The sequence below is a fragment of the Mesorhizobium sp. WSM4850 genome, assembly GCF_055811735.1.
On sequence record NZ_JBVVPV010000044.1, the window covers coordinates 1 to 54,651 of the forward strand.

The 54,651-nt window shown below is 63.0% G+C and carries 55 protein-coding genes, 1 tRNA gene and 3 pseudogenes; 38 read left to right on the forward strand and 21 right to left on the reverse strand.

Annotated features, from left to right (window positions below; genetic code table 11):
• The 8 genes from AC0L2Z_RS28695 to AC0L2Z_RS28730 all read left to right on the forward strand — a co-directional run.
• Positions 1-203 (forward strand): hypothetical protein (locus AC0L2Z_RS28695; protein ID WP_473629936.1); only part of this gene is annotated, 203 nt, incomplete at its 5' end.
• A gap of 116 nt (positions 204-319) precedes the next feature.
• Positions 320-814: a 6,7-dimethyl-8-ribityllumazine synthase gene (ribH, locus tag AC0L2Z_RS28700; RefSeq protein ID WP_036263097.1), complete on the forward strand. Its 495-nt coding sequence runs from the start codon at positions 320-322 to the stop codon at positions 812-814.
• A complete protein-coding gene (gene nusB / locus AC0L2Z_RS28705) occupies positions 811-1,311 on the forward strand; it encodes a transcription antitermination factor NusB (protein ID WP_023798402.1) in 501 nt (166 codons plus the stop codon). The genes ribH and nusB overlap by 4 nt, the downstream gene beginning before the upstream one ends.
• Complete coding sequence (locus AC0L2Z_RS28710; protein ID WP_473629937.1) at positions 1,308-2,525, forward strand: MFS transporter; 1,218 nt, start codon at positions 1,308-1,310, stop codon at positions 2,523-2,525. Before nusB ends, AC0L2Z_RS28710 begins: the two co-directional genes overlap by 4 nt.
• Before the next feature lie 251 nt (positions 2,526-2,776).
• Positions 2,777-3,688 carry a glycine betaine ABC transporter substrate-binding protein OsmF gene (osmF, locus tag AC0L2Z_RS28715; RefSeq protein ID WP_473629938.1) on the forward strand — a complete coding sequence of 304 codons (912 nt, stop codon included), beginning with the start codon at positions 2,777-2,779 and terminating at the stop codon, positions 3,686-3,688.
• Between the two features lie 37 nt (positions 3,689-3,725).
• Complete coding sequence (locus AC0L2Z_RS28720) at positions 3,726-4,892, forward strand: ABC transporter permease (RefSeq protein ID WP_473629939.1); 1,167 nt, start codon at positions 3,726-3,728, stop codon at positions 4,890-4,892.
• Positions 4,889-5,827, forward strand: coding sequence for an ABC transporter ATP-binding protein (locus AC0L2Z_RS28725; protein WP_473629940.1), 939 nt, complete (start codon positions 4,889-4,891; stop codon positions 5,825-5,827). The genes AC0L2Z_RS28720 and AC0L2Z_RS28725 overlap by 4 nt, the downstream gene beginning before the upstream one ends.
• Positions 5,824-6,588, forward strand: coding sequence for an ABC transporter permease (locus AC0L2Z_RS28730; RefSeq protein ID WP_473629941.1), 765 nt, complete (start codon positions 5,824-5,826; stop codon positions 6,586-6,588). The genes AC0L2Z_RS28725 and AC0L2Z_RS28730 overlap by 4 nt, the downstream gene beginning before the upstream one ends.
• Before the next feature lie 10 nt (positions 6,589-6,598).
• Here AC0L2Z_RS28730 and AC0L2Z_RS28735 read toward each other — a convergent pair whose 3' ends face one another.
• Entirely contained in the window at positions 6,599-6,745 is a 147-nt protein-coding gene (locus tag AC0L2Z_RS28735) for a type II toxin-antitoxin system HicA family toxin (protein WP_287175876.1), read from the reverse strand.
• Between the two features lie 55 nt (positions 6,746-6,800).
• Positions 6,801-7,001: a type II toxin-antitoxin system HicB family antitoxin gene (locus tag AC0L2Z_RS28740; protein WP_023798395.1), complete on the reverse strand. Its 201-nt coding sequence runs from the start codon at positions 6,999-7,001 to the stop codon at positions 6,801-6,803.
• Between the two features lie 109 nt (positions 7,002-7,110).
• Between AC0L2Z_RS28740 and AC0L2Z_RS28745 the strand changes: the two genes are divergently transcribed.
• Together AC0L2Z_RS28745 and AC0L2Z_RS28750 are read left to right on the forward strand one after the other, a co-directional pair.
• Positions 7,111-7,224 (forward strand): DUF2165 family protein, encoded by a 114-nt coding sequence (locus AC0L2Z_RS28745; protein ID WP_156941596.1) that lies wholly within the window; start codon positions 7,111-7,113, stop codon positions 7,222-7,224.
• 251 nt (positions 7,225-7,475) lie between these two features.
• Entirely contained in the window at positions 7,476-9,617 is a 2,142-nt protein-coding gene (locus AC0L2Z_RS28750) for a sodium-translocating pyrophosphatase (RefSeq protein WP_473629942.1), read from the forward strand.
• 292 nt (positions 9,618-9,909) lie between these two features.
• Here AC0L2Z_RS28750 and AC0L2Z_RS28755 read toward each other — a convergent pair whose 3' ends face one another.
• On the reverse strand, positions 9,910-10,455 hold the full coding sequence (locus tag AC0L2Z_RS28755; RefSeq protein WP_023798392.1) for an outer membrane protein assembly factor BamE: 546 nt from the start codon (positions 10,453-10,455) through the stop codon (positions 9,910-9,912).
• A 115-nt stretch (positions 10,456-10,570) separates the two neighbouring features.
• On the opposite strand from AC0L2Z_RS28755, the gene AC0L2Z_RS28760 reads away from it, so the two are divergent.
• From AC0L2Z_RS28760 to AC0L2Z_RS28790, 7 genes are all read left to right on the forward strand, one after another.
• Positions 10,571-11,113 (forward strand): ubiquinol-cytochrome C chaperone family protein, encoded by a 543-nt coding sequence (locus tag AC0L2Z_RS28760; RefSeq protein WP_473629966.1) that lies wholly within the window; start codon positions 10,571-10,573, stop codon positions 11,111-11,113.
• A 26-nt stretch (positions 11,114-11,139) separates the two neighbouring features.
• Positions 11,140-11,703 carry a YceD family protein gene (locus AC0L2Z_RS28765; protein WP_473629943.1) on the forward strand — a complete coding sequence of 188 codons (564 nt, stop codon included), beginning with the start codon at positions 11,140-11,142 and terminating at the stop codon, positions 11,701-11,703.
• A 131-nt stretch (positions 11,704-11,834) separates the two neighbouring features.
• Positions 11,835-12,905: a phosphate acyltransferase PlsX gene (gene plsX / locus AC0L2Z_RS28770; protein ID WP_023798389.1), complete on the forward strand. Its 1,071-nt coding sequence runs from the start codon at positions 11,835-11,837 to the stop codon at positions 12,903-12,905.
• Between the two features lie 9 nt (positions 12,906-12,914).
• Positions 12,915-13,886 carry a beta-ketoacyl-ACP synthase III gene (locus AC0L2Z_RS28775; protein WP_023798388.1) on the forward strand — a complete coding sequence of 324 codons (972 nt, stop codon included), beginning with the start codon at positions 12,915-12,917 and terminating at the stop codon, positions 13,884-13,886.
• 105 nt (positions 13,887-13,991) lie between these two features.
• Complete coding sequence (locus AC0L2Z_RS28780) at positions 13,992-14,315, forward strand: integration host factor subunit alpha (RefSeq protein WP_023798387.1); 324 nt, start codon at positions 13,992-13,994, stop codon at positions 14,313-14,315.
• A gap of 195 nt (positions 14,316-14,510) precedes the next feature.
• A complete protein-coding gene (locus tag AC0L2Z_RS28785) occupies positions 14,511-15,053 on the forward strand; it encodes a MerR family transcriptional regulator (protein ID WP_023798386.1) in 543 nt (180 codons plus the stop codon).
• A 150-nt stretch (positions 15,054-15,203) separates the two neighbouring features.
• Entirely contained in the window at positions 15,204-15,542 is a 339-nt protein-coding gene (locus AC0L2Z_RS28790; RefSeq protein WP_473523609.1) for a hypothetical protein, read from the forward strand.
• A 53-nt stretch (positions 15,543-15,595) separates the two neighbouring features.
• On the opposite strand, the gene AC0L2Z_RS28795 is transcribed toward AC0L2Z_RS28790, so the two are convergent.
• Together AC0L2Z_RS28795 and AC0L2Z_RS28800 are read right to left on the reverse strand one after the other, a co-directional pair.
• Positions 15,596-15,871 carry a hypothetical protein gene (locus AC0L2Z_RS28795; protein WP_023798384.1) on the reverse strand — a complete coding sequence of 92 codons (276 nt, stop codon included), beginning with the start codon at positions 15,869-15,871 and terminating at the stop codon, positions 15,596-15,598.
• Between the two features lie 371 nt (positions 15,872-16,242).
• A complete protein-coding gene (locus AC0L2Z_RS28800) occupies positions 16,243-16,770 on the reverse strand; it encodes a hypothetical protein (RefSeq protein WP_473629944.1) in 528 nt (175 codons plus the stop codon).
• Positions 16,771-16,788: 18 nt separating this feature from the next.
• On the opposite strand from AC0L2Z_RS28800, the gene AC0L2Z_RS28805 reads away from it, so the two are divergent.
• Positions 16,789-16,865, forward strand: a tRNA-Pro gene (locus AC0L2Z_RS28805).
• A 934-nt stretch (positions 16,866-17,799) separates the two neighbouring features.
• Here AC0L2Z_RS28805 and AC0L2Z_RS28810 read toward each other — a convergent pair.
• The 4 genes from AC0L2Z_RS28810 to AC0L2Z_RS28825 all read right to left on the reverse strand — a co-directional run bounded on the left by AC0L2Z_RS28810 (position 17,800) and on the right by AC0L2Z_RS28825 (position 22,415).
• A complete protein-coding gene (locus AC0L2Z_RS28810) occupies positions 17,800-19,059 on the reverse strand; it encodes an O-antigen ligase family protein (protein WP_473629945.1) in 1,260 nt (419 codons plus the stop codon).
• Entirely contained in the window at positions 19,056-20,591 is a 1,536-nt protein-coding gene (locus tag AC0L2Z_RS28815) for an undecaprenyl-phosphate glucose phosphotransferase (protein WP_023798379.1), read from the reverse strand. Before AC0L2Z_RS28815 ends, AC0L2Z_RS28810 begins: the two co-directional genes overlap by 4 nt.
• A 124-nt stretch (positions 20,592-20,715) precedes the next feature.
• On the reverse strand, positions 20,716-21,846 hold the full coding sequence (locus AC0L2Z_RS28820; protein WP_287175289.1) for a glycosyltransferase family 4 protein: 1,131 nt from the start codon (positions 21,844-21,846) through the stop codon (positions 20,716-20,718).
• 5 nt (positions 21,847-21,851) lie between these two features.
• Complete coding sequence (locus tag AC0L2Z_RS28825) at positions 21,852-22,415, reverse strand: polysaccharide biosynthesis/export family protein (RefSeq protein ID WP_473629946.1); 564 nt, start codon at positions 22,413-22,415, stop codon at positions 21,852-21,854.
• 259 nt (positions 22,416-22,674) lie between these two features.
• On the opposite strand from AC0L2Z_RS28825, the gene AC0L2Z_RS28830 reads away from it, so the two are divergent.
• Together AC0L2Z_RS28830 and AC0L2Z_RS28835 are read left to right on the forward strand one after the other, a co-directional pair.
• On the forward strand, positions 22,675-24,909 hold the full coding sequence (locus AC0L2Z_RS28830; protein WP_473629947.1) for a GumC family protein: 2,235 nt from the start codon (positions 22,675-22,677) through the stop codon (positions 24,907-24,909).
• A 549-nt stretch (positions 24,910-25,458) separates the two neighbouring features.
• Positions 25,459-25,686, forward strand: a pseudogene (locus AC0L2Z_RS28835) (endonuclease domain-containing protein); the annotation flags it as partial.
• Between the two features lie 131 nt (positions 25,687-25,817).
• Here AC0L2Z_RS28835 and AC0L2Z_RS28840 read toward each other — a convergent pair.
• Positions 25,818-27,050 (reverse strand): GNAT family N-acetyltransferase, encoded by a 1,233-nt coding sequence (locus AC0L2Z_RS28840; RefSeq protein WP_473629948.1) that lies wholly within the window; start codon positions 27,048-27,050, stop codon positions 25,818-25,820.
• A gap of 91 nt (positions 27,051-27,141) precedes the next feature.
• Between AC0L2Z_RS28840 and AC0L2Z_RS28845 the strand changes: the two genes are divergently transcribed.
• From AC0L2Z_RS28845 to AC0L2Z_RS28855, 3 genes are all read left to right on the forward strand, one after another.
• Positions 27,142-28,197, forward strand: a complete 1,056-nt coding sequence (locus tag AC0L2Z_RS28845; protein ID WP_473629949.1) for a polysaccharide deacetylase family protein — start codon at positions 27,142-27,144, stop codon at positions 28,195-28,197.
• A 130-nt stretch (positions 28,198-28,327) separates the two neighbouring features.
• Positions 28,328-29,029 (forward strand): molybdate ABC transporter substrate-binding protein, encoded by a 702-nt coding sequence (locus tag AC0L2Z_RS28850; protein WP_473629950.1) that lies wholly within the window; start codon positions 28,328-28,330, stop codon positions 29,027-29,029.
• 236 nt (positions 29,030-29,265) lie between these two features.
• On the forward strand, positions 29,266-29,736 hold the full coding sequence (locus AC0L2Z_RS28855; protein ID WP_473629951.1) for a VOC family protein: 471 nt from the start codon (positions 29,266-29,268) through the stop codon (positions 29,734-29,736).
• Positions 29,737-29,917: 181 nt separating this feature from the next.
• On the opposite strand, the gene AC0L2Z_RS28860 is transcribed toward AC0L2Z_RS28855, so the two are convergent.
• Complete coding sequence (locus AC0L2Z_RS28860) at positions 29,918-30,136, reverse strand: DUF2842 domain-containing protein (protein WP_128173134.1); 219 nt, start codon at positions 30,134-30,136, stop codon at positions 29,918-29,920.
• A gap of 152 nt (positions 30,137-30,288) precedes the next feature.
• Between AC0L2Z_RS28860 and AC0L2Z_RS28865 the strand changes: the two genes are divergently transcribed.
• Positions 30,289-31,380, forward strand: a complete 1,092-nt coding sequence (locus tag AC0L2Z_RS28865) for a COX15/CtaA family protein (RefSeq protein ID WP_473629952.1) — start codon at positions 30,289-30,291, stop codon at positions 31,378-31,380.
• On the opposite strand, the pseudogene AC0L2Z_RS28870 reads toward AC0L2Z_RS28865, so the two are convergent.
• The 3 genes and pseudogenes from AC0L2Z_RS28870 to speB all read right to left on the reverse strand — a co-directional run bounded on the left by AC0L2Z_RS28870 (position 31,370) and on the right by speB (position 34,180).
• Positions 31,370-32,208 (reverse strand): annotated as a pseudogene (locus AC0L2Z_RS28870) (aminoglycoside phosphotransferase family protein). The gene AC0L2Z_RS28865 and the pseudogene AC0L2Z_RS28870 overlap by 11 nt on opposite strands.
• Complete coding sequence (gene argC, locus AC0L2Z_RS28875) at positions 32,209-33,141, reverse strand: N-acetyl-gamma-glutamyl-phosphate reductase (RefSeq protein WP_473629953.1); 933 nt, start codon at positions 33,139-33,141, stop codon at positions 32,209-32,211.
• Positions 33,142-33,172: 31 nt separating this feature from the next.
• On the reverse strand, positions 33,173-34,180 hold the full coding sequence (gene speB / locus AC0L2Z_RS28880) for an agmatinase (protein ID WP_287175255.1): 1,008 nt from the start codon (positions 34,178-34,180) through the stop codon (positions 33,173-33,175).
• 404 nt (positions 34,181-34,584) lie between these two features.
• Here speB and AC0L2Z_RS28885 point away from each other — a divergent pair, with 404 nt between their 5' ends.
• Complete coding sequence (locus AC0L2Z_RS28885; RefSeq protein WP_473629954.1) at positions 34,585-35,634, forward strand: glycerophosphodiester phosphodiesterase family protein; 1,050 nt, start codon at positions 34,585-34,587, stop codon at positions 35,632-35,634.
• A gap of 310 nt (positions 35,635-35,944) precedes the next feature.
• Here the strand turns inward: AC0L2Z_RS28885 and AC0L2Z_RS28890 are convergent, their stop codons facing one another.
• Positions 35,945-36,817, reverse strand: coding sequence for an aldo/keto reductase family oxidoreductase (locus AC0L2Z_RS28890; protein ID WP_473629955.1), 873 nt, complete (start codon positions 36,815-36,817; stop codon positions 35,945-35,947).
• Between the two features lie 93 nt (positions 36,818-36,910).
• On the opposite strand from AC0L2Z_RS28890, the pseudogene AC0L2Z_RS28895 reads away from it, so the two are divergent.
• Positions 36,911-37,814 (forward strand): annotated as a pseudogene (locus tag AC0L2Z_RS28895) (LysR family transcriptional regulator).
• Between the two features lie 73 nt (positions 37,815-37,887).
• On the opposite strand, the gene rpsI reads toward AC0L2Z_RS28895, so the two are convergent.
• From rpsI to AC0L2Z_RS28910, 3 genes are all read right to left on the reverse strand, one after another.
• The gene (rpsI, locus tag AC0L2Z_RS28900) at positions 37,888-38,370 is read right to left on the reverse strand and encodes a 30S ribosomal protein S9 (RefSeq protein ID WP_027155304.1); all 483 of its coding nucleotides are present in this window, start codon (positions 38,368-38,370) and stop codon (positions 37,888-37,890) included.
• A gap of 1 nt (position 38,371) precedes the next feature.
• The gene (gene rplM, locus AC0L2Z_RS28905) at positions 38,372-38,836 is read right to left on the reverse strand and encodes a 50S ribosomal protein L13 (protein ID WP_473629956.1); all 465 of its coding nucleotides are present in this window, start codon (positions 38,834-38,836) and stop codon (positions 38,372-38,374) included.
• A 233-nt stretch (positions 38,837-39,069) separates the two neighbouring features.
• On the reverse strand, positions 39,070-39,534 hold the full coding sequence (locus AC0L2Z_RS28910) for a PaaI family thioesterase (protein ID WP_473629957.1): 465 nt from the start codon (positions 39,532-39,534) through the stop codon (positions 39,070-39,072).
• A 149-nt stretch (positions 39,535-39,683) separates the two neighbouring features.
• Here AC0L2Z_RS28910 and AC0L2Z_RS28915 point away from each other — a divergent pair, with 149 nt between their 5' ends.
• From AC0L2Z_RS28915 to AC0L2Z_RS28935, 5 genes are all read left to right on the forward strand, one after another.
• A complete protein-coding gene (locus tag AC0L2Z_RS28915; protein WP_473629958.1) occupies positions 39,684-40,505 on the forward strand; it encodes an enoyl-CoA hydratase in 822 nt (273 codons plus the stop codon).
• A gap of 15 nt (positions 40,506-40,520) precedes the next feature.
• Positions 40,521-40,943 (forward strand): VOC family protein, encoded by a 423-nt coding sequence (locus AC0L2Z_RS28920; protein WP_023798350.1) that lies wholly within the window; start codon positions 40,521-40,523, stop codon positions 40,941-40,943.
• A gap of 106 nt (positions 40,944-41,049) precedes the next feature.
• Positions 41,050-41,571: a CoA-binding protein gene (locus AC0L2Z_RS28925; RefSeq protein ID WP_473629959.1), complete on the forward strand. Its 522-nt coding sequence runs from the start codon at positions 41,050-41,052 to the stop codon at positions 41,569-41,571.
• Positions 41,572-41,738: 167 nt separating this feature from the next.
• Positions 41,739-43,019: an O-acetylhomoserine aminocarboxypropyltransferase gene (locus tag AC0L2Z_RS28930; RefSeq protein WP_473629960.1), complete on the forward strand. Its 1,281-nt coding sequence runs from the start codon at positions 41,739-41,741 to the stop codon at positions 43,017-43,019.
• Positions 43,020-43,040: 21 nt separating this feature from the next.
• Entirely contained in the window at positions 43,041-43,391 is a 351-nt protein-coding gene (locus AC0L2Z_RS28935; protein ID WP_287120399.1) for a cupin domain-containing protein, read from the forward strand.
• Here the strand turns inward: AC0L2Z_RS28935 and AC0L2Z_RS28940 are convergent, their stop codons facing one another.
• Positions 43,392-44,645: a cytochrome P450 gene (locus tag AC0L2Z_RS28940; RefSeq protein WP_473629961.1), complete on the reverse strand. Its 1,254-nt coding sequence runs from the start codon at positions 44,643-44,645 to the stop codon at positions 43,392-43,394.
• Between the two features lie 272 nt (positions 44,646-44,917).
• On the opposite strand from AC0L2Z_RS28940, the gene AC0L2Z_RS28945 reads away from it, so the two are divergent.
• Positions 44,918-46,018 (forward strand): NAD(P)/FAD-dependent oxidoreductase, encoded by a 1,101-nt coding sequence (locus tag AC0L2Z_RS28945; protein ID WP_287120478.1) that lies wholly within the window; start codon positions 44,918-44,920, stop codon positions 46,016-46,018.
• Here AC0L2Z_RS28945 and AC0L2Z_RS28950 read toward each other — a convergent pair.
• A complete protein-coding gene (locus tag AC0L2Z_RS28950; protein ID WP_473629962.1) occupies positions 46,015-46,602 on the reverse strand; it encodes a hypothetical protein in 588 nt (195 codons plus the stop codon). The two genes, AC0L2Z_RS28945 and AC0L2Z_RS28950, sit on opposite strands and share 4 nt — an antisense overlap.
• 334 nt (positions 46,603-46,936) lie before the next feature.
• Here AC0L2Z_RS28950 and clpP point away from each other — a divergent pair, with 334 nt between their 5' ends.
• From clpP to AC0L2Z_RS28970, 4 genes are all read left to right on the forward strand, one after another.
• The gene (clpP, locus tag AC0L2Z_RS28955) at positions 46,937-47,566 is read left to right on the forward strand and encodes an ATP-dependent Clp endopeptidase proteolytic subunit ClpP (RefSeq protein WP_128170025.1); all 630 of its coding nucleotides are present in this window, start codon (positions 46,937-46,939) and stop codon (positions 47,564-47,566) included.
• Positions 47,567-47,860: 294 nt separating this feature from the next.
• On the forward strand, positions 47,861-49,135 hold the full coding sequence (clpX, locus tag AC0L2Z_RS28960; protein ID WP_473629963.1) for an ATP-dependent Clp protease ATP-binding subunit ClpX: 1,275 nt from the start codon (positions 47,861-47,863) through the stop codon (positions 49,133-49,135).
• Positions 49,136-49,419: 284 nt separating this feature from the next.
• Positions 49,420-51,831, forward strand: a complete 2,412-nt coding sequence (lon, locus tag AC0L2Z_RS28965; RefSeq protein ID WP_128246678.1) for an endopeptidase La — start codon at positions 49,420-49,422, stop codon at positions 51,829-51,831.
• Between the two features lie 194 nt (positions 51,832-52,025).
• The gene (locus AC0L2Z_RS28970) at positions 52,026-52,298 is read left to right on the forward strand and encodes an HU family DNA-binding protein (protein ID WP_023798342.1); all 273 of its coding nucleotides are present in this window, start codon (positions 52,026-52,028) and stop codon (positions 52,296-52,298) included.
• Positions 52,299-52,374: 76 nt separating this feature from the next.
• On the opposite strand, the gene AC0L2Z_RS28975 is transcribed toward AC0L2Z_RS28970, so the two are convergent.
• Positions 52,375-53,397: an aldo/keto reductase gene (locus tag AC0L2Z_RS28975; RefSeq protein WP_473629964.1), complete on the reverse strand. Its 1,023-nt coding sequence runs from the start codon at positions 53,395-53,397 to the stop codon at positions 52,375-52,377.
• A 154-nt stretch (positions 53,398-53,551) separates the two neighbouring features.
• On the opposite strand from AC0L2Z_RS28975, the gene AC0L2Z_RS28980 reads away from it, so the two are divergent.
• Positions 53,552-53,686 carry a hypothetical protein gene (locus AC0L2Z_RS28980; protein ID WP_473629965.1) on the forward strand — a complete coding sequence of 45 codons (135 nt, stop codon included), beginning with the start codon at positions 53,552-53,554 and terminating at the stop codon, positions 53,684-53,686.
• A 5-nt stretch (positions 53,687-53,691) separates the two neighbouring features.
• Positions 53,692-54,435, forward strand: a complete 744-nt coding sequence (locus AC0L2Z_RS28985; protein WP_128170028.1) for a creatininase family protein — start codon at positions 53,692-53,694, stop codon at positions 54,433-54,435.
• Positions 54,436-54,651: the final 216 nt, after the last annotated feature.

Consider the following 54,651-nt stretch of genomic DNA (forward strand, 5'->3'; position numbering starts at 1 on the left):
ACAAGCGATTCGTGAGTCATCGCAGCGTAGAATCACAACCGATTCCCCGCTGCAACACCTATCTTAGCGCATATGCCGTAAACGGGGCGAGGGGCGATTTCATCGATGGTTTCGCCAATCACCAGCGTTGCAAGAAGTGCGCCGGCGATGCGGCCTGCCTCTTTCGCCCCGTTTACGGGGAGAAATGCCCGGCAGGGCAATGAGGGGCAGCGCCGGCTTCGGAGGAAACCAATAATCAGGCACGTCCACATCTCCACCAATCTTCTGCTTGCGATCAAACCGGCTTCGGCCTAAGTCACCGGCGATCCCGGAGACATCTATGGCTGGCACATCCCAACACGGCAAAGCGTTCATTCGCCCGAAGAAGAAGGCCCACCTTCTTGTCATCGAGGCACGCTTCCATGACGACCTTGCCGACGCGCTGCTCGAAGGCGCGACAAGCGCGCTCGAGGAAGCTGGCGCGACATACGACGTCGTCACCGTTCCGGGCTCGCTCGAAATTCCCGCAGTGATTTCCTTCGCCCTCGACGGCGCCGCCGAAGGCGGGTCGAGCTATGACGGCTTTGTCGCCCTCGGCACCATCGTGCGCGGCGACACCTATCATTTCGACATCGTCGCAAATGAATCGAGCCGTGCCCTGATGGACCTGTCCGTCCAGGAAGCGGTCTGCATCGGCAACGGCATCCTGACCACCGAAAATGACGAGCAGGCCTGGACGCGGGCCAGGCGTTCGGAAGGCGACAAGGGTGGCTTTGCCGCGCGTGCGGCGCTGACCATGATTGCCCTCAAGCAACAGTTGGGAGAGCGATCGTGAGCGAGCCCGCATCGCCCGGCCAGCCCGCGGTGCGCCACGCCAACAAGCGCGGTGCAGCCCGTCTGGCCGCCGTGCAGGCGCTCTACCAGATGGATGTGGCCGGCAGCGGCGTCTTCGAGATCACCGCCGAATATGAGGCGTTCAGGCTCGGCAAGGAAGTCGACGGCGCGCTCTATCGCGAGGCCGACGCGCAATGGTTTCGCGCCATCCTCGCCGGCGTCGTCGAGAACCAGAAGACCATCGACCCGATCATCCGCCAGGCGCTGACCGAGGACTGGCCGTTGTCCAGGCTCGATTCGACGCTGCGCGCCATATTGCGCGCCGGCGTCTACGAACTGATGAAGCGCGAGGACGTGCCGGTGGCTGTCATCGTCTCGGAATATGTCGATATCGCCAAGGCGTTTTACGAAGAAGATGAGCCGAAGCTGGTCAACGCAGTGCTCGATCGCGTGTCGCGCCGGGTGCGCGGCGAAGGGCGTGGCAAGGACGCTTCATGACGGCCGTCGCTATCGCCGAGGCCGGCAGGGAAGCGCGCCGCACGGCGCTCATCCTTGCCGCTTCGCAGGCGATCATCGGCTCGGCCGCACCTATCGCCATTTCCGTGGGTGGATTGGCCGGATATTATCTGCTCGGCTCCGACAAGTCGCTGGCGACGGCGCCGATCACCGGCTTCAACGTCGGCGTGGCGCTCGGCGCCCTGCCGGCCGCAGCCATCATCCGCCGGCTCGGCCAGCGCGACGGCTTCATGACCGGGACGATCGTCACTGCGCTCGGCGGTCTGGTCGCCACGCTGGCGCTATTTTACGCCAGCTTCTGGCTGTTCGCCTTCGGCCTGCTGGTGATCGGCATCGGCGGTGCCTTCGTCCAGCAATTCCGCTTCGCCGCCGCCGACAACGCACCGGCTGAATTCAAGGCGCGCGCCATCTCCTTCGTGCTGGCCGGCGGCATCGTCACCGCCATTCTCGGGCCGCAGATCGTCATCTTCACCCGCGAATTGTTTGCGCCGGTGATGTTTGCCGGCTCGTTTGCCTCCATTTTGGTGCTGGCAGCGGTCGGCGCCGCCATCCTGTCGTTGCTGCGCATCCCGGCCAAGGCGACGGGCAAAGCGGAAATCGCCGACAGCGACGCGCGGCCGCTCGCCGAGATCGTCACCAGGCCGCGTTTCGTTGCGGCGCTGTTTTGCGCCGTCGGCAGCTACGCGCTGATGAGCTTCGTCATGACCGGCGCGCCGCTCGCCATGGTCGGCTGCGGCCTGTCGACGGACGACGCCACGCTCGGCATTTCCTGGCATGTCATGGCGATGTTCGCGCCGAGCTTCTTCACCGGCTCGCTGATCTATCGCTTCGGCGCCGAACGGATTGTCGCAACCGGCCTTGTGCTGCTGATCGGCTGCGCCCTGGTGGCGCTGTCGGGCCTGGCGCTGTGGCAATTCTGGACGGCGCTGATCCTGCTCGGCCTTGGCTGGAATTTCGGCTTCATCGGCGCCACCGCCATGGTCGCCGACAGCTACCGCCCATCGGAAAAGGCCAAGGTCCAGGGTTTTCACGACTTCGTCCTGTTCGGCTCCGTCGCCTTCGCCTCGCTGATGTCGGGCGCGGTCTACAACGCCTGGGGCTGGGAGATGCTGAACTGGATCATCTTCCCGGTGACGGTGTTGTGCTTCGTGGCGCTGGGCGTGCTGAAGATGACCGCGCGGCCGACCAGCGCATGACCCCGATCCGAAGGTTCGGAAAGGACCATGCGCAAATCAATAGTGCTACAGCGTCCTTTGCGCGTCCAAACGGACGCGACGCGCTGTAGTGACATGACGCTGTCGGGATCGGACAGCAGCGGATTCACCCGCATCCGAACAAAATTATTGCCCCCATCCCCCTTCTTATGAAACCGTGTGCCCCGACGGGGCATTGAAGCCATGCTCATATGCGGCAGCCGCAGTCCGGTTCTCAGCAAGGGATTTGTGAAATGTTTTCAGTCAAGGTTCTGGCCGGCGCGGCACTGGCGCTCGGCATCACCGCAGCCTCGGCGAGCGCTCAGGTGGTCGTGTCGTCGAAGATCGACACCGAAGGCGGCGTGCTCGGCAACATCATCCAGCTGGTGCTGAACGCCAACAACATCCAGACCACCGACCGCATCCAACTCGGCGGCACCCCTGTGGTGCGCAAGGCGATCACCGCCGGCGAGATCGACATCTATCCGGAATACACCGGCAATGCCGCCTTCTTCTTCGAAAAGGCCGACGATCCGGTGTGGAAGGATGCCGCCAAGGGCTATGAAACGGCCAAGAAGCTAGACTACGACGCCAACAAGATCGTCTGGCTGTCGCCGTCGCCGGCCAACAACACCTGGGCGATTGCGCTGCGCAAGGATGTCGCCGAGACCAACAAGCTGGCGACTCTGTCCGACTTCGGCAAATATGTCTCCGGCGGCGGCCAGGTGGTGCTGGCGGCCTCGGCCGAATTCGTCAATTCGGCTGCCGCGCTGCCGGCTTTCCAGACCACCTATGGTTTCACGCTTAAGCCGGACCAGCTGATCACGCTCTCCGGCGGCGATACGGCGGCGACCATCGCCGCCGCGGCGAACCAGACCAACGGCGCCAACGCCGCCATGGTCTACGGCACCGACGGCGGCATCGCGCCGTCCGGCCTGGTCGTGCTCGAAGACGACAAGGGCGTGCAGCCGGTCTACCAGCCGGCGCCGATCATCCGCGAGGCGGTGCTGAAGGAGCATCCCGAAATCGAGACGCTGCTGAATCCGGTCTTCGCCAAGCTCGACCTCGTCACCCTGCAGGAACTGAACGGCCGCGTTCAGGTCGGCGGCGAGCCGGTCAAAGGCGTCGCCGAAGACTTTTTGAAGAAGAACGGGTTTTTGAAGTAGTCAGCCCGTTTGAAATGACGCCGGTGCGAGGCGCGCCATGACCACCCGCTTCGACAAGCTCGGCGTGGTCATCGCCGCGATCGTTGCCTATGCCGCCTTCGCCGCGCCCTTTGCCACCTTGCGCGCCAATCGCATCGTGCCGGGCGAGGCGCGCTCGATTCTTGAAGCGCTGCCGCCGACGTTGGGGCCGCTGCTGCTTGCAGTCGTCGTCGTTGCGGCGGTCGTCGCCTTGCTGAAAACGCCGCTGGTACCGCGCCTGGCCGCCAGCGTGGTCGCGCTTGCCGCACTGGCGCTGCTGATCGGCGTCGCCGGCAGCTTCCTGACGCCTGAGGGCAACAGCTTTGCCCGCATCTCGCCGGCTTCGGGTTTCTGGCTGCTCATCTTCGCCTTTACGCTGTTGCTCGCCGATGGGCTGACGAGGCTGAACCTGTCGCCATCGGCGCGGATCGGCGTGCTCGTCGTCGCGGCAGCGGCGATCGGCCTGCTGCTGGTCTCGGGCAGCTGGAACAGTCTGTCGATTCTCAAGGAATACGCCAACCGTGCCGACAGTTTTTGGGCCGAAGGCTCCAAGCATGTGACGCTGGCGCTGGGCTCGCTGGCGGCGGCGGTGATAGCAGGCTTGCCGCTTGGCATCCTCTGCCACCGCGTCGAAAAATTGCGGACCGGCGTGCTCAACGTGCTGAACATCATCCAGACCATTCCCTCGATCGCGCTGTTCGGCCTGTTGATCGCGCCGCTCGGCTGGGTCGCCACGCATGTGCCCGGCGCGGCCTCCCTCGGCATTCGCGGCATCGGCACCGCGCCCGCCTTCGTCGCCCTGTTCCTCTATTCGCTGCTGCCGGTTGTGGCCAACACCGTGGTCGGTCTTGCCGGCGTGCCGCGCGCCGCCAACGATGCCGCACGCGGCATGGGCATGACCGAGCGCCAGCGCCTGTTCGGCGTCGAATTTCCACTGGCCTTCCCGGTGATCCTCACCGGCATCCGCATCGTGCTGGTCCAGAACATCGGCCTTGCTACCATTGCCGCGCTGATCGGCGGCGGCGGTTTCGGCGTGTTCGTGTTCCAGGGCGTTGGCCAGACGGCGATGGACCTGGTGCTGCTCGGCGCCGTGCCGACGGTGGCGCTGGCCTTTGCTGCCGCCATCATTCTCGACGCATTGATCGAAATGACCTCCACCCGGCGACGCGAGGCACAACCGGCATGATCGAGATCGAAGGCATTACCAAGCGCTATGACGCGACGACCGTCGTCGACGACGTGTCGATGGTGATCGAGCCGCGCACCATCGCCGTCATTGTCGGCACCTCCGGCTCCGGCAAGACGACGCTGCTGCGCATGATCAACCGGCTGGTCGAGCCGACCGCCGGCGTGATCAGGCTCGACGGCGCCGACAACCGCTCGCTGCCCGGCTACGAGCTGCGCCGCAGCATCGGTTACGCCATTCAGGGCCATGGGCTGTTTCCGCATCGCACCGTGGCACAGAACATCGCCACCGTGCCGGTGCTGCTCGGCTGGGACGCCGCCCGCATCAAGCGCCGTGTCGACGAGTTGATGACGCTCTACCAGCTCGATCCCCAGGCGTTCGGGCCACGCTATCCGCACGAACTCTCCGGCGGCCAGCAGCAGCGCGTCGGCGTCGCCAGGGCGCTTGCCGCGGAGCCGAATGTGCTGTTGATGGACGAGCCGTTCGGCGCGCTCGACCCGATCCTCCGCAACAAGGCGCAGGAGGACCTTCTGGCGATCCAGAAGCGCTTCGGCACCACCATCATCCTCGTCACCCACGACATGGAAGAGGCGGTGCATATGGGCGACAGGATCGCGGTGATGGATGCCGGCAAGCTGGTGCAATATGCCAGGCCCGCCGAGATCCTGGCGAAGCCGGCCAGCGCCTTCGTCGAGACCCTGGTCGGCGCCAGCGAAAAACCGTTCAGGCTGCTGTCGCTCGGCCGCGTGCGCGACGCCGTGGAGACGGGCACCGCCGAAGGCGAGGCGATCCCCGCCGACGCCAGCCAGCGCGATGCGCTGGCCGAACTGTTGTGGTCGGGACGCCCGGCGCTGCCGGTGACAGGCGCCGACGGCAAGCCGCTCGGCCGCGTGACTGTGGATGGGCTGGTGAAACGCGCGGCGAGGCCGGCATGAAAGAGGCCGGTGTAAAAGCCTGGCTTCCGTCACTGCTCAGGCTTGCCCTGGTGGTGCTGCTCATTGCGTTCGTGACCAATCCGGGTTGGTTCGAGCCGCTGCTGAAGCCGCTGACCGAGAGCAACGCGCCGGCAATCTACAATCAGGGCAGCCTGTTGACGCTGACGCTGCTGCACCTGAGGACCGTGCTGATCGCGACGGTGGCGGCAACCATCGTTGCCGTGGCGCTCGCCATCCTGGTCACCCGGCCGGCCGGCGTCGAATTCCTGCCGCTGTCGCGCAGCCTGGTCAATATCGGCCAGACCTTTCCGCCGGTGGCGGTGCTGGCGCTGGCCGTGCCGGCCGTCGGCTTTGGCGAGAAGCCGACACTGATCGCGCTGTTTCTCTACGGCCTGCTGCCGATCTTCGAGAACGCGCTGACCGGGCTGACGACGCTGCCGGCCAATGTGGTCGAGGCGGCGCGCGGCGCCGGCATGACCGGCTGGCAAAGGCTGGTCAAGGTCGAGCTGCCGCTCAGCGCGCCGATCATTCTCGGCGGTATCCGGCTTTCGGTGGTCATCAGCCTCGCCACCGCGACGATCGGCTCGACCGTGGCGGCCAGGACGCTCGGCGAGGTGATCATCGCCGGCCTGTTGTCCAACAATCTCGCCTTCGTCCTGCAGGGCGGGCTGATCGTCGCCGCGCTTGCCGTGCTGATCTATGACGGGCTGTCGGCGATCGAGCGCTACACCGCACGCCGCATGAGGCAGGAGACGGCGTAATTAGCAAAACTCAGACATCGCCTTCGCTCATCTCGGCCAGCGCCAAGAGATGTCGCAAGAGTCCTGTTTTGAGCGGCCTGTTGCCGTGAATCGGGATCGAAAGGCGCGCGATGCTGCCTTCCTTGCCGTAGATGTGATGACTGCCGGCAACACGCAAAAGCCTTCGTCCTGCCGCTCGATGGCACGCGCAAGCTCCTTGCCGGAAATGGACTTCAAACAGCGATTTCCATGACCCGGCCGGGTTCTGAAGTGAAAGATAGCGGCTCTACCGAGAGGCAGCCTTCGATTGCTTCACGCAAGTTCTCGACAAGTTCGTCCAAGGTTTCACCCTGGGTCGCGCAGCCGGGAATTGCCGGCACTTCGGCCCAGTAGCCACCTTCTTCGGCTTCGTGAATGATCGCCTTGAACTTCATCGGTCATCTCCAAGTCCACCCTGAAGATAGGCTGCCCCGCCGATATTTGCAAAGCTGCATGAGCGCTGTCTATCTGCAAGTTCTGCCTGCCTGATCAGGCTCTCGACGGGTGTGGCAGTCCAACGTCTGCAACGGCCAGCAGAAGGCTTTCATGTTCTACATGACCATGCTGGCGGTGCTGATCTTCGCCGTCAGGCTGGACTGCGACCTGCGCAAAGGCTGACAACCGCCAGCCGATTTCAATCGATCTGATCGGGTGGCGGCACTTGCGAGCGTGTTGCCGCCATTGCTTTTGGGCGAAAGCCGGGGCTTTTGGGCGAAAGCCGGGCAAAAACCGAACAATATCTTGACGTTCGCAGCCCTGTTTCGCATAAGCCGATGGGAGGGGAGCGGATTCGGCGCGCGGAATCCGCTCCCCGTCTCAACGGCCCAGGGAGGGGTTCTTTTGGGTCATCAATCGAGGAAAATCCGGCAATGACCATAATTTTAGCTGTCATCGCCTGCGGTCTGCTTTCAGTCCTTTACGCCATCTGGGCGACAAAATCGGTCCTCGCGGCCGATCAGGGCAATGCACGCATGCAGGAAATTTCCGCGGCCATCCGCGAAGGCGCGCAGGCCTATCTGGCGCGCCAGTACACCACCATCGCCATCGTCGGCGTCGTGGTCCTGCTGCTCGCCTGGTGGCTGCTTTCAATCACCGCCGCCATCGGCTTCCTGATCGGCGCCGTTCTGTCGGGCGCCGCCGGCTTCATCGGCATGCACGTCTCGGTGCGCGCCAATGTGCGCACCGCGCAGGCGGCTTCCAACAGCCTCGCAGCCGGCCTCGAGATCGCTTTCAAGTCGGGCGCCATCACCGGCATGCTGGTCGCTGGCCTGGCCCTGCTCGGCGTCTCGATCTATTATCTGATCCTCACCCAATTCATGGGCCTCCAGCCCAACGACCGCGTCGTCATCGACTCGCTGGTTTCGCTCGGCTTCGGCGCCTCGCTGATCTCGATCTTCGCCCGTCTCGGCGGCGGCATCTTCACCAAGGGCGCTGACGTCGGCGGCGATCTCGTCGGCAAGGTCGAAGCCGGCATTCCCGAAGACGATCCGCGCAACCCGGCCACCATCGCCGATAATGTCGGCGACAATGTCGGCGACTGCGCCGGCATGGCCGCCGACCTGTTCGAGACCTATGCGGTGACCGTGGTCGCCACCATGGTCCTCGCCGCCATCTTCTTCGGCGGCACCGCCGTTCTCAGCGCCACGATGCTCTATCCGCTGGCCATCTGCGGCGCCTGCATCCTGACCTCCATCGTCGGCACCTTCTTCGTCAAGCTCGGCTCCAACGGCTCGATCATGGGCGCGCTCTATAAGGGCCTGATCGTCACGGGCCTGCTGTCGATCGTCGGCCTCGGCATCGCCACCTCGGCAACCCTGGGCTGGGGCGAAATCGGCACGGTCGCCGGCATGGCCATCACCGGCACCAACCTGTTCATCTGCGGCCTGATCGGACTTCTGGTGACCGGCCTCATCGTGGTGATCACCGAATACTACACCGGCACCGACAAGCGCCCGGTGAACTCCATCGCCCAGGCCTCGGTCACCGGTCACGGCACCAACGTCATCCAGGGCCTTGCGGTCTCGCTGGAATCGACGGCACTTCCTGCGATCGTCATCGTCGGCGGCATCATATCGACCTACCAGCTCGCCGGCCTCTACGGCACGGCGATCGCAGTCACCACGATGCTCGGTCTTGCCGGCATGATCGTTGCGCTCGACGCCTTCGGCCCGGTCACCGACAATGCCGGCGGCATTGCCGAAATGGCCGGCTTGCCCAAGGAAGTGCGCCAGTCGACCGATGCGCTTGATGCCGTCGGCAACACCACCAAGGCGGTGACCAAAGGTTACGCCATCGGTTCGGCCGGTCTCGGCGCGCTGGTGCTGTTTGCGGCTTACTCCAACGACCTGAAGTTCTTTGCCGCCAATGGCGACAAATACCCTTACTTCCAGGGCATGGGCGACGTCTCTTTCGACCTCTCCAACCCTTACGTCGTTGCCGGTCTGATCTTCGGCGGCCTGATTCCGTATCTGTTCGGCGGCATCGCCATGACGGCTGTCGGCCGTGCGGCGGGCGCCATCGTCGAGGAGGTGCGCAAGCAGTTCCGCGAGGATCCGGGCATCATGGCCGGCACCTCGAAGCCGAACTATGCGCGTGCGGTCGATCTTCTGACCAAGGCGGCGATCCGGGAAATGATCATTCCGTCGCTGCTGCCGGTGCTGGCGCCGCTGGTCGTCTATTTCGGCGTGCTGCTGATCTCGGGCTCGAAGGCGTCCGCCTTTGCAGCACTTGGCGCCTCGCTGCTCGGCGTCATCGTCAACGGCCTGTTCGTCGCCATCTCGATGACCTCTGGCGGCGGCGCCTGGGACAATGCAAAAAAATCGTTCGAGGATGGCTTTACCGACAAGGACGGCGTCAAGCATCTCAAGGGCTCCGAGGCGCACAAGGCCTCGGTCACCGGCGATACGGTCGGCGATCCCTACAAGGACACCGCCGGTCCGGCAGTCAACCCGGCGATCAAGATCACCAACATCGTCGCCCTGCTGCTGCTGGCCGTGCTCGCGCACGGCTGAGGCGGCTTGGCCTTCCGCGGCCGAGATCCACAACCGAACCCGCGGGAGCGATCCCGCGGGTTCGTCTATTTTGGACGTCCAGCATCAGGGAATTGACGCCCGTGACAGTTCCAAAAGCTCGCGTTCAAGTCGTCTGCGGCCCGCAGCCTGCGACAATGGCTTTCTGGCCCAAGACAAAAACCCGCAGGATCGCTCCCGCGGGTTTTCGGTCGCCTGAGATGTTGCTGCTTCCCCTCGAAGTTAAAAGAAGGGAAGCAAAAAAAGGATGAGAAGCCGATTCTGCCGGGATTGATCAGGTGCCGGGCGAGGCGCCGCCGCCGCCGCCGGGGAGGCCGGGCGCCAGCTTGCTGGCGCCGCCCATGATCTGGCTGAGGAAGTTCTGGTCCTTGCCGCCGGTCGGCGTGGTCCGCGAGATGAAGTCGAACACCTTGCCGTCCTTCAGGCCGTAATTGGCGATCTGGGTAACGCGCCCGTCCTCGCCGAAATAGACGGCCAGCACCTTCTGGTCGACCAGCCTCGGCTTGTCGAAGGCGACGTAACGCTTGCGCGTCTGTGAGATGTAGTAGAAGGCCTCGTTGTCGAAAGTCGCCTTGGTCGACGGGGTGCCGAGCGCCAGAAGCACCTGTTCGCGGCTCGAGCCGACCGGCACCAGGTCGATTGCCTGCTGGTCGATGACGTAGCCCTGCGTCAGCGTCTCGCTCGGATTGAGATCACCGATCATCTTCGACGAGTTGCAGCCGCAAAGCGCCGAAGCGACCACCAGCAGCGAGATCGCGCCGGCGGATCTCGGAAAAGCGGACCTGGGCAGAAAAGTCGACTTGATTTTCAGCGCGCGCAACTACAACTCCATTAGCTGGCCGCAACTTGCGCTGGGCCGCAAAACCGGTAAACCAGCTTGCTCGCCGATGCAACAAGGCCAATTCAAACAAACGGTCCCCGGGAGACCACCCTCAATGTTCCAACGCCTTTTTGGTCGCGAACGTCACGCCAACCGCGCTATCACCGAGGCGCTTTACGCACAAATCGTGGCAGCGGCGCGGCAAACCGTGTTTTATTCCGACTGGGATGTCCCGGACACGCCGCTTGGCCGCTTCGAGATGCTGTCGCTGCACATGTTCCTGTTCCAGCACCGGCTGCGCGGCGAGGGTGGTGTTGCCGGGGAGGTCGCGCAGGTGTTGATCGACGAGTTCTTCATGGATGTCGAGCATTCGCTGCGCGAACTCGGCATCGGCGACGTCGGCGTGCCGAAGCGCATGAAGAAACTGGCGAAGATGTTTTATGGCCGCACCGCCGCCTATGACGATGCGCTGGAACGAAAAGACCAAGACGTACTCGTCGCGGCGCTTGCCCGCAATGTCAGGCCCGATGCCGGCACCTGGCCGCAGGTGACGCATCTGGCCGGCTACGTCGCCGATGTCTCCAGGCGACTCGCGGAACAGCCGACCGAATCGATTGTTTCCGGCACTGTGGCATTCCCCGCGGCCAAACCTATTTAAGAAAACAAGCCTATTTAAAGGAAAATATGAAACACGCCGATTCTCAGAGCCCCGATCGCCAGAGCCCCGTGTACTTCGTGGCCAACGTCGCCCGGCTGCCGCAAAAGGGACTGCCGGTGCTGATCGAGGCCGACGCCGCGCAGCGCGCCGCGCTGGCAGGCGAGCACGAGTTGCTGTCGGTCGAGAACTATCGCGCCGAACTGCTGGTGGCGCCATGGAAGCGCAACGGCGTCAAGGTCAGCGGCCGCGTCGAGGCCGATATCACCCAGGCCTGCATCGTCACCCTGGACCCGATCGAGGCGCATATTGACGAGGCGGTCGACGCACTGTTCCTGCCGGAGCAGTCGAAGCTCGGGCGGCAGGGTTTTGAGGGCGGTGGCGAGATAATGCTCGATGCCGAAGGGCCGGACAGCCCGGAAACATTTTCCGGCAATTCAATCGATGTCGGGGCGCTCGCCGAACAGTTCTTTGGACTGGCGATCGATCCCTATCCGCGCAAGCAAGGCGTTTCGATGGAGGCTGCCGACGATGCCGGGACTGCGGAAAGCGAATTTCAGCAAAAGCTGCGTTCCCTGCTGGGGAAATCCTGAAAACCCGACCCAATCAGAGAAAGCCGGTTGTGCGGCAGCCCAAAAACGCTATTTTCGCCGAACCTTCGCGAGCCCCAAACCCGTTGCCAGCGCCAGGCGCTCGCTCAAGCAAACTGTGAGATGAACACCGCGTGATCAGGATTTCCATCGATGCCATGGGTGGCGATCACGGACCAAGCGTGGTCATCCCGGCGCTCATGACGGTCGCGACCCGGCGTCCCGACATCCGCTTCGTCATCTATGGTCGCGAGGAGGCAGTGCGCCCCGAACTCGCAAAGCTGCCCAAGCTGGCGGAAGTGAGCGAGTTCATCCACTGCGAGATAGCAGTCCGGATGGACGACAAGCCGAGCCAGGCGCTGCGCCATGGCCGCTGGAAGTCGTCGATGTGGAAAGCGGTCGAGGCGGTCAAGGCAGGCACTGCCGACGCCTGCATCTCGGCCGGCAACACCGGCGCGCTGATGGCGATGTCGAGATTCTGCCTCCGCACCATGGCGACCATCGACCGTCCGGCGATCGCGGCGCTGTGGCCGACATTGCGTGGGGAAAGCGTGGTGCTGGACGTCGGCGCCACCATCGGCGCGGATGCGCATCAACTGGTTGATTTTGCCATTCTGGGCACTGGCATGGCGCGCTCGGTTTTCGGCATCGAACGGCCGAGCGTCGGTCTGCTCAATGTCGGCGTCGAGGAGATCAAGGGCCAGGAAGAGGTCAAGGAGGCGGGCCGCATGTTGCGCGAGGCCAACATGGCCTCGATGAACTACCATGGTTTCGTCGAGGGCGACGACATCGGCAAGGGCACGGTCGACGTGGTCGTCACCGAAGGATTTGCCGGCAACATCGCGCTGAAAACGGCGGAAGGCACGGTACGGCAGATCGCCGGTTACCTGCGCGCCGCGATGGACCGCACGCTGATGGCCAGGATCGGCTATGTATTCGCCAAGGGCGCCTTCGATCGCCTGCGCGAAAAGATGGATGTCGGCCGCTCCAACGGCGGGGTTTTCCTGGGTCTGAACGGCGTCGTGGTGAAAAGCCATGGCGGCGCCGATTCGGACGGCTTCGCGGCGGCGATCGAGCTTGGCTACGACATGGTGCGCAACAATCTGCTCGATCGCATCGAAGCCGATCTTGATCTGTTCCATGCGCGCAATCCGCATGCCCAGACATCCAGGAAATCCGACGTCGTTGCCGACGCAGAGGAGTAGGAAAGAGCCTTGATCAGATCAGTCGTGCGCGGCACAGGCTCCGCGCTGCCCCGCCGCATCATGAAGAATGCCGATTTCGAAGGCATGGTCGAGACGTCAGACGCATGGATTGCCCAGCGCACCGGCATCCGCCAGCGCCATATCGCGGCCGACGACGAGACGACGGCTTCGCTCGGCGAGGCGGCGGCGCGCGCAGCCCTCGACAATGCCGGCCTGACGCCGGCCGATATCGACCTGATCGTGCTGGCGACCTCGACTCCCAACAACACCTTTCCGGCGACCGCCGTCGACATCCAGAACCGGCTCGGCATGCATCACGGCTTCGCCTTCGACATGCAGGCGGTGTGCTCGGGCTTCGTCTACGCGGTGACGACGGCCGACCTCTATATCCGCGGCGGCCTCGCCAAACGCGTGCTGGTGATCGGCTCCGAAACCTTTTCGCGCATCCTCGACTGGAGCGATCGCTCGACCTGCGTGCTGTTTGGCGACGGCGCCGGCGCGATGGTGCTGGAAGCAGGCGAGGGGGCGGGCGGCATTGCCGACCACGGCGTGCTGGCGGCCAGCCTGCGCTCCGACGGGGCTCACAAGGACAAGCTGTTCGTCGACGGTGGAGCGTCGACCACCGGAACGGTGGGCCATCTCAGGATGGAAGGCCGCGAAGTGTTCAAGCACGCGGTCGGCATGATCACCGACGTCATCGAAGCGACGTTCTCAGCTGCCGGGATCACCGCTGAAGATCTCGACTGGTTCGTGCCGCATCAGGCCAACAAGCGGATTATCGACGCTTCCGCCAGGAAGCTCGGGATAGCGGAACAAAAGGTGGTGGTTACCGTCGATTTGCACGGTAACACCTCGGCTGCTTCGGTGCCGCTGGCGCTGTCGGTGGCGGTCGCCGACGGCCGCATCAAGAAGGGTGATCTGGTGCTGATCGAAGCGATGGGCGGCGGCTTCACCTGGGGCGCGGTCTTGGTTCGCTGGTAAGTGCCGAACGGACCGGTTCGGTCCTTGACCTTGCCGGATCAATTACTTAGGCTCTATCTTTGCTTATATAGAGTTATGTTTTTTGAGCTGATGGGGACGGTTCGCATGGGGGGAAAGACACTTACGCGCGCCGATCTTGCTGAAGCCGTTTATCGCAAGGTTGGCCTGTCGCGTACTGAATCGGCCGAGCTCGTCGAAGCGGTTCTGGACGAGATCTGTGAGGCGATCGTTCGCGGCGAGACGGTGAAGTTGTCGTCGTTCGCAACCTTCCATGTCCGCTCCAAGAACGAGCGCATCGGGCGCAACCCCAAAACCGGCGAGGAAGTGCCGATCCTGCCGCGCCGCGTGATGACCTTCAAATCGTCGAATGTGCTGAAGAACCGCATCCTGCGCGCGCACCAGATCAGCAAGGCCAAGGGCAGCAAATAGCGCCTGCGCTTCAAAGCCCGGTTGAAAACGGTCGACTGCTTTGACGCCGGGCTTGAATATTGTTTCATAAACCGCTGAAATAAGGCTCGATTCGGCAGGACAAGCCGGATCGGAATGACTCTTTGTTGAGCATGATCCTGGCCGAAAACCGTTTCCCACTTTTCGGGACCATGCTCCAGCGTGAGGATTTCGCCCATGGACAAGAGCCCCGACGCTTTCCGCACCATCAGCGAGGTCGCAGAAGATCTCGACCTGCCGCAGCATGTGCTGCGTTTTTGGGAAACGCGCTTCAACCAGATCAAGCCGATGAAGCGCGGCGGTGGCCGCCGCTACTACCGGCCGCAGGATGTCGAACTGATCAAGGGCATCCGCCACATGCTCTACGATCAGGGATACACGATCAAGGGTGTGCAGAAGCTGTTGCGCGAGAACGGCAATCATTTCCTGGTCGCCATCGGCAATGGCGACATGGCGGCCGTCGAGGCGATCTCGCAGCGCCGGCAGGCCGATGCGGTGCCGTTGACGCCGGCGGCCCAGCCGCGCGGCGCCGATGACGAGATGCTGGTCGGCGAGCCCAAGGTGAAACCCAGCCGGCGCTTTTTCGGCCTGGGCAAGACCGAGGAAGAAGGCCCGGTGCAGCCGGGCACGTCGAAACTCTCGCGCGACAATCGCGCTTTGCTGCAGGAGGCGCTGTTCGATCTTCTGGAATGCAAGCGCCTGCTCGATCAGGTGCGCTAGCGCATGGCCCCGGGATAGCGACTGCATAGAACGTCACGCGGGTCGCATGAATCGCTTCTGACGCGACGCGCTCTGGGCCCGATCGGTCGCGGCAAAAACCGGAACCGGTTTTGCGATCGTGCGTTCCTTCGCAAAAGAAGGAAGCCTGTCATGGTATCATTTTCGACCCTCTCCGACATCGATCTTGAAAAACAGGTCGCAGCCCTCTCCAGGGAATTGGCGGCGTTGAGGAAAGCCGTTTCCAGGCGCGGCAGCGCCTATTACGAGGACGGGCGTGACACCGCGTCGGACTATTACTCGGACCTCGCCGAGCGTTTCAGTGACGCTCTGCCTGCGATCAGGAAGCATGGCAGGGTGATAGAGAAGACAGCCCGCGATCATCCCGCGACAGCGGCCGCAGTCGGTCTGGTTGTGGTCGGGCTCGTCGCCAGCCTGTTCCTCAGCCGTCAGCAGAAACCGTCGCGAACGAGATCGAGATCGGCACGTTGAGACAAGAAAATGGCGGCGCGGACGGCCGCCATTTTCGTTGACCAAAAGGTCGATCAGCGCGCGAGCTTGAGCTTGTTCTTCGGGCTGACCTGCGCGGTCTGGCTGCATTTGCCGTAGACGGTGCCGTTGGAGTCGGTGGCGTCCGTATAAGTACCCTTGCAGTCGAGCTGCAGCACGAGGCAGTGACCCGCGCCCTTGCAAACCGCGCCGCCGCCGCTCGGATGCGTGCCGTTGGCGAAGGCCGAGCCCGGCAGTGAAATCGAGCCGAAGGCCGAGACGACGATGGCAGCGGCGAGCGACAGGCGCTTGAAGTTCGAGATGTTGGTCATTTGAGCATTTCCTTCTCTTGATCGAGGATCGCCGTCAGGGCGTCCTTCCAGTTGGGACCGCCTTTGTGGCGTCCATGCCGTGTTGGTGCGGCCCGGAGAGAAAAGGTTCACGCGTCGGTTCAAGAAAATTCGCGGCCCCTGGCGCGTTCAGCGTCCTCCTGCCGCTGAGGTTCGATCCGCTCAAAACCGCTGACGGGCCAGCGACAGCCGCTTGACAAGGGAGCGGCTCAGAACCGTCGAACAATTCGGCGATCGGCCAGGTCAAAGACCCCGATCGAGATGACGGTCCTGTGCCGGTGCCGCCGAGGCCTGTGCCGGGCTGCGCCGATCGGAATCACGATGCCGTGACGGCGTTTTTGGCGCTTGGCAAATCACCATCGAGAGGGCATTCTCTGCGCCGTCTCAGGCAACTTCTTGATTTGATCAAACTCTTTAAATCCACGGAGTTGCCAAATGCCCCAAATAGCAACAAGCGAAGCTTTTTCCGAACTGTCGGCGACCGAAGCTGCGCCCGACCACAGCGCCCTCAAGGCCATCCGAGAAACCAGGGGATACAGCATGGAAGAGCTGTCTCTGACCTGCGGACTGTCGGTCGATGAGATCGCGGACATCGAGAACGGCAGGAATGCCGATGTGTCGAAGCTCAGGCGAATAGCCTCTGCGCTCCGGCTCCCGGAAAGCGCGCTGATCGATACGGCCGCGCTGACACATTCCGTGGAAAATCCAAGACCCGTCTCATAGCAGCGACGCCAGAGGATCAAGCCAGACAAGTGAGCTGTGTTCTGGATTTGAAGTTCCTGAATGCTGACGACATCCACCAGAGCAGGAACTTCAAATCCACCATGCGGGGCATCGGCGCGACGGCCGCCGAATTCGGTTGACCCGAACCGGGTTATCACGATACATCGCGACCGGTCCGGAGTGTAGCGCAGCCCGGTAGCGCACTTGACTGGGGGTCAAGGGGTCGTCGGTTCGAATCCGGCCACTCCGACCAAATAAGCCCTTAGAACCCTAAGGCTTATTTGAAATCCGGGGAAACTAGCTGAGCCGCGAAAACGAGAAATTGGGGCCTTTCTGGGCCCTTTCCTTTTCTGGGCCGTGCCAGTCTGGGGCCATGCCGCCCGAATCGCGGCGTGAACGGGCCGACGATCGGCGGCCAAGCGCTGATCGACAGGCTCGGATCAGATCGCGGATCGATGCATCAGGATCTGGTCGGGCTGTTTGGCTGCTCAAATGCAAGGCCGAAGGCCGCGACCGTCGCCCGGTGTTCTTCACGTTCATTCCCGACGACAAAGGCCAGCAGCGAGAGCGGAATCGCACCTGGAAGCCGACCTTCGAAAGTGAAGGGCTCGAAACGCGGGACCCTTTCATCCGCGAGCCGCTTTGTGTGCATGTCCCAAGCCGTGCAACCACCCATCTTGCCAAAGGGTAGCCCAGATCTGGACGTCAACTGTGAAGTGGCCTTGGAAGCCGCATTTGCAGCCTTGGTGACTGCCTCGGAAGCGAAGGGGTGGACGCCGCGCGAAACGGCTGCAGCCCTACTGAAAATCGCAACGGAGCATGCTCAGCGGTTCAGGCTTGTGCCGGCTGAGCCGCCAAGGTGGCGAACGCGAAGAGGTATGTTCATCGCGTGTGCCACGCTCGTGTTTTTGCTGTGTGCAGCCATCGTTGGTGGGGTGCTTAGATGACGATCAACGTTTCGCCCCCGGATACGGCCGTTGCCGCGGTCGTAGTGATGGCGTTGCCGGCTATACGTTAGATTGCGCAACGCCCGGCCAGCGCCATGCCGACGGCTATGCCTATGCCCATCGCCAGCCCTGCAGCGAGTTCCCGCCATATTCGACGGCAATGGCTAAGACCACCACTCGCTACGCCCACGTGCTGGACTCCGACCATTTTCAAGGGGCTTAGACTGCCCCAGAAATCCATCATGCTCCAGCCGTCGGCGAACACAGCGCCGGCGGCCGCAACTGCCGCTGATGGCGATATTCGAGAGCGATCGCGCCCCAGATCAGCCCGAGCAGCAGATAGACGTGGCGCCAGTGATCGATGTCGATGAAGGTGCCCAGCGCGATATTGCCGATGAAGGCGACATAGGCGCACAGAAGGTAGGGCTGCCACGGCCTGTCGCGCAGGAGAATGCGGAAGCCGGCTGCCATCGTCCAGCAGGTCAGCGTCAGGAACGAGACGAAGCCGAGCCAGCCATAGTCCAGCAGCATTTTCAGCCAGATGTTGTGCGTGTCCTCGCCGAAAATCGTCCCGAAGACGAGCGGGCCGATGCCGAGCGGATGCTCCAGCGCCATCTGGAAACCGAAGATATAGCGGGCGAAACGGCCGAGGCGGGCGGTATCGTAGCTCTGTTCCAGCTGGGCGCGGCTGGAGAACATTTCCGAGACGCCCGGCAGCTGCAGGATGACGAGCATCGCGATGACCAGCAGCGAAATGGCGGCGATGGTCATGACGACGACACGCAGCCGGAATTTTCCGCTGGCGCTCTGCAGGAACAGGGCGCCGGTGAGCAGGATCGCCGAAACGCCGAACATGCCCCAGGCGCCGCGCGAGAATGAGAAGAAAATCCCGGCGGTGATGATCAGCAGCGGCATCGCCAGCAACGGCATGCGTGAGACGGGGCCGGTCAGCAGGAGATGGAGCAGGTAGATGCCGGGCAGCACCAGGAACGGCCCGAACACGTTCGGATCCTGGAAGGCGCCGGTGGCGCGGTCGTATCTGGTGAAGATCTCCGCCCCCGGGAAGGCATGGAAATAGCCGGCGATCCCGAGCAGCGAGGTCAGCACCGCCGACATCACATAGGCCCGGAAGATCACCCGGTAGAGATTTGGCTGGACCGATGTCACCGAGGCGAAGAACACCGCGGTAAGCGCCAGGAACAGCGACACGGCGAGATAGAGCGGGGTGCCGGCAATATCCGACATCTGGGTCATCGCGATCATGCCGCCGATTTTCATGACCACCAGCAGCACCAGCAGCGGCGCCGCCGCGCGCGATATGCGCAGGCCGAACAGGGCCCACACCGCCATCAGCGCGACCATATAGAGGTCATATGGCGCCGGCTCGGCGATGACGAAGCCGGACAGGAAGACGCCGAGGAAAACCGCGCCCGACGCAATCAGCGCGATCAGCTTGGCGTTGACCGCGGCCGGCGACAGTTCATGCGCGACTGCGCTCAATAGGCATTTTCCGTATTGAGCAGCCGGATCGGTGTCAGGAACAGGATCCTCAGATCGAACAGCAGCGACCAGTTCTCGATATAATAGAGGTCGTATTCCGTCCGCATGCGGATCTTCTCGTTGGTATCCATCTCGCCGCGCCAGCCATTGATCTGCGCCCAGCCGGTGACGCCGGGTTTGACCTTGTGGCGTGCGAAATAGCCGTCGACCACCTCATTGTAGAGAAGGTTGTGCGACTGGGCGGCAATGGCGTGCGGGCGCGGGCCAACCAGCGACAGCGAACCGAAAAGCGAATTGAAGAACTGCGGCAACTCGTCGATCGAGGTCTTGCGGATGAAGCGGCCGACGCGGGTGACGCGCGGGTCGTTCCTGGTCACCGTCTGCTTGGCCGTCGGGTCGGCCTTGTCGGTGTACATCGAACGGAACTTGTAGACCTCGATGATCTCGTTGTTGAAGCCATGCCGCTTCTGGTGGAACAGCACCGGTCCCTTGCTGTCGAGCTTGATGGCGATCGCGGTCGCCAGCATGACCGGCGAGAACACGATGATGCCGATGATCGAGAAGACGATGTCGAAGGCGCGCTTGGCGACCGAATCCCAGTCGTTGATCGGCCTGTCGAAGATGTCGAGCATCGGCACCGAGCCGATGTAGGAATAGGCGCGCGGCCGGAATTGCAGCGCGTTCGAATGCGCCGAGAGCCGGATGTCGACAGGCAGTACCCACAGCTTCTTCAAAAGCTGCAGGACGCGCGTTTCGGCGGTCAGCGGCAGCGATACGATCAGCATGTCGATACGGGCGATGCGGGCGAACTCGATGAGCTCGGAAACGGTCCCGAGTTTTGGATAGCCGGCGACGATGGGCGGCGAGCGCTTGTCGCCGCGGTCGTCGAAGATGCCGCAGATGCGGATGTCGTTGTAGGGCTGCTTTTCGACGGAGCGGATCAGGACTTCCGCCGTCGTGCCGCCGCCCACGATGACGGCGCGGCGCTCCATGCGCCCGTCGCGCGCCCAGCGCCGGATCAGCTTCGACATCAGCAGCCTTAGGCCGAAGATCAGCATGAAGCCGACGACGAACCAGGTGCCGAAAACCAGGCGCGAATAATCTTGCGACATCTTCACGGCGAATGCCGTCAGCGCCATCAGGGCGAAGGTGCCGGCCCAGACCATCAGCAGTCGGCCGAAATTGGCGAGCGGCCGCATAAACGAGACGATCTGGTAGCAGTCGGTGACATCGAGCAGCACCACGGCGAGCGACGAAGCGGCGGCGATCGCCAGCGGATATTGCCAGGCGAGATGGTTGAAGAAGCCGACATAGTAAAAATAGATGCAGAGGCCCGACAGGAACAGCAGTGCGAATTCGACCATCCGCAAGACGCCGCTGACCATGATCGGTGACATGGTGTCGCGCCGGTATTGCGACGCCACCTGACGGGCGACGTCGTTCATGCCGCCGGGGCTATCGTCACCGGCCGGGCCGTTGAAATTGCGCACCGCGTCTTTCGAAAAGCGGCGTTTGGGATCGAAGTCGCTCATGATGCATCCGCAAAGCTTCACGCAAGTGAATAGCGAAATAGAGCTAAGAAACCCTTGAAACAACAAATAGGTTTTGGGGAAGCTTTGAAGTCAGCGCCGTTTTGGGGTTAGCGCCCATTTCGGGTTAGCGCTTGAGCGCCGCGAAATAGGCCGTCTCGATCGCGGCGGCCATCACGTCGGCGCCGAATCGCGCCTTGAGGTCGGCGGTATCGGGCATCAGCCTGCCATAGGCATCGGGGTCGGCCAGCGCCGAGCTCATCTTGTCGGCAAGCTCGCGCGGATCGGGCCGGATCAGGGCAGGGGAGCCGGCGCCAAGAATTTCCGGGATGCCGCCGACGCCGGTGGCGATCATCGATTTGCCGGCGGCGAGCGTCTCCAGCACGATGTAGGGCATGGCTTCCGCGCGCGAGGGCACGACAACCAGTTCGGCCAACTCGAAGGCCTTGCGCGCCGGCATCGGCGGCAGGAAGCGCATATGCCCTTCGAGCCCGAGCCGCTTCACTTGCGCATGGTAGCGCGGCAGGTCGTCGCCGTCGCCGACCATCACCGCATTCACCGGGCGGCCGAGCCGCGTTCCGGCGAGAACCAGCGCATCGATGAAGATGTCCGGTCCCTTGAGGTCGCGCATCATGCCGATATAGAGGGCATCGGCCGCATTCGGTTCGGTTCGCACCGGCTCGAACTCGGCGGCGCTCAGTCCATTGTAGACAAGGTTGTTCGGGATCGGCGGTTCGCCGACCTTCCTGCGATAGGTCCGCCTTTCATAGTCGGAGACAAACAGAAGATAGTCGGTGAAGCGCGCCATGAACCGCTCGAGCGCGAAGAACAGCTTCCCCGTGCCGGTGGTCTCGTCATAGTGAAGAGAGCCGCCGTGCGGCGAATAAAGGCGGGCTACGCGAAACCTTGATACCCGCAACAATGAGCCGAACAGGCGGGCATAGGCGCCACCCTTGGCGCCGTGCCCGTGGAGCACGTCCGGCCGCAATTCCTTGATGATCCCAAATGTGCGCCAGGCCGAGGCGAGGTCGCCCGGTCCGACATGCCGCTGCATCGGCGTGCGATGGATGCCGAGCGCCATTATGCCCTTCATCTGTTCGAACAGATGTTCCTCGAAGTCGCCGCCCGTCGTCGAATCGCAGACGATGCCGACGGCATGCCCGGCGGCGACCTGCGCCTCGGTCAGGTCGCGCACGTGACGAAAAATCCCCCCGACAGGTGAGCGAAAGCAGTGGACGATCCTGAGTGTGTCCGCCACGTGGTCTAGAACAGGCGTTCGCGAACATAGACCGTGTCGCCGGGCAGAAGCGGGTCAGAGGTGGCAATGCGACCGGTCATGACCTTGCCGTTGATGTCGCGGGTGATGTCGACGCTTCCCTGGTTGGCACGCGGGCTGAAACCGCCGGCGATGGCAATCGCCTTTTGCACGGTCAGGCCGGGAACATAGGAGTACTGGCCCGCAGCACCGACTTCGCCCATGATGAAGATCGGCCGGTAGCGGTCTATCTCGACCGAAACGTCCGGATCACGGAGATAACCCTGGCGTAGTTTGTCGGCGATCTCGCCTTCGAGTTGCTGTGCGGTGTGGCCGCGCGCCGGCACGGCGCCGACGAGCGGGATGGACAGATAGCCGGATTGGTCGACACTGTAGACGTTGGTCAATCCTTCCTGCTCGAACACGGTGACGCGGACCCGGTCGCCGGCGCCGAGGCGATAGGGCTGATCGAGCATTTTATGAAAGGCGGCCGGCGCCGGCCGGTAGCTGGAGCAACCGGCAAGCAATGACACGGCGAGCAGCGCACGGAACAGGGGAGCAGTGCTTTTCATGACCGTACATGTACCTTCGACTGGCCGCCGCTGCACCGCGGCAAACGCTGGAGATCGAGGCCCGTTATCATCCGGTTAGGGTTAATGGCCGGTAAAGGCGGGCGGCCGAAGCGACGGCAACCGACAACAGGCGGCCGGTTCCGGTGCTTTTAGCTGCCGCGTGCGCGTAAAACCTGACAGGTTGCTTACCGCAATATTAACGGCTGAGTTACCATATTTGTTTACGGTGTATACTGACTAAAATACCGGAGCAGGATGCATGTCCGTTCAATCCGCGGCCGCAGATGTCGACGTCGATCTCAGGCAGCTCTTCGCCAGCCTTGCGAGGAATTGGCTGCGCATTCTTGTCGTCGCGCTTGTCGTAACCGGCCTGGCGTTCGCGCTCACCTGGCTCACCACGCCGCATTACCGGGCCGAAACCCGGCTTTTGATCGAAACGCGCGAATCGGTCTACACGCGCCCCGACGGCACCAATGACAACGACAAGCCTATACTCGACGAGGAAGGCGTGACCAGCCAGGTCGAGGTCATTTCCTCGACCGACATCCTCAAGCAGGTGGCGCAGAAGCTTGATTTGTCGCGGCTGCCCGAGTTCGACGAGACGGCGGATATGCCGGCGTTGAGCCGTCTGCTTGTCGTCGCCGGCCTGAAGAGCGACCCCAACGAGATTCCGCCGGAAGAACGCGTGCTGACGAAGATGCGTGAGAAGCTCAACGTCTATCGCGTTGAAAAATCTCGCGTTATCGTCATCGAATTCTCCTCGGAAGATCCCCGGCTCGCCGCCGCAATCCCGAACGCCATCGCCGACGCCTACATCTCCGTCCAGGGCAATGCCAATATCGAATCGAATTCCGCCGCAACCGACTGGCTTGCGCCGGAGATCGCCGACCTGTCGAAGCGGGTGAAGGATGCCGAGGCCAAGGTGGCAAGCTACCGCGCCCAGTCCGATCTTTTGATGGGCGGCAACAATTCGGTGCTCGCCACGCAACAGCTTTCCGAACTGTCCAGCGAATTGTCGCGGGTGCGGGCCAATCGCGCCTCGGCGGCAGCGACTGCCGACAGCGTGCGCAGGGCGCTGCAGAATGGCGGCTCGCTGGATGCGGTACCGGAGGTGCTGTCGTCCGGACTGATCCAGCGGCTGCGCGAGCGGCAGGTCGAGCTCAAGACCGACATCGCCGACCTTTCCACCTCCTTGCTCGACAATCATCCGCGTATCCGGGCGCTGAGGTCGCAGCTTGCCGATCTCGACCGCCAGATCCGCAACGAGGCGGAAAAGATCATGACAGGGCTGATGACGCAGGCGCAGACCGCCCAGGCCCGCGAAAACCAGCTTGTCGCCGACGTCAACACGCTGAAGGCCGCATCGGCGCGCGCCGGCGACCAGCAGGTCGAACTGGACGCGCTGCAGCGCGAAGCGACCGCCCAGCGCCAGCTGCTCGAATCCTACCTGACCCGTTATCGTGAGGCGTCCTCGCGCAAGGACAGCAACTATCCGCCGGTCGACGCCCGTGTCTTTTCCCGCGCGGTGGCGCCGTCCCAACCCTATTATCCAAAAATCCTGCCGATCATCGGTGCGGCCTTCGTCGGCTCGCTGCTGGTCATGGCGATCGTGACGCTTCTGCAAGAGCTGTTTTCGGGGCGCGCCATGCGGCCGGCCGCCGGCGCCCGCTTCGAGCGGATCGAACAGGTCGCGATGCCGGTTGCCCGCGAACCGCCCAATCACGAACCATCCGATCACGAACCGCCCGATCACGACCCACCCAATCAGGAACCGGCCGATATCGAAGACCTTGGGGATCGGACTGCGGAAGTCCAGGCAGAGCCGCAAGCGGCTGCCGCGCCGCCAGCAACTGGCCCGGCAACTGGTGACGACGTCGGGCCGGCGCGCCGCAGCCTTGGCGAGGTCGAAATCGACAAGGCGGTGGAGAAACTGATCACAAGCGGTGCGGCACGCGCCATATTCGTGTCGCCGGAAGGCGACGAGGCGGCCGCCTCGGCGGTGCTGGTGGCGCGTGAGGTTTCCGACACCGGCCTGCGCGTGCTCCTGCTCGATCTCACCGCTTCTGGCGCCGCCTCGCGACCGACGCTGGACAGCAGGCTTTTCCCGGGCATCACCGATCTGCTCGCCTCCGAAGCGCAGTTCAGCGACGTGATCCATGCCGATCTCTATTCGGACTGCCACGTCATTCCCGTCGGCAACGCCGATCCGGTTCGCGCCATGCGCGCCGCCGACCGGCTGCCGATCATCATGCAGTCGCTGACCACCGCCTACGATCTGGTCGTGGTCGAATGCGGACCCACCGACGCGCAAGGCATCAGCCGCCTTGTCGGCGAGGGCACAGAAGTCTTCCTGTCGCTGCTGGAGCCGAACGACGAGGTGGCGCAGGCCGCGGTCGAATTGATCGAGAGCGGCTATCCCGACCTGACACTGGTGACGCCGGTCGGCCATCAGACGCCAGGGACGCCGTTACCCGGACGGCGCTCCGCCGCCTGACGGTTCGATAATTCTCTTGAACGTTGTCGACCAGAGTTTGCAGCAGTGGCGGCAATAGCGCGCTCTTCCCTTCTCCCCTTGTGGGAGAAGGTGGATTGGCGCGCAGCGCCAAGACGGTTGAGGGGTGTTGGACGGAGTGCGGCCGATGCCAAGCTGGAGCACCCCTCATCCGACCGAGCTTCGCTCGGCCACCTTCTCCCACAAGGGGGAGAAGGGGGAGCCAAATCGCTTACGTCGGCGACCGGAGTTTGCAGCAGTGGCGGCAATAGCGCGCTCTTGCCTTCTCCCCTTGTGGGAGAAGGTGGATCGGCGCGCAGCGCCGAGACGGTTGAGGGGTGTTGGCCGGATCGCTGTTGGTGCCAAGCTGGAACACCCTCATCCGACCGAGCTTCGCTCGGCCCCCTTCTCCCACAAGGGGAGAAGGGGGAGCCAATCGCGAACGTCAGCGATTTGCGTGACGATGGTGCTGGACGGAGCGCCAACGCCGGGTAATCTCGCCCGATGCCGCATCAGCCCGTCGCCCCGACCAAACGTCGTTTCGCCCGCTCGATGCGCCGCGAGTCAACAGAGGCGGAAGACCGCCTGTGGCACGAGCTGCGCGGACGCAGGCTCGACCGCATCAAATTCCGGCGTCAGGTTCCTATCGGCAGATTCATCGCCGATTTCGTTTGCGCCGAGGCCAGGCTGATCGTCGAGATCGACGGCAGCCAGCATGCGGATTCAAACTATGATCGGGAGCGAGACGCCGAATTGAAGGCGAGGGGCTTTCGTTTGCTGCGCTTCTGGAACGACGACGTGCTGCGCGATTTGAACGCCGTCTGCGATACCCTTATGTCGGCGACCAGAGTTTGCAGCCGTGGCGGTAATAGGGGAGCTAAATCACTTACGTCCCGGAATCTCGGCAGCGTTCAGCTGTCGTCTTCGCCCGCTGCTGGCACAGCCTGTCCGGCCGTCTTGCGGCGCAGCATCTTGGTCAGCTTCCAGATCGTCGGGCTGTTCTTGACGAAGGCTTTCAGGCGCGCGCCCTGCCGCAGGACAAACACCAGCGCGCGGCCTTTTGTCGTCAGCGGAATCAGGACCTCGAAATGCCGGGTCTCGATATCGCACCACAGCCGCTTGTAGGGTTCGTCGCCGACCGAGAAATCATAGACATCGAACCCCTTCTCGCAGGCTTCCTCGATGTTGTCGAAGAACAGGAAGTCGCCGGGGCTGGCATGGGCGAGGTCGTCGTCGGCGATCGCTCCGAATTCGCAGATCAGGCGTTTTCCCGAGCGGCTCGAGCCGGTGACGGCGCGAAGCTTGCCGGCGACTTCGAGCCCATGCAGCACGAAGGACGGCGTGTCGTCGGACAGCGCTTCGACGAACAACGCGCGGAAGAAAGCACGAACCTGTGGCTCGCCGAAGACGTTGGCTATGCCCATCTTGCGGAAGCGGAACTCCTTCATCTCGAAAAACGCATCGAGCAGCCTGTTCACCTCGTCCGCCGTCCGGGCCTCGATGCGGCGGTGGCTGCCGACGGCCCCAAACTTGCGCGCCTGCGAGCGGTGCCTCTTGCGCCTGCGCTTGCCGCTCGCGCGCGAGAGCAGCGCATCAAAACCTCCCGCCAGGTCGACGGCCAGCGACAGGTTGGGGCTGGGAAAATGCGGGAGGGATAGAAGCGGATTGGCAACGCGGTCGAGATCGGGCAGCAGCCGTTCCAGCGAGACGAGGTCGATGTCCGGCCGCGCCCTGGCGATCGCCGCCAGCATCGGGCGGATAGAAGCAGCATCCGCCGCCTTGGTCAGCCAGGACGGGTCGGCGGCGGCGAAATTGCCGTTGGCATGGCGGCCGCCCATGAAACGGGCGACGCGTAACCGACCGCTGCTGGTGACTTCCAGCGCCAACCAAAAAACCGGCCGGCCGTCAGCGCTCAGCGTCGCCAAGACGGTGTCCGCTTCGGCATGTCTGGCCCAGTTCAGGATCCAGGCCGGGCTCTGCGCCGGCGCGAACAGCGCCGAACCGCAGAACTCGGCATAGGCCGCAAGTGCCGCACCGTCGGCGACCGACACCGACAGGCCGGCATGATCCGCAGGCACCGCGCGCGGCGCCGCCTGCATGGCCTCGAGCCGATTGCCGTCAAATGACGCGGTGGCGTCAACCATACCTCAATCCTTTAGGGCGTATTCACCGCGATTGGGGGCGCGCATAGGCGCATTCCGTGCTTGGATGAGCCTAGGCGCAAAAGGTGAATGAATGATCGACGGGGGCGAGGCGATCCGGAAGCTGGCGCTCAACGTCGTGCGCTATACCGGTCTTGCCCCGCTGGCCAAGCCGTTCGTCGGCGGCATCGGCGCCATCCTGATGCTGCATCGGGTAACCGCCACGCCGGAAAAGCCTGATAGCGTCAACCGGCATCTCAATATCGCGCCTGAGTTCCTCGACGCTGTCATCGCCGACATGAAGGCGCACGACTATGCATTCGTCACCCTGGACGAGGCGATCGAGCGCATCAAGGCCGGCAGCAAGGGTGGCCAGTTCGCGGCGATCACCGCCGACGACGCCTATCGCGACAACATGACCGAGGCGCTGCCGGTGCTGGAAAAGCACGGCGCGCCGATCACCATCTATGTTGCGCCGGGGCTGATAAACGGCGCCGCCGATCTATGGTGGGAGGTGGTCGAGGACATCGTCAGCGCGCGCAACCGGCTGGTTTTGACGACACCGAACGGTCCGGTGACGATCGACTGCTCGACCCCGGGCAAGAAAATCCAGGCCTTTGCGCGCCTGCACGATTATCTGACGCTGGAGGTCCGCGAGGAGGACCAGCGCGCGGTGCTGCGCGAATTGGCGCGGTCGAACGGTATCGAGTTGGGCGCGCGCCAGAGCCTGTTGATGAACTGGGACGAGATCCGCGCCATGGCAGGGCATCCGCTGGTGACGATCGGCGCCCACACCGTCAATCATCGCAATCTGAAGCGGCTTTTCGAAGCCGATGCTCGGCACGAGGTCGATGACGTCAGGGGCATATTGCAGGCCGAGCTTGGCAAGGCGCCGCGCCATTTCGCCTATCCCTATGGCTATGCCAGCGCCGTTGGTGACCGCGAAGTCGGCTTTGCCCGCGACGCCGGCTATGTCTCGGCGGTGACGACACGCCACGGCGTGCTGCGCGCCGAACATGCCGGTTTCCTGCACGCGCTGCCGCGTATTTCGGTCAACGGTCGCTATCAGAGCGTTGCCCATATCCGCACGATGCTGTCGGGCGTGACGACGCCGCTGGCCAACGCCGGAAAGATGCTCGTCACCATCTAGTGGTGAGACACTCCGGTGGACCGCAAACCCTTTGCGGACCATCCCTGATGGGAGGTCAAGGGAACGTCGTGACCCGTTGCGGACATTCCGTATATGGTGAGAGAGCATCCAGCGCAGAAGGGGCGCGTTAATGGGCGATGAGATCCAGGTCTTTGGAGCCATTGCGGTCCGGCCGGCAGTCCTCCCTATCATCGCGTCGTTCGAAACGGCGACTGGGCTCAGCGTAGTGAGCAAGTGGGAACTCAACCCGACGGTGAAGGTTCAGATCGAACGAGGACAGCCCTTCGACTTGGTCATCACCAATCCGAAGCTAGTTCGGGACCTGACTGCAACCGGATGCGTGCTGGCGGAGAGCCAGGTGCCATTTGGCCGGATCAGCATGGGCGTGGCGGCAAAGGCGGGCGGCCGTGCGTTCCGCGTCGACTCCATCGAAGCGTTCGAGCACGCCCTGAAGAATGCCAAGTCGATCGCCTACGCTAGCGACGGAACCAGCGGCGGCTACTTCACCGGCCTGCTCGAACGGCTGGGACTGGCGGCTGAGGTGAAGCCAAAACTAGTGCCTATATTGGGAGGGCAGACGGCGACCAGCGTGGCTCGTGGCGAAGCCGAGTTGGCAGTTGTTCCGGTAACCTCCATCCTCGCTGCCGCCCCTGACGTTATTCTCATTGGTCCTTTCCCTGCGCAACTCCAGAGCCACATCGACTTCGACCTCGCCATAAGTGCCGCCACGAACACAAACGCCGCTAGACAGTTGCTGAACTTCCTGTCCTCGCCCGATCTTGATGAGTCCCTCGCGGCCACAGGCATCGAACGGCGTCCTAAGCAGACCTGATCCGCGATTGAGCGACGTCCGCAAATGGCGCTACCGAGCCGGCCAAGGCATTCGCCTAAGCCGCGCAGGCAAAGAGCGTTCAACGTCTCAGCCGGGTGGAACGCGGAAAATCCAGCCCATGCATCGAACAGCCTCTTTGCGGAGCCCGTTCGCATTGGAGATGTATCGCGGCTGCAGGTCGCCCGGTTCAATGCGAAATGGTATGCTCGTCATATTATCGGCAAGGGAGGTTCGGCATGCCTGTAACCGTTGGTGCGCACCATCTGACGCTGTTCACACACGACATGGACCGTTTCATTCGCTTCTATGGAGAAATCTTCGACGCGGAAACGAAGTTCGACCTGTCCGAGCCCGGTCCCGGTGGCGGCACTCTTCGTCACTCACTTATCGACGTTGGAGGTGGCTTTGCCCTTCATCCGTTCCAAATGCCGGAACCAACGGGGTATGAAGATGGGTCGATGCAGATGGGCAAGAGAGGTCACATAGATCATCTCGCGCTGAAGGTAGACGATGAAGAGCGCTTGCAGGAAGTCAGGCGACGTCTAGTGAAGGCTGGCGCTTCGGATGGGACCGTTACAGATTTCGGCGCTGTCCGTCTAGTGACCTTCAAGGACCCGGATGGAATGGAGGGCGAGGTCGCACGGTGGACCGATAGCAAACGTGTGCTCGGCTTTAAAGAACGCAAGCAGGAGCTTTGGCAAGACTGATCGCGAAGGTCCGCATTGGGCAGATCCTGCCTCACACCTGTTCTCCCGTCATCGACTTTTGAGAAGGGTCATGAATGTCGCGAAATGGCGCTGCCTGTGCGTTCCGATCGGCGACCCGGAAGGCAGAAAACCACGCTGAGCTGCCGCGGGCGTCAGGCTTTCACCGCGGCGGCGAGCAACCTCAGTTTTTAGGCCGCGGCGGCTCCAGGATCAGCCATTTGATGATGCCCATGGCCGGCAGCACCCAGAGCATGCCGCTGAGCAGGAAGAACAGGAAATGCGCCAACGGTCCCGATTCCGCCAGTTGCGCAACCGCCACGATCGATGCGACCAGCGCATAGACGATGACCAGCGCCACCAGCAGGATTGTTCCGATCAGCTTTTTCAGGCGAATGGGCATTTCGCGATCCGGTTGATCCCTATCGCTTAGGCCCAACGGAAGAGGCACGCAACAGCCAAGAAGCGGCGCGACGGCGTGCCGCGCTGTCCGGTCTTGCCAGTTGGATTGCGATGGTTCACCAATCCGCGACTGCAACCTGCCGGGACAATACCATGGCTGCCATATCAGCTGCCGCGCCTTTCGTGGCCCGCGACCGCGACCTGCGTAACCGGGCGCTGGTGCGCGGCTGGCTCTACGTCGTGCTCCTGGTGCTGTTTGTGCTGGTGCTGGTCGGCGGCGCCACCAGGCTCACCGAATCCGGGCTTTCGATCACCGAATGGAAGCCAATCCACGGCATCATCCCGCCGCTCAACGACGCCGAATGGCAGGAGGAATTCCAGCGCTACCAGCAGATCCCGCAATATGCCGAGCTCAACAGGGGCATGAGCCTCGAAGCGTTCAAGTCGATCTTCTGGTGGGAATGGTTGCACCGGATCCTGGCGCGCGGTGTCGGCGTGGTTTTCGCCGTGCCGCTGGTGTTTTTCTGGGCGACGCGCCGCATCGAACGCGGTCTTGGTCCGAAATTATTGGGCATTCTTCTTCTCGGCGGCCTGCAGGGCGCGATCGGCTGGTGGATGGTGGCGTCCGGGCTGGTCGACCGCGTCTCCGTCAGCCAGTACCGGCTGGCGACGCATCTGACGCTGGCGGCGCTGATCTTCACCGCGACCATGGTGGTCGCGCGGGGGTTGGCCCCGCATTCCGAGCCCGCGGCCGACCGCTCGACCCAGCGTCTGGCCGGCTTTCTGGTGCTGCTGGCGCTGATCCAGATCTATCTCGGCGGGCTGGTCGCTGGGCTCGATGCCGGCCTGAGCTACAACACCTGGCCGCTGATGGACGGCAAGCTCATCCCCGGCGACCTGTTGATCCTCGAGCCGGCATGGCGCAACTTCTTCGAGAGCCCGAAGACGGTCCAGTTCATCCACCGGCTCGGCGCCTGCGCGATGTCAGTCGCAGCACTTTGGCACATGATTGCCACGCACCGGCGCCAGCCCGGCACCACCCATGCGCGCCGCGCGACGCTGCTGTTTGTGCTGGTGCTGCTGCAGGCCCTGATCGGCATCGGCACGCTGCTGATGCAGGTGCCGCTGCACATGGCGCTGATGCATCAGGCTTTCGCGCTTGTCCTGCTGGGCTTTGCCGCAGCGCATTGGCGCGGCACCAAGGGCGCTTATCCCATGCCCAACCAGATCGCGGTCAGAGGCTGAGCCGCACCGTCTTGATCGCCGTGGCAATGGACAATTCGCGGCTTTCGTCGATCGCATTGCCGTCTTCATGATGCCATGACGCCGACAGGCAGCCATAGGCGATGGCATAATCCAGGATGGCTGGCGGCGTCTGGCCGAGCGTTCTGGCGAAAATCTCGGCCATGTCGGCAATCCGCCGGGGATCACGGCAAAGGTCGTCGCGGTCGAGCGGATTGTAGAACATGTTCGCCGCGTCGAAGCCGGGATCGCCGAGAACGCCCTTCGGGTCGATCGCCAGCCAGCCGCGCGCTCCCAGCATGATGTTGTCGTGATGCAGGTCGCCATGCAGCGGCAAACCTCGACAGGATTGGCCAACAGCCGTTCCGCGGTCGCAGCCGCTTCGACGTAAAAGCTCTTTTCGCCGGCGTCGCGATCGATCTTCGCCTTGTTGAACAGACTGGAAAACCGCACCCGCAGCGGCTGAAGGTCTGGTGGGGCAGGGTGGTCGGATGGCGAGAACAGTCTTGCCATCACTTCGGCCGCGATTGCTGTAGCGGCGTTGTCGCCCTGCTCGGCGAGAACCTGTGACAGCAAGGTTTCACCGGCATATTCGAGCAGCATGCAGTGGCCGTCGCGGCCGAGCAGCCGTACCGCGCCTTCGCCGCGCCGCCAGGCGAGGAAATGCTCGCCGCGCAACTCGTCTTCGACGTCGTCGAAAGCCTTGAGAGCCTTGACGATCGCCGGCGAACCGTCCTCGCGAACAACCTTCCAGATGCGGCTGCTGAACGTCTCGGCAATCAGTTCTGGCGCGCTGACCTTCCAGCGGCCGGGGAATGCCGGAGCGTCCATTCAGTGCTTGAGGCCGAGCATCAGATCCATGTTCTGCACGGCAGCACCCGAGGCGCCCTTGCCGAGATTGTCGTAGACGGCGAACAGCAGCGCCTGGGCCCTGTCGTCGTTGGCGAAGACATGGAGCATCATCCGGTTGGTGCCGTTGTAGACTTCGGGATCGATCTCCGGCACGCGCTCGAGATGCGCATAGGGCGCCACCTCGACCACGCCGCCATCGATGGCGGCGAAATGGTCGGCGATCGCCGAATGAAGCTCGGCGCCGGTCGGCACATAGTCGAGGCCGCCGAGCTGCAGCGGCACCACCGTGATCATGCCTTGCGCGAAATTGCCGACCGCCGGCTGCATGATCGGATCATGCGACAGCTTCGCATAGGTCCTGAGCTCCGGCACATGCTTGTGCTGCAGGGTCAGCCCGTAGGGCAGGAATTCCGACGCTTCCTCGCCCTTGGCGACATAGTCCTCGATCATCGGCCGGCCGCCGCCCGAATAGCCCGTAATACCGTTGACGGTGACCGGAAAATCCGGCGGCAACAGCCCGGCCGCGACCAGCGGCCTCAGCGTCGCGATCGGCCCTTGCGGCCAGCAGCCTGGATTGGTGACGCGCTTCGCCGAAGCGATCTTGCGCGCCTGAGCCTTGTCCATTTCGGCAAAACCATATTCCCAACCTTCTGCCACGCGATGCGCGGTCGAGGCGTCGATAACCCTCGTCGTGTCGTTGCTGATCAGCGAGACGCTTTCTTTCGCGGCGGCGTCCGGCAGGCACAGGATCGCGACATCGGAGGCGTTGAGGAACTCGGCTCTGGCTGCCGGTTCCTTGCGGCGCTCGGTCGGAATCGAGATGATCTCCAGGTCGCCGCGCTCGGCAAGCAGCGCCCAGATCTGGAGACCGGTGGTGCCGTGCTCGCCGTCGATGAAGATTTTCGGTTTCATTTGCCTGCCTGAATTCCCTGATACTTGGAAACTATATGCCACTTGCCTGGTTCAATCCGGCAACAATGTGATTGCCGTTGTTCAGCTCTTCGAGCCGGGCCTTTCGTTCCGCCAGCAGCCCGAGATAGTGCATGGCCACCGTCGACCCGGCAATTGCCGTTATATCGGCGTGATCATAGGCCGGCGCAACCTCAACGACATCAGCGCCGACGATATCGAGCTGATTGATCTGGCGCAGCACCGACAGGATCTTTGCCGAGGACGGCCCGCCGGCGACCGGTGTGCCGGTGCCGGGCGCGAAGGCCGGGTCGAGGCAATCGATGTCGAAGGTGACGTAGGCCTTCTTGCCGCCGGTGCGGTCGACGATGGCATAGGCGATATCGGACGCGCGCATGTCCTCGATTTCGTGGCCGTACAGGATCTTGATGCCGAAGGTGTCAGGCGCATGGGTGCGGATGCCGATCTGGATCGAACGGTCGGGATCGATAATCCCCTCCTTGACCGCACGGCCGACGAAGGAGCCGTGATCGATGCGCTTGCCGTCGTCCGGCCAGGTGTCCTGGTGGGCATCGAACTGCACCAGGGCCAGCGGACCGTGGATGGCGGCATGCGCCTTGAGCAGCGGCCAGGTGACGAAATGGTCGCCGCCGAGCGATAGCAGGAAGGCGCCGGATTTCAGGATCTTTGCCGCCTCGCGCTCGATCGTCCCCGGCGTCTTCTGGTGGTTTCCGCTGTCGAGCAGGCAATCGCCATAGTCGACCACGGCGAGATATTCGAACAGATCGCGCGAAAATGGGTATTGCGGGTCGTTGTCGAGAATGGTCGAGGCGCGGCGAATCGCCTGCGGTCCGAAACGCGCGCCCGGCCGGTTGGTGACGGCGGCGTCGAATGGGATGCCCCACACCACCGCGTCCGCGCCCTTCACGTCCTTCGAGTATTTGCGTCGCATGAACGACAGCGCGCCGGCATAGGTCGGCTCGAAGGACGCACCCGTCCTGGCCCGGGCGGTGAAGGCGTGGTCGATGTTGGTGTTCGGCATGAAGCGATCTCCTGTGCGTCGAGCGCCACCTTATTGGATATAATTCCAGGAAATGCGACCCCTTCCGAGGGCCATGGCCGTTCGAACTCGGTCACAACTTCTTGCTTGCTAGATGAGCCCGCATGGCCAACCCGGAACTTGCGTAGATATGCATGAATACAACCGACAGTAGCCAGCCGTCCTTACGCGGGATGGTTGTCAGCCGGGGAACGCAGCAGATTTCAGCACGCCAAGCCGGCCACCGACCGCCAGGACGGCGGCATCGATCTCGGCAAGTCGAGATTGAAGAACAGCCGCTTCAGCCGGCATTGACCTCACTTTCCGGCATTTGCGAAGCCGGCTTCGTTCACTGGGCTGTCACGCGCGTCGCTTATCCGGGTTTGCATCCGGTAGGAGCGATTCTCATGCGAACGACCTGGCTGAAACTTGTGCTTGCCGCCGCCTCGGTGCTGTTCACTGGCTCGGCATTGGCTGGCGAAACACGCGCCAGGCAGATTCTCAACCGTTTCGAACACGCCAACCAGTGGCGCGACCATGTCATGGTGGCGGCACACCGCGCCGGCAGCCTGCAGGCCCGCAAGACGCTGTTTGCGGAGAACTCGATCGCCGCCCTCGAGGCATCGATCGCGCTTGGCGCCGAAATCGTCGAGGTCGATGTCAGGCGCTCGAAGGACGGCCAGTTCGTCGTCATGCATGACAGCTGGCTCGACCGCACGACGAACTGCACGGGCGAGGTGGTCAAGCGCACGCTGGCCGAACTCAAAACCTGCAGGCTGGTGATCGAAGGCACCGGCGCCGTCACCGACGAGCCGGTTTCGACGCTGCGCGAGATGCTGATGGCGACCAGGGACAGAATCCTCGTCAACATCGACAACAAGCTCGACGTCGACAGCCTGGCCGGCATGATCGCGGTGGCGCGTGACCTTGGCATGGCCGAACAGGTGATCGTCAAGGAGAACCTGTGGAACCCGGCCAGGATCACCACTGTCAAGGCCGCCATGGGCGCGATCGGCAGCGGTTTCCAATTCATGCCGATCATTGCCGACGACGCGGTTCGCGACGCCGGTTTTGCCGAGAAGGTCAGCGGCGCCTTTTCGCCGCGCGCGGTCGAGATGATCAACTGGCGGGACGGCGCGGAGACGCTGACCGAGACCGGCGGTCCGCTGTTCAGCCCGCGCATGCGCGCCGCGGCGATAAGGGGCGACTGGCACATCTGGGCCAATACCTACGCCATCGTCAACAAGCCGGGCGGCTTCCTTGCCGGCGGTCGTGGCGATGAACTGGCGGTGTTCGCCAGCCTGCCGCGCGAGACCTACGGCTTCTGGGCCGAGCGCGGCGCCACCATCATCCAGACCGACGAGCCGAAAGCGGCGATCGACTGGCTGGCGGCAAACGGCTACCGCGTGCCTTATTCGGATGAGGCGCGGCCGGCGAACACGGCGAGCATCAATTAGTTCCTCAGCACAGGGATTTGGTTCTTTGACCGGCGGTCGCGCTGCCGGCCGGCCTGCAGCCACCATTGCTGACGCTGGGGATTAGTATAAGCCACCACGAGTTCGTCATCCTAGGGCGGAGCAAGGAGCGAAGCGACGCGGCGCAGACCCTGGGATCCATGCCGTTACCTCGGAGCGCTGCTGCGGTGCAGAACCTTTGATCGCGGAGGGACAGCGCCCAGGACAGCGCCCCCCTCTGTCAGAGGGAGGCGCTGTCCCGCCAGCCCTGTCGATCAGGGCGAGATTGGCTCGTTGCCGCTTTCGCCAATCCTCATGCAGCCATCGCCATGCCGTCCAGCTCCCTGACGGCGTCCTCCGGCAGATCGAGTTCGGCTGCGGCGAGGTTCTCCCGCAAATGCGCAACGGATGACGTGCCGGGGATAAGCAGGATATTGGGCGCGCGACCGAGCAGCCAGGCGAGCGCGACCTGCATCGGCGTGGTGCCCAGGCGCTGAGCGACGCCGGACAGGGTAGACGACTGCAGCGGGTTGAATCCGCCGAGCGGAAAGAACGGCACATAAGCGATACCGTCGCGGGCGAGTTTGTCGATCAAGACATCATCGCCCCGGTGCGCCAGATTATATTGGTTCTGCACGCAGACGATCCTGGCGATCCGTTGCGCCTCTTCGATCTGTGCCGGCGTGACATTGCTGAGCCCGATATGACGCACCAGGCCCTGTCGCTGAAGCTCGGCCAGCACAGTGAACGGCGCCTCGATCGAGCCTTCGGCGGGGCCATGCGCGTCGAACATGATCCTGAGATTGACCACGTCCAGCACGTCGAGCCCGAGATTGCGCAGATTGTCGTGCACCGCCTCCGTCAGCGCTTCGGGCGAGAAGGCCGGGAGCCACGAGCCATCCGCGCCGCGACGGGCACCGATCTTGGTGACGATCGTCAGATCGTCGGAATAGGGCGCGAGCGCTTCACGGATGAGTAGATTGGTGACGTGCGGGCCGTAGAAATCGCTGGTGTCTATGTGATTGACCCCGCGCGCAACAGCTTCGCGCAGCACGGCCAATGCCGCGCCATGGTTCTTGGGCGGACCAAAGACGCCGGGTCCTGCGAGCTGCATGGCGCCGTAGCCGAGCCGCTTCACGGTGCGGTCGCCGAGAGTGAACGTGCCGGAAAGGTCAATGCTGGACATGGTCTATCTCCGTTCAGTTGAGGTTGAGATAGGCGCTGTCCGATCTCACGATAATTGGGTACATTCCGCACGGGCTGTACGGAATGTCGAACAATGAAGATCGACCTCGGAGACCTCAACGCTTTCGTGGCGGTAGCGCGGGCCAAGGGTTTTCGCGATGGCGCCCGCGCCAGCGGCGGCAGTGCGTCGGGTTTGAGCGAGGCGGTGCGCCGCCTCGAGACGCAGCTCGGTGTCAGGCTGCTCAACAGGACGACCCGCAGCGTCGTGCTGACCGAAGCGGGCGCGAGCTTGCTGGCTCGGCTCGGCCCAGCCTTGACCGAGGTGGAATCGGCCCTCGACGTTGTGAATGGCTTCCGCGACAGGCCGGCAGGTACGTTGCGGCTCAATGTGCCGGTCAGCGCAGCGCGGCTGGTGCTGCCCCGGCATCGTTCCGGGGTTTCTCGCTGCCTATCCCGGCATCCGGCTGGAGGTGATCGCCGAGGAGAGCTTTGTCGGGGCGGCAGGCTGCGATGCCGGGATCCGTTACGACGAGCGGCTGGAACAGGACATGATCGCGGTGCCGATCGGACCGCGCCTGCAGTGCTTTGCCACCGCCGCCAGCCCTGCCTACCTTGATCGCCATGGCCGGCCGCAACACCCGCGCGACCTGCTCGGTCACGCCTGCCTGCGCGGCCGCTTCGCCAGCGGGGCGATGCCGCCATGGGAATTCGAGCGCGACGGCGAGGTGGTGCGGGTCGATCCGACGGGGCCGCTTCTCGTAACCCTGGGCGGAGCGGCCGATCTCGCCGTCGATGCAGCCATCGCCGGTACCGGCATTGTCAGCCTGTTCGAGGATTGGCTTCGCCCTTACTTTGAGAGCGGTGCGCTGGAACCCGTCCTCGAACCTTGGTGGCAGAGCTTTCCCGGGCCGTTCCTCTATTATCCCGGCCGGCGTCTCGTGCCGGCGCCGTTGCGGGCGTTTATCGACTTCATCAAGGTACCGGCCGATCGTTCCTAAATTTCGGCCAGGTTCACCAAAAGAAAAGGCCGCCCGGAGGCGGCTTTTTCGAATGTCTGAAGCTGCGCGGTGCTTAGCGCTTCGAGAACTGGAACGAGCGGCGGGCCTTCGCCTTGCCGTACTTCTTGCGCTCGACGACGCGGCTGTCGCGGGTCAGGAAGCCGCCCTTCTTGAGCACGCCGCGCAGCGCCGGCTCGTAATAGGTCAGCGCCTTGGAGATGCCGTGGCGCACGGCACCGGCCTGGCCGGAAAGGCCGCCGCCGATGACGGTGGCGACGATATCGTACTGGCCGGCGCGGTTGGCCGCGATGATCGGCTGGTTGAGGATCATCTGCAGGACCGGGCGCGCGAAATATTCGGCGAACACCTTGTCGTTGACGACGATCTTGCCGGAGCCGGGCTTCACCCAGACACGCGCGATGGCGTTCTTGCGCTTGCCGGTGGCATAGGCGCGGCCCGACTTGTCGAGCTTCTGGACATGGACGGGTGCAGCCGGCTGCGTGTTGGTGTTGCCGGTGGCAGTTCCGAGTTCTGCGAGCGAGGAAAGCTCAGCCATTTTACGAAACCTTCTTGTTCTTGGCGTTCAGCTTGGGCACGTCGAGCGTGACGGGCTGCTGGGCGACATGCGGATGTTCCGTGCCTGCATAGACGCGGAGATTCTTCATTTGGCGACGGCCGAGCGGACCACGCGGGATCATGCGTTCGACGGCCTTCTCGACAACACGCTCGGGGAAACGGCCCTCGAGCAGTTGGCGCGCGGTGCGCTCCTTGATGCCGCCGGGGTGGCCGGTGTGCCAGTAATAGACCTTGTCGGTGAATTTCTTGCCGGTGAACACCACCTTGTCGGCATTGATGACGATGACGTTGTCGCCGTCGTCGACATGCGGGGTGAAGGTGGGCTTGTGTTTGCCGCGAAGATGATTGGCGATGACAGTGGCGAGACGGCCGACGACGAGACCCTCGGCGTCGATCAGCACCCACTTCTTCACCACATCCGCAGGCTTCTGCGAAAAGGTTGTCATGGATTTGTTGCTTTCGGTTCGGACCTTCCCCCATTCACGAACGAAAAGGGAAGGCGTTTCTTGTTGCTTGAATTGGCGCCGGGCGCTCGCCCGCCGCCAATAACAAAACGGCGGCCTTTGCGGGCCGCTGTTCCGTGAGGGCTTATAAGCGAGGGGGAGGTATCACGTCAAGGCTGATGAAAACCAACAGGGCGGAGAAAACACAGTAAAAACAAAGGTTTGAGATAAAGGTATTATTTTACCACATGATCAAACCGCTTCGGCGGGATTGAATAGGTTCCCGTGGCGTGCGCTACCGTGTGTCCGTCCGGTCCGGCGACGATGTCGATTTCGAACACCATCAGGCTCTTGCCAAGCTTCAGGATGCGGCAATGACCATCGATCGGTCCGGCCTCGGCCTTGCGGACAAAATTGATGGTGAGATTGGTGGTGACCGAAAGCGCGTCCGGCCCGGCATGCGAAAGCACGCAGACATAGCCCCCTATGTCGGCCAGCGTGAACAGCGACGGGCCCGACACGGTTCCACCGGGGCGCAAATGCCGCTCGTCGGCATTCAGGCGTACCGTGCAGCCGCCCGCAAACACCTCGATCGCTTCGTAGAAGGTGAACTGGTCGTTGAGCTGCGGATAGACGGTCTCCATCAGCGCATTGACCTGCGCCGCGGTCAGCACCGGCTTGAGATTGTTTTGGGCAGGCATAGGCGGTTTCCTGTATGTGCCGTGGCCTGAGAAAACACGCCTTAAGCCTGTTCTTCAATCGGCAGCGTGCTAGTTCTTTTGTTCCATGGCCCGCGAATCCGATGCCGCTGGCCAATGATGAGGGTGGAGACATGGGAAGAGGTTTGAAAATGGCTGAAATCGTCGCCATCAAGCCGGCTGTTGCCGAAGGTCCTGTCGTCACGAGGCTGGACAAGGGCGTGCTCCGCCTGACGCTCGCCAATCCGCCGGCCAATGCGCTGTCGCTGGCGGTGATGGCGGCACTGACGGCGGAACTCGACCGCGCCAGAACAGACAGATCCGTCCGCGTCATCATCCTGGCGGCCGCCGGAAAAATGTTCTGCGCCGGACACGACCTCAAGGAAATGACCGCGCGCCGCACCGATGCCGATCGCGGCAAGGCGTTCTTCGAGGAGACGTTTTCCGCCTGCGGGGCACTGATGCAGGCGATCGTGCGCCATCCCAGGCCGGTGATCGCCGAGGTCGATGGCCTGGCGACGGCGGCCGGGGCACAACTGGTCGCGAGCTGCGATCTGGCGATCGCCTCGCACGAGGCGACCTTCTGCACGCCGGGCGTCAATATCGGGCTGTTCTGCTCGACGCCGATGGTGGCGCTGTCGCGCAACGTTTCGCGCAAGCAGGCGATGGAGATGCTTTTGACCGGCGAGACCATCGATGCGGCGACGGCCAAGGAATTCGGCCTGATCAACCGCGTCGTGCCGCGCGAATATCTCAATCAGATTGTCACCAAATACGCGCAAACCATTGCTGCAAAATCGGCCTTGGTCGTCAAGACCGGCAAGGAAGCCTTTTACGCGCAGGCCGAAATGGGGCTGGCCGACGCCTATGCCTATACCGGCCGCGTCATGGTCGAGAACATGCTGGCGCGCGACGCGGAAGAGGGCATCGGCGCCTTCATCGGCAAGCGCAAGCCGGAATGGACGGAGGAATAGGGACGGAGAATAGACATGGAGCCTCGCATCTCCATCATCACCATTGCCGTCGATGATCTCGAGCGCGCCACGCGCTTCTACGAGGCGATGGGCCTGACCCGCCATGCCGGGATCACCGAGGGCGTCGCCTTCTTCCAGATGGGCGGCGTCATTCTCGGGCTGTTCCCGCGCGAAAGCGCCGAAGCCGATTCAGGCGTTACGTTCGGTAGGGCGCCGTCGGCGATCTACCTCGCCTACAACACGCGCTCCGACGCGGAGGTCGATGACGTGCTGACGATGGCCGAGAAGGCCGGCGGCCGGATCGTCAAGCCGGCCGGCCGCGCCTTCTGGGGCGGCTGGTATGGCTATTTCGCCGACACCGAAGGGCATATCTGGGAAGTGGCGCATAATCCGGCTTTTCCGATCGCGGAAGACGGCAGCATCTCGCTGCCGGGTTGACCGCGTTTCCCACGGCTTTCCACGATACCGACCATTTCCGCATGATGCGCAGTTTCTGCTACGGTCCGGATGGTTTTCTTGCCGAAGCTCTGTATGAGGACGCCGCATGAACCATGACGCCTACGACAATGCCTATATCGCCGGCATCCTCAATTCGGTGAAGACCATCGCCATGGTCGGTGCGTCCGCCAACGATGTGCGGCCGAGCTATTTCGTGCTGAAATACCTGCTGGGCAAGGGGTTTTCGGTGTTCCCGATCAACCCCGGCCAGGCCGGCAAGGAAATCCTTGGCCGGATGACCTACGCCAGGCTCGCCGATATTCCCGAGCCGATCGACATGGTCGACGTGTTTCGCGGCTCGGCGGCGGTGCCGGGCGTCGTCGACGAGGTCTTGCGGCTCGATCCGTTGCCGAAAGTCATCTGGATGCAGCTTGGCGTGCGCCATGACGAGGCAGCCGCACGCGCCGAGGCCGCCGGCATCAAGGTGGTGATGAACCGCTGCCCAAAAATCGAATATGGCAAGCTGTCGGGCGAGATCGGCTGGACCGGTGTCAACTCAGGCGTGCTGTCGTCGAAGAAGCCGCTGATGCGGCCGGGATTCCAGAGTTTTGGCGTCCGCCGGAAGTAGGTGGTGAATGGTGAATAGTGAATGGTGAATAGAAGGATTTTTCCGGAAGGCGGCCACAGCGGCATATGAGCCGCTTGCAATCAGGATGGGGCTGGCCGACCTTGCCTTCACCATTCACCATTCACCATTCACCATTCACCACTACCAGCACCCAGGGGAGGTAATCCATGACCCGCACGCCCGGTTTCAACACGCTCGCCGTCCATGCCGGCGCCAAGCCCGATCCGGCGACCGGCGCGCGTGCCACGCCGATTTACCAGACGACCTCCTTTGTCTTCGATGATGCCGACCATGCCGCTTCGCTGTTCGGGCTAAAAGCCTTCGGCAACATCTACACCCGGATCATGAACCCGACGCAGGCGGTGCTGGAAGAGCGTATCGCGGCACTCGAAGGCGGCACCGCGGGTTTGGCCGTCGCGTCGGGCCATGCCGCGCAGGTGCTCGTGTTCCACAGCCTGATGCAGCCCGGCGACAATTTCGTCGCCGCGACAAGGCTTTACGGCGGCTCGATCAACCAGTTCGGCCACGCCTTCAAGAATTTCGGCTGGCAGGTGCGCTGGGCCGACACCAACGACATCTCGACCTTCGAAAGCCAGATCGACGAAAGGACCAAGGCGATCTTCATCGAGAGCCTGGCCAATCCGGGCGGTGTCTTCGTCGACATCGAAAAGATCGGCGACGTCGCCCGCAAGCATGGCCTGCCGCTGATCGTCGATAACACGCTGGCCTCGCCCTATCTGGTGCGGCCGATCGAGCATGGCGCCGACATTGTCGTGCATTCGCTGACCAAGTTCATCGGCGGCCACGGCAATTCCATCGGCGGCGCCATTGTTGACGGCGGCACCTTCGACTGGTCGAAATCCGGCAAATATCCGATGCTGTCTGAGCCGCGCCCCGAATATGGCGGCCTCGTCCTGCACGAAACATTTGGCAATTTCGCTTTCGCCATTGCCGCGCGCGTGCTCGGCCTGCGCGACATGGGCCCGGCGATCTCGCCCTTCAATGCGTTCTTGATCCTGACCGGCCTGGAAACCCTGCCGCTCAGGATGCAGCGCCATTGCGACAATGCGGTCACCGTCGCCGCGTGGCTGTCCAACCACCCAAAAATCGCCTGGGTGTCCTATCCCGGCCTGCTCAGCGACAACAACAATGCGCTGCAGAAGAAGTACTCGCCGCTTGGCGCCGGTGCCGTGTTCACCTTCGGCCTGAAGGGCGGCTATGCGGCGGGCATCAAATTCGTCGAGGCGCTCGAACTGTTCTCGCACCTCGCCAATGTCGGCGACACCAAGTCGCTGGTTATCCATCCGGCATCGACCACGCATCGGCAACTGTCCGACGAGCAGAAGGTCGCTGCGGGCGCTGGGCCGGATACGGTCAGGCTGTCGGTCGGCATCGAGGATGTCAACGACATCGTCGCCGATCTGGAACAGGCTCTCGCCAACGTCTGACCCCTGCTGCAAGGAGTTTCCATGACCGCGCCGAATTTCCTCTCCGTCGATATTGAAAGCGTCGAGCCGGAACCTGGCGCGCCGGCGCCGGATCGCCTGATTTCAGGCGATCCAAAGTTCCGCACCTGGAATGTCGAGGAACGCGACGGTGGCCTCTATGCCGGCATCTGGGAGGCGACGCCGGGCAAATGGCGCATCGAATACGACGAGTGGGAGTTTTGCCACATTCTTTCCGGCGTCTCGGTGATATCGGAGGAAGGCGGCGAGGCGCGTACCGTCAGGGCAGGCGATAGTTTCGTGCTCAGGCCAGGCTTTAAGGGAAGCTGGGAAGTGCTTGAAACGACACGCAAGGAGTATGTGATCAAGCTTTGATCATTGCCCGGTGTGCACGACGAGTCTTTCCAGCCCGTGGAAATGATAGCTGTCGCGAAAACGCTGCTGTTCGGCCAGATGCAGCCGCGGTCGCCGGTCGAACAAGGTTTTCAGCGATACCTGCAATTCGAGCCGGGCGAGCGGCGCGCCGATGCAGAAATGGATGCCGGCGCCGAACGAGACGTTCTTCTGGTCGGCGCGATCCGGCCGGAAGGCGAAGGGTTCGGCAAAGGCCGCCGGGTCGTGATTGGCCATGCCGAGCAGCAGGCCGATCGTCTGGCCCGGCCGCACGATGATACCGGGACCGACCTCGATCTCTTCATAGGCATAACGCGTGAACATGTGCAGCGGCGCGTCGAAGCGCAGGCATTCCTCGACCGTGGCGGTGGTCGTTTGCGGCGAGGTGAAGAAGCGGCGCGGGTCGCCGCCTTGCGCGAGAATCGCGCGCACCGCATTGCCGGTCTGGTGGACGGTCGCCTCGTGGCCGGCATTGAGCAGCAGGATCGCCGAGGACACCAGCTCGTCCTCAGAGAGTCTTTGGCCATCGTCTTGCGCCGAGATCAGCAGCGACAACAGATCGTCGCCGGGTTTTTTGCGCCGCTCGGCAACATGGCCGCGCAGGAAATCCGAAAAATCATGTGCTGCGCGATTGGCCGTCTCTTCCGTTTGGCGGGTGCGGCCGTGCATGTACATGGCGACCATCCGATGCGACCAGTCGAGGAGTTGCGGTCCCATCTCGACCGGCACGCCGAGCATTTCGGCAATGATGGTGATCGGCAAAGGCGATGCGAAGGCTGGCAGCAGGTCGACCTGGCCCGGTTCGAAACGGTCGATCAGCTCGTTGGCCAGCGCCTCGACGCGCGGCTTCAGCCGCTCGACCTGGCGCGAGACGAAGGCGCGGGTGACCAGCGTTCTGAGCCTGGTGTGAACGGGCGGTTCCAGCTCCAGCATCGAATTGGCCTCGATGCCGTCGAAGCTGCCGAGATGGCTGCGATCCTCGCCGACGGCGCTTCTGTCAGGGATGCCGGCCGGGTTGTGGCGGCCGAAGCGGCGGTCGCGCAGCAGCCGACTGACGTCGTCGAAGCCGCCAAAGCACCAGAAGCCGAACTCTTCCCAGAAGAAGACATTCGATGCGCCATGCATGAAGGCATAAGCCGCGTAGGGGTTCTGGAAGAAAGCCGCCTCGTGTGGGTCCAGTCGCACATGGCGGGTCGAGGAATCGAAGGCAAGATAGGTCGGCTTCAATTTGGTCATGCCAGACAATTAACGCATGACCCCGAAAACCGGAATCGGTTTTCGGAAAGGATCATGCGCAGATTCAAGTTTTGGAGCGTCCTTTGCGCGTCGAACGACGCGCGGCGCTCCAAGGCTTGCCAGCTTGATGCCAGACCGTATGTTGGCGCCCGGCAATCTGATGCGTGTCGCCCAAAAGCATGCCCTTGGGCCTGACCCGAGGGTGTGAATCGACAACGACATGCACAAAAGCGCATTGAGCCAGCCGGCGCGGCTGCGGAAAGACTGACTTGATGAATGTGATCGTGGTTGGCGCAGGCATTGCAGGGCTGTCGACGGCCTGGTCGCTGGTCAAGGCCGGGCACCGGGTCTCGATTGTCGAGCAGGGACCGATTCCCAATCCGCTTGCCGCCTCGGGCGACCATCACCGCATCATCCGCCGCGCCTATGGCGCAGCCTCGGGTTATGGCCGGCTGATCACCGAAGCCTATGCGGCCTGGGACGAGATGTGGGCCGATCTCGGCGAGAACCATCTCGACCCGCGCGGCTTCATCTGCATTTCGCGCGAGCCGGGAGACGAAGCCGAGGAATATCGCGAGGGCATGGAAGCCGGGAACTACCCGATCGAACTGTTCGAGCCGGACGCCGCGGCCAAGCGCTGGCGCTTCCTGCAGCCCGGCTCGTTCCGCTACGCGTATTTTTCGCCGGAAGGTGGTGCGCTGCATTGTCGCAAGATTGCCTCCCGCCTCGCCGAATGGCTGCGGAGAATCGGCGCCAACGTCTACGAAAACAGCAAGGTGACGGAGGTCGACGCCGAGGCTGGCCGCCTCGTGCTTGAAAGCGGCGAGACGATGCAGGCCGACCGCATCGTCGTCACCGCTGGCGCCTGGGTGCTGAAACTGTTTCCGGAGCTGGGCGGCGAGCTGAAGACCTGGCGCACCGCGCTCGCCTATGTCGAACCGCCGGCCGATCTGAAAGCGGCGTGGCATTCGGCCCCGGTCATCCTCGATGTCGGCGGCGCCGTCGACGGCTACGTGATCCCGCCGTCCGGCGGCGCCGGCATGAAATTCGGCTCAGGGCTGCACAGGGTGCCGACCAGCGATGCCGACTGGAACCGCCAGCCGGTGGCGGGCGAGGGCGAGGCGATCCGCGACCTGTTTTCGCCGCCGATCGCCCGTGTCGAAGAATACAAGGTCACCGAGGTCGTCACCTGTGCCTACACCTTCACCGCCGACGAAAAGTTCCTGGCGCATGAGAAGGGCAAATGCCTTGTCGTCTCGGCCTGCTCCGGCCACGGCTACAAGTTCGGCGCGGCGGTCGGCAGGCGTGTCGCAGCGACCGTCGGCAATGGCGATGTCGGCGGCTTGAAAGCGTGGCTGCGGGCGGAAGCCTAGAACCGGCAGTGCCGCGGAATTCGCACCTGCCGCCAGCGTGACGAGCCCTCACGGACCAGAACCCGGCGCGCCACTGTCTGGTAGGTGGCGGGAAAATTGACGATCCGCCGCTGCTCCGGCTGCACCAGAACCTCCTCGGCGACGCTCTCGTACTCGGCGGGACTGAGGACGCGCCGCTGGCGCTCAGGCTGCACCACCACGGTCTCGGCCACCCGTTGATAGCGCGCCTTGTGCCTGACCTTGCACAGCACCTTGCGGCCGTTGATGACGCGCCATTCCCAGGAGTAGCCGCCATCGACCTTCACCGTGCGGTAGATGGTGCGGGTGATGGCAGGCACGATCTCGTAGCTGACACGCGCCGGCGCGATCTGCACCACCCGCTCGCGCGTCCCGTAGATCGCCGGAACGGATTCCACCTGCTGACCGGCCGGGCTGACGAGCACGTTTTCGTAGACCGTCTCGTAGACGGCCGGCCTGTTGACCTGCTCGTAGCATTCGACGGCGCGCCCGCCGGCAGCCGTTTCGGACACCATGGCGAGGACGGCGAGGCTGGCGATGGCCGAGGAAGCAGTTTTCCCGATCATTGCACTCCCCCCAGTTTGAACTTTCCACGCAAGCTCAACGTTGAATTGTAGGGGAAGCCGTGTCCCGGGAAAGCGGTTTCGGCGCATTTCGTTAAGCGACGCGGTTAAGAAAGTGCTACTCGGCAGCGCAGCCACACCGCTTCAACAGCAGCCGGCGCAGCTTCGGGCGAATTCTGTGCAGAAAGCTTGATTCGACTTAACCGGATGGCTAGGAGGGGCGGCCTTGCGCTAGGGTGAGCCGACATCCTATTTACAGGGTAACGATCCAGAACCGATTCTGCCCGACTTGCTCATCTCCCGGCGCCGGAATCCCATCTTCAATAAGGGATAGTCCATGAAGAACCCCGTCGAAACCTACATGAACCTCGTTCCGATGGTGGTCGAGCAGACCAATCGCGGCGAGCGGGCCTACGACATTTTCTCGCGCCTCCTGAAAGAGCGCATCATTTTCATCACCGGTCCGGTCGAGGACGGCATGGCGACGCTGGTCTGCGCGCAGCTCCTGTTCCTCGAAGCGGAGAATCCGAAGAAGGAAATCAACCTCTACATCAATTCGCCCGGCGGCGTCGTCACCTCGGGCATGGCGATCTACGACACCATGCAGTTCATCAAGCCGGCGGTGGCGACGCTGTGCATCGGCCAAGCCGCCTCGATGGGCTCGCTGCTTCTCACCGCCGGCGAAAAGGGCATGCGCTTCGCCACGCCGAACGCCCGCATCATGGTCCACCAGCCTTCCGGTGGTTTTCAGGGCCAGGCTTCCGACATCGAGCGCCACGCCCAGGACATCATCAAGCTGAAGCGCCGCCTCAACGAGGTCTATGTCAAACACACCGGCAAGAGCTACGACGAGATTGAAAGGACGCTCGACCGCGACCATTTCATGACCTCCGACGAGGCCAGGGAATTCGGCCTCATCGACAAGGTCATTTCGTCGCGTGAGCCGATCGAGGGTCTTGCCACATAAGCCCGGTGGCAGCTGGATGGCGGGAAAACACGCTTTTGATGCCGCTTGCGGCATTTCGGCCACAATTGGCTGTTCCCTCGACGGGAGCGATTGCCTACGTTAAGCCTATGTTGATTTTCGACGGCTTAGCTTTGTGCGGGGTTAATGCGAATCATTGCGACGTTTTCTGATATGTGTTTCGTATGGAATGCGTTGCGGGAGCCGGACAACTGGCGGCGGCGATTTCCCGCGATAGATTGAGTTATGCGCCCTTTCAACCAGACCATCGGCGGGCGGCTATGAAAGGACATGAAAATGAGCAAGGTCGGCAACAGCGGCGGTGATTCCAAGAACACGCTTTATTGCTCGTTTTGCGGGAAAAGCCAGCACGAAGTACGCAAGCTGATCGCCGGCCCGACGGTGTTCATCTGCGACGAATGTGTCGAGCTCTGCATGGACATCATCCGCGAGGAGAACAAGACCTCGATGGTGAAGTCGCGGGAGGGCGTGCCGACCCCGCAGGAGATCCTCAAGGTTCTCGACGACTACGTCATCGGCCAGCCCTACGCCAAGCGCGTGCTGTCGGTGGCCGTCCACAACCACTACAAGCGCCTCGCGCATGCCGGCAAGAACAACGACGTCGAACTGGCGAAGTCCAACATTTTGCTGATCGGCCCGACCGGCTGCGGCAAGACGCTGCTCGCGCAGACGCTGGCCCGCATCATCGACGTGCCGTTCACCATGGCCGATGCGACGACGCTGACCGAGGCCGGCTATGTCGGCGAGGACGTCGAGAACATCATCCTCAAGCTGTTGCAGTCGGCCGACTACAATGTCGAGCGCGCCCAGCGCGGCATCGTCTACATCGACGAGATCGACAAGATTTCGCGCAAGTCGGACAATCCCTCGATCACCCGTGACGTGTCGGGCGAGGGCGTCCAGCAGGCGCTGTTGAAGATCATGGAAGGCACGGTCGCTTCCGTACCGCCGCAGGGCGGCAGGAAGCATCCGCAGCAGGAATTCCTCCAGGTCGACACCGCCAACATCCTGTTCATCTGCGGTGGCGCCTTCGCCGGGCTGGACAAGATCATCTCGGATCGCGGCCGCAAGACCTCGATCGGCTTCGGCGCCACCGTCGCGTCGCCCGAGGATCGCCGCACCGGCGACGTTTTCCGTCTGGTCGAGCCGGAAGATCTGTTGAAGTTCGGCCTCATTCCCGAGTTCGTCGGCCGTCTGCCGGTCCTGGCAACGCTGGAGGACCTCGACGAGCCGGCGCTGATCCAGATCCTGACCGAGCCGAAGAACGCGCTGGTCAAGCAGTACCAGCGGCTGTTCGAGATGGAGAATGTCGACTTGACCTTCCACGAGAATGCGCTGTCGGCGATCGCCAAGCGTGCCATCGAACGCAAGACCGGCGCGCGCGGCCTGCGCTCGATCATGGAGGCGATCCTGCTCGACACGATGTTCGAGCTGCCGGCGCTGGAGGGCGTGCGCGAAGTGGTTATTTCGGAAGAGGTGGTGTCCGGCAACGCCAGGCCGCTCTACATCTATTCCGAGCAGAACGAAAAGAAGGGCAACGTCAGCGCCTGACGTCAGTCCTGTAGTGGAGTTCTTCAAACGGCGCCGCAAGGCGCCGTTTTGCCGTTTAGGGATGGGCAGGCTATGATGAACGGATTATGACGGATTGGATGAACGGTTTCGTGTCGACCCTTGATCTTTGCCTCGCGTGCCTCCAACTAACGGAAGAAGGCCGTGGCGCCGAATTCTGTGCTGTAAAACTCCCGTCACAAACGGTGGTAGGCGGAACCATCCCCGGTCGTTAATATGAGAATCGCGGTTGGCCGATTGGCGGTCGCGACATGAAAGGTTGGACAATGGCCAAAATATCCAAGGCTCCCAGCGACGGCGTCTTCGCAGTCCTCCCACTGCGCGACATCGTGGTGTTCCCGCACATGATCGTTCCGCTCTTTGTCGGGCGTGAAAAGTCGATCAAGGCGCTGGAAGAGGTGATGGGTCAGGAAAAGCAGATCCTGCTTGCGACCCAGATGAATGCCGCTGATGACGATCCCGAGTCCGATGCGATCTTCGACATCGGCACGCTCGCCAATGTGCTGCAGTTGCTGAAGCTGCCGGACGGCACCGTCAAGGTGCTGGTCGAAGGCGCCTCGCGCGCGAAAATCGTTTCGTTCACCGACCGTCCCGACTTCCACGAGGCCCGCGCCGCAGCACTGGTCGAACCGGATGAGGAAGAGGTCGAGGTCGAGGCGCTGGCCCGTTCCGTCGTCACCGACTTCGAGAACTACGTCAAGCTGAACAAGAAGATCTCGCCCGAAGTGGTGGGTGCCGCCAGCCAGATCGACGACTATTCCAAGCTCGCCGATACGGTTGCCTCGCATCTTGCCATCAAGATCCCCGAGAAGCAGGAGATGCTGGCCACGCTTTCGGTCAAGGAGCGGCTGGAAAAGGCGATGGGCTTCATGGAAGCCGAGATCTCCGTCCTGCAGGTCGAGAAGCGCATCCGCTCGCGCGTCAAGCGCCAGATGGAGAAGACGCAGCGCGAATACTACCTCAACGAGCAGATGAAGGCGATCCAGAAGGAGCTCGGCGAGGGCGAGGACGGCCGCGACGAGGCCGCCGAGATCGAGGCGCGCATCAAGAAGACCAAGCTCTCCAAAGAGGCCCGCGAAAAGGCGGAAGCCGAACTGAAGAAGCTGCGGACGATGTCGCCGATGTCGGCTGAATCGACCGTCGTACGCAACTATCTCGACTGGATCCTGTCGATACCGTGGGGCAAGAACTCCAAGGTCAAGCAGGATCTGGGCTTCGCGCAGAACGTGCTCGACACCGACCATTTCGGCCTCGACAAGGTCAAGGACCGCATCGTCGAATATCTCGCCGTGCAGAGCCGCCAGAAGAAGCTGAAGGGGCCGATCCTGTGCCTCGTCGGGCCTCCCGGCGTCGGCAAGACCTCGCTCGGCAAATCGATCGCCAAGGCGACCGGCCGCGAGTTCATCCGCATGGCGCTGGGCGGCGTGCGCGACGAGGCCGAGATCCGCGGTCACCGGCGCACCTATATCGGCTCGATGCCCGGCAAGGTCATCCAGTCGATGAAGAAGGCGAAGAAATCCAACCCGCTCTTCCTGCTCGACGAGATCGACAAGATGGGCCAGGATTTCCGCGGCGATCCGTCGTCGGCGTTGCTCGAGGTGCTCGATCCCGAGCAGAACTCGACGTTCATGGACCACTATCTCGAGGTCGAATACGACCTGTCGAGCGTGATGTTCGTGACGACGGCGAACACGTTGAACATCCCTGCGCCCTTGATGGACCGCATGGAGATCATCCGTATCGCCGGCTACACCGAGGACGAGAAGATCGAGATCGCCAAGCGCCACCTGATGCCCAAGGTGATCCGCGATCACGCGCTGCAGCCGAAGGAGTTCTCCGTCGGCGAGGACGCGATCCGCGGCATCATCCAGACCTACACCCGTGAAGCGGGCGTCAGGAGCCTGGAGCGCGAGCTGATGAAGCTCGGCCGCAAGGCGGTGACCGAGATCCTGAAGACGAAGAAGAAGACGGTCGACATCACGGCGGACAATCTCGCCGATTACCTTGGTGTTCCGCGCTTCCGCTTCGGTCAGGTCGAGGCCGACGATCAGGTCGGCGTTGTCACCGGGCTCGCCTGGACGGAAGTCGGCGGCGAGCTGCTGACGATCGAAGGCGTCATGATGCCCGGCAAGGGCCGCATGACGGTGACCGGCAATCTGCGCGACGTGATGAAGGAATCGATCTCGGCGGCGGCCTCCTATGTCCGCTCGCGGGCTCTCGATTTCGGCGTCGAGCCGCCGCTGTTCGACAAGCGCGACATCCACGTCCACGTGCCCGAAGGCGCGACGCCCAAGGACGGACCGTCGGCGGGCGTGGCGATGGCGACGGCGATCGTCTCGGTGCTGACCGGCATCCCGGTCAGGGCCGACGTGGCGATGACCGGCGAGATCACGCTGCGCGGCAGAGTGCTGCCGATCGGCGGGCTCAAGGAGAAGCTGCTTGCAGCACTGCGCGGCGGCATCAAGAAGGTGCTGATCCCGGAAGACAACGCCAAGGATCTGGCGGAGATTCCGGACAACGTGAAGAACGGTATGGAGATCGTTCCGGTCGGGCGGGTCGGTGAAGTCTTGCGCCATGCGCTGGTGCGTATGCCGGAGGCGATCGAGTGGGTCGAGCCGGTCAATGCGCCGGCTGCGGTGGATGCCGGAGACGACGCCAGCAAGTCGCTAGCTCATTAGCACGTGCTAAAGTTGCAATGCACAACGGAGAGCCGGGCCCAGAGCCCGGCTCTTTCATGTGAAAAACCCCGGAATTCCGGGGTTTTTTCGACTCTTTTGACGCTTTTCGACTTGGTTGCGGAAGCGCTTCTTTCTAAAGTCCCTTTCCTGCCGGATGAGTCGTACGTTCCGGTTTCTCATGGAAGGGAATTTTTATGAACAAGAACGAACTGGTGTCCGCTGTCGCCGACGCCGCGAGTATTTCGAAGGGTGACGCGCAGTCGGCGGTCGATGCGGTGTTCTCCGTCATCACCGGCGAACTGAAGAAGGGCGGCGATGTCCGGCTTGTCGGCTTCGGAAATTTCACCGTGTCAAAACGCGCTGCCTCGACCGGCCGCAATCCGCAGACCGGCGCCGAAGTGCAGATTCCGGCGCGCACCGTGCCGAAGTTTTCAGCCGGCAAGGGCCTCAAGGACGCAGTCAACTAAGCGCCTTCGTACCCTTTTCAGAGACCAGAAAAGCCGGGCATGCCCGGCTTTTCTTTCGCGCCCACTTTGGCGGGCTCTATGCCGTCGGTGCATCGGCGCGCATCAGCCCTTCCTGCTTGAGATCGGCCCAGAGTGCCGATGGCAGCTTCGCGTCGAACAGCGACCGATTGCTTTCGACCTCGCTCGGCCGCTGGCCGCCGGGGATCACCGACACGACCGAAGGGTGCAGCAGCGGAAATTGCAGTGCCGCCTCGATCAGGCGCACACCGTGGCGCTTGCAGACAGCCTCGATGCGCGTGACGCGATCGATGATGTCCTGCGGCGCCTCGGTATAATCGTAGTAGGCGCCGGGCTTCGGACCGGTTGCCAGGATGCCGGAATTATACGGCCCGCCGAGAACGATGCCGATGCCGCGCTTCTGGCATAGCGGCAGGAAGGATTGCAGCGCCTCCTGCTCCAGCAGCGTATAGCGCCCGGCAAGCAGGAACAGGTCGAAGTCGCCGCGCTCGGCGAGCGTCTGGGCAACCTGCCATTCGTTGATGCCGCCGCCGAACGCCTTGATGATGCCCTGGTCACGCAGGGACAGCAGCCCGTAATAGCCCGCGCGCATGAACTCCTCGATGCGCTGGTCCGCGGCCTCCTTGCTGCCATGCGTGAAGACGTCGACGTCATGCACGAAAAGGATGTCGATGCGGTCGACGCCGAGGCGTTCCAGCGAGGCTTCGAAGGAGCGCATGACCCCGTCATAGCTGTAGTCGTAGACCTCGCGGCGCGACGGCGTGTCGAAGAACTTGCCGATGCCGGTGCGCTGGTCCGGCGGGCAGGCGCGCATGATGCGGCCGACCTTGCTCGACAGCACATAGTCGTCGCGCTTTTTCGAGCGCAGGAACGGATTGAGCCGCGTTTCCGACAGGCCAAGCCCGTAGAGCGGTGCGGTGTCGTAGTAGCGGCAGCCGACCCGCCATGCAGCGTCCAGGGTGGCGTTGGCATCCTCATCGGAGACGGCGCGATAAAGATTGCCGAGCGGCGCCGTGCCGAAGCCAAGTTCCGTGAACGCGATGCCGCCATTGCCGATGCGGTCGAAATGCCGTGTCTTCATATGCTGCCGTTTCCTCATTTCCGTATGTCCCGAGACTATCATGCCTGAGGCGCTGCAAAAGCACTCCGAGCCGTTGGACACGAACTTTCACGGTGATAGCATGAGCAAAAGAAGCTGTTCGGGGAAGATGTGACCAAACAATCCAGATGGGTTTTTGAGGGCAGCAAGCTGGTGGGTCTGTCATGCCGGCACAGATCTGTTCAGGATTGCACTCGACGAACTTGGCACGGTGCTGGCTCGGATCGGCGAAAGCCGTATCGACGCCGCCCGCCACACCAACATGGAGTAGGCGTCATGCGCTACGAGCTGATGCTGCCGCACCAGATCCGCAAGGCGATCGCCGAGAACTGGCCGGTCGTGCTCCCGCTCGGCGTGCTCGAATACCATGGTGAGCACATGGCCGTCGGCATGGATACGCTGGCGGTGGTCAAGATGCTGGAGCTGTTCGAAAAGGAAGCCAACATCGCCATCCTGCCAGCCTTCTACTATGGCGCGGCGAGCTACGCGGTGGCGCCGCCAGAGGGCAATGGCTCGGTTCAGGTCGGCGGCAGGGCGCTGGCGCCGTTCGCGGAGGAACTGTTCTACAGCCTGCTGCGCATCGGTTTTCGCAACATCCACGCCATCATCCACCACCAGACCGAGAACTTTGTTGCCGGCATGCCGACCGATCTCGCCTTCAAGACCGCTGGCCGCCAGGCGATCTTCCGTTTTCTGGAGAAGGAGCGCGGCGAGGGCTGGTGGGCGTCAGAGACGATGGCCGGCTACTATGCCGAGCACGCCGAGGGCGGCAATTTCTTCAACTGGATACAAGTGCATCCGCTGATGCCGACGGTGACGGACGGCCAGTATCCCTTCGATCATGCCGGCATCGGCGAGACGTCGCTGATGCTGGCGCTGTGCCCAGAAGCGGTGGACGCCGGCCACTTCGCCGACAATACGGGATGGTATACGGCGACCGCCCCTGAGGCCTCGACGGAACTGGGGCAAAAGGGCGTCGCGATGATCCTCGAGCATATGCGGGCGATATTGTCACGCTAACGGATGCGCCATTTCGAGCGTTGCAGGATGCAGGATGAAAACCGTAGCGATCCTTCGCGCCCCCCTCTGTCCTGCCGGACATCTCCCCCACTTGGGGGGAGATCGGCCGTCACGCCGGTTTTCGCTAATCTCCAACGCCGCAGGAATGAGCGGGGCGCTGAAACAGCGAATCTCCCCCCTTGTGGGGGAGATGTCCGGCAGGACAGAGGGGGGCGC

What these genes read in the sequence shown, in the direction of transcription:
- ribH (WP_036263097.1), top strand. Translation starts at nt 320, where the DNA reads ATGGCTGGCACATCCCAACACGGCAAAGCGTTCATTCGCCCGAAGAAG.
- AC0L2Z_RS28710 (WP_473629937.1), top strand. Translation starts at nt 1,308, where the DNA reads ATGACGGCCGTCGCTATCGCCGAGGCCGGCAGGGAAGCGCGCCGCACG.
- osmF (WP_473629938.1), top strand. Translation starts at nt 2,777, where the DNA reads ATGTTTTCAGTCAAGGTTCTGGCCGGCGCGGCACTGGCGCTCGGCATC.
- AC0L2Z_RS28720 (WP_473629939.1), top strand. Translation starts at nt 3,726, where the DNA reads ATGACCACCCGCTTCGACAAGCTCGGCGTGGTCATCGCCGCGATCGTT.
- AC0L2Z_RS28725 (WP_473629940.1), top strand. Translation starts at nt 4,889, where the DNA reads ATGATCGAGATCGAAGGCATTACCAAGCGCTATGACGCGACGACCGTC.
- AC0L2Z_RS28730 (WP_473629941.1), top strand. Translation starts at nt 5,824, where the DNA reads ATGAAAGAGGCCGGTGTAAAAGCCTGGCTTCCGTCACTGCTCAGGCTT.
- AC0L2Z_RS28740 (WP_023798395.1), bottom strand. Translation starts at nt 7,001, where the DNA reads ATGAAGTTCAAGGCGATCATTCACGAAGCCGAAGAAGGTGGCTACTGG.
- AC0L2Z_RS28750 (WP_473629942.1), top strand. Translation starts at nt 7,476, where the DNA reads ATGACCATAATTTTAGCTGTCATCGCCTGCGGTCTGCTTTCAGTCCTT.
- AC0L2Z_RS28760 (WP_473629966.1), top strand. Translation starts at nt 10,571, where the DNA reads ATGTTCCAACGCCTTTTTGGTCGCGAACGTCACGCCAACCGCGCTATC.
- AC0L2Z_RS28765 (WP_473629943.1), top strand. Translation starts at nt 11,140, where the DNA reads ATGAAACACGCCGATTCTCAGAGCCCCGATCGCCAGAGCCCCGTGTAC.
- AC0L2Z_RS28780 (WP_023798387.1), top strand. Translation starts at nt 13,992, where the DNA reads ATGGGGGGAAAGACACTTACGCGCGCCGATCTTGCTGAAGCCGTTTAT.
- AC0L2Z_RS28785 (WP_023798386.1), top strand. Translation starts at nt 14,511, where the DNA reads ATGGACAAGAGCCCCGACGCTTTCCGCACCATCAGCGAGGTCGCAGAA.
- AC0L2Z_RS28790 (WP_473523609.1), top strand. Translation starts at nt 15,204, where the DNA reads ATGGTATCATTTTCGACCCTCTCCGACATCGATCTTGAAAAACAGGTC.
- AC0L2Z_RS28795 (WP_023798384.1), bottom strand. Translation starts at nt 15,871, where the DNA reads ATGACCAACATCTCGAACTTCAAGCGCCTGTCGCTCGCCGCTGCCATC.
- AC0L2Z_RS28815 (WP_023798379.1), bottom strand. Translation starts at nt 20,591, where the DNA reads ATGAGCGACTTCGATCCCAAACGCCGCTTTTCGAAAGACGCGGTGCGC.
- AC0L2Z_RS28825 (WP_473629946.1), bottom strand. Translation starts at nt 22,415, where the DNA reads ATGAAAAGCACTGCTCCCCTGTTCCGTGCGCTGCTCGCCGTGTCATTG.
- AC0L2Z_RS28830 (WP_473629947.1), top strand. Translation starts at nt 22,675, where the DNA reads ATGTCCGTTCAATCCGCGGCCGCAGATGTCGACGTCGATCTCAGGCAG.
- AC0L2Z_RS28840 (WP_473629948.1), bottom strand. Translation starts at nt 27,050, where the DNA reads ATGGTTGACGCCACCGCGTCATTTGACGGCAATCGGCTCGAGGCCATG.
- AC0L2Z_RS28845 (WP_473629949.1), top strand. Translation starts at nt 27,142, where the DNA reads ATGATCGACGGGGGCGAGGCGATCCGGAAGCTGGCGCTCAACGTCGTG.
- AC0L2Z_RS28850 (WP_473629950.1), top strand. Translation starts at nt 28,328, where the DNA reads ATGGGCGATGAGATCCAGGTCTTTGGAGCCATTGCGGTCCGGCCGGCA.
- AC0L2Z_RS28855 (WP_473629951.1), top strand. Translation starts at nt 29,266, where the DNA reads ATGCCTGTAACCGTTGGTGCGCACCATCTGACGCTGTTCACACACGAC.
- AC0L2Z_RS28860 (WP_128173134.1), bottom strand. Translation starts at nt 30,136, where the DNA reads ATGCCCATTCGCCTGAAAAAGCTGATCGGAACAATCCTGCTGGTGGCG.
- AC0L2Z_RS28865 (WP_473629952.1), top strand. Translation starts at nt 30,289, where the DNA reads ATGGCTGCCATATCAGCTGCCGCGCCTTTCGTGGCCCGCGACCGCGAC.
- argC (WP_473629953.1), bottom strand. Translation starts at nt 33,141, where the DNA reads ATGAAACCGAAAATCTTCATCGACGGCGAGCACGGCACCACCGGTCTC.
- speB (WP_287175255.1), bottom strand. Translation starts at nt 34,180, where the DNA reads ATGCCGAACACCAACATCGACCACGCCTTCACCGCCCGGGCCAGGACG.
- AC0L2Z_RS28885 (WP_473629954.1), top strand. Translation starts at nt 34,585, where the DNA reads ATGCGAACGACCTGGCTGAAACTTGTGCTTGCCGCCGCCTCGGTGCTG.
- AC0L2Z_RS28890 (WP_473629955.1), bottom strand. Translation starts at nt 36,817, where the DNA reads ATGTCCAGCATTGACCTTTCCGGCACGTTCACTCTCGGCGACCGCACC.
- rpsI (WP_027155304.1), bottom strand. Translation starts at nt 38,370, where the DNA reads ATGGCTGAGCTTTCCTCGCTCGCAGAACTCGGAACTGCCACCGGCAAC.
- rplM (WP_473629956.1), bottom strand. Translation starts at nt 38,836, where the DNA reads ATGACAACCTTTTCGCAGAAGCCTGCGGATGTGGTGAAGAAGTGGGTG.
- AC0L2Z_RS28910 (WP_473629957.1), bottom strand. Translation starts at nt 39,534, where the DNA reads ATGCCTGCCCAAAACAATCTCAAGCCGGTGCTGACCGCGGCGCAGGTC.
- AC0L2Z_RS28915 (WP_473629958.1), top strand. Translation starts at nt 39,684, where the DNA reads ATGGCTGAAATCGTCGCCATCAAGCCGGCTGTTGCCGAAGGTCCTGTC.
- AC0L2Z_RS28920 (WP_023798350.1), top strand. Translation starts at nt 40,521, where the DNA reads ATGGAGCCTCGCATCTCCATCATCACCATTGCCGTCGATGATCTCGAG.
- AC0L2Z_RS28925 (WP_473629959.1), top strand. Translation starts at nt 41,050, where the DNA reads ATGAACCATGACGCCTACGACAATGCCTATATCGCCGGCATCCTCAAT.
- AC0L2Z_RS28930 (WP_473629960.1), top strand. Translation starts at nt 41,739, where the DNA reads ATGACCCGCACGCCCGGTTTCAACACGCTCGCCGTCCATGCCGGCGCC.
- AC0L2Z_RS28935 (WP_287120399.1), top strand. Translation starts at nt 43,041, where the DNA reads ATGACCGCGCCGAATTTCCTCTCCGTCGATATTGAAAGCGTCGAGCCG.
- AC0L2Z_RS28940 (WP_473629961.1), bottom strand. Translation starts at nt 44,645, where the DNA reads ATGACCAAATTGAAGCCGACCTATCTTGCCTTCGATTCCTCGACCCGC.
- AC0L2Z_RS28945 (WP_287120478.1), top strand. Translation starts at nt 44,918, where the DNA reads ATGAATGTGATCGTGGTTGGCGCAGGCATTGCAGGGCTGTCGACGGCC.
- AC0L2Z_RS28950 (WP_473629962.1), bottom strand. Translation starts at nt 46,602, where the DNA reads ATGATCGGGAAAACTGCTTCCTCGGCCATCGCCAGCCTCGCCGTCCTC.
- clpP (WP_128170025.1), top strand. Translation starts at nt 46,937, where the DNA reads ATGAAGAACCCCGTCGAAACCTACATGAACCTCGTTCCGATGGTGGTC.
- clpX (WP_473629963.1), top strand. Translation starts at nt 47,861, where the DNA reads ATGAGCAAGGTCGGCAACAGCGGCGGTGATTCCAAGAACACGCTTTAT.
- lon (WP_128246678.1), top strand. Translation starts at nt 49,420, where the DNA reads ATGGCCAAAATATCCAAGGCTCCCAGCGACGGCGTCTTCGCAGTCCTC.
- AC0L2Z_RS28970 (WP_023798342.1), top strand. Translation starts at nt 52,026, where the DNA reads ATGAACAAGAACGAACTGGTGTCCGCTGTCGCCGACGCCGCGAGTATT.
- AC0L2Z_RS28975 (WP_473629964.1), bottom strand. Translation starts at nt 53,397, where the DNA reads ATGAAGACACGGCATTTCGACCGCATCGGCAATGGCGGCATCGCGTTC.
- AC0L2Z_RS28985 (WP_128170028.1), top strand. Translation starts at nt 53,692, where the DNA reads ATGCGCTACGAGCTGATGCTGCCGCACCAGATCCGCAAGGCGATCGCC.